We start from the raw sequence: 57,671 nt of genomic DNA on the forward strand, positions 1-57,671 counted from the left end.
AAAACCGCTGTTTCTTTAATGCCTCTTATCTGACTCAGCGCCGCTTCAATTTCTGCCGGGTAGATGTTTTCGCCGCCGCGAATAATCAGCTCTTTGTTACGCCCCACCAGATAGACAAAATTGTCATCATCCAGATAACCGGTATCGCCAGTGTTCATCCACTGGTTTCCGCTTAAATCAGTCGCAAATAGCGCGGCTGTGGCGTCTTCATTATTCCAATAGCCGAGAATATTGGTTGGCGAACGCAGCCAAATTTCACCGGTAGTGCCTCGCTCAAGCGGCTGTCCGTCGCTGTCACAGGTTTTAAATTCAACAAGGGGATTCAGGGTGCCGGCGGAGCCGGGTTTAAGATGAAACGCCGCGCCTGTACAGCTAGAGCAAATGGCATTGCTCTCTGTCATACCGTAACCGGTGCCGAAATAATGCCTTGGCAATTGCTGTTCAAGGGTTTGCGTGAGGGCAGGGGGACAGGCACTGCCACCCGCGCCGAGAGAGAACAGACTGCTGGTGTCGTGCTGTTTAAAGTCAGGGTGTTGCATGAGATCTTGCAACATCGCTGGTGATCCGCTGAATATAGTGACGCGTTGGTTTTCAATAATTTCCAAGGCGTGTTTGGCGTCCCATTTATAGCCGATCACCACACGCCGCCCACCGCGGAGATTTAATAAAAATGCACTGTAACAACCTGAAACATGAAACAGCGGAAAGCTGAGCAGAGTGCAGGGGGCAAAGCCACAGCCCATGATATGGGCCATCGAATCTGGGTTTGCCATCGCTGAACTATAGGCGTGATATTCAAAGCTCATTAAGGCTTGGCAAATATTTCTATGACAAGACACCGCGCCCTTGGGCCTGCCACTGGTGCCCGAGGTGTACATGATTTGTACCGGGCTTTCTGGATCAATTTCATTTTCCAGTGCGGGCATGGCTTGGCCCATAGCGGCACTGATTAATTGCTCATAGTCCGACTTGCCCGTTTTGGTTTGGCTTGGGCTCCAGTCATCGACACATAGCAGCTGTAGATTTGGAATATCTGCGGCTAAAGCTGCACGTTGAGTATCACAAATTAATAATTTTGCGCCGCTATCCCGCAATTGAAAATCAAGCTCAGCAGCACTGCCCCAAGAGTTTAACGGCACCACGATAGCCGGCAGTGCGGTAATGGCCGCATAGGCTTCCAGCCATTCGGGACGATTGCGCATGGCAATGGCGACGCGTTCACCCGCATTCAGCCCAAAATGGTATTTAAGCTGGTGGGCTAAGGCGTCCACCCTAGCGAAAAACTCGCCGAAGCTCTGATCAACACCAAGGTAATGGGTGAAGGGCTGGTCGTTAAATTGTCGGCCGCCATCAATCAGTTCCCGCAGGGTTTTCGGTGCGCCGACAAAACCGCGCAAAGTTTGGCCGCCACAGTCTCGCTCCTGAATTTCGTAGGGCGAGCCGGTGACGGTTAATTGCTTATGCGCCTGATCTAGTGCCTCTAATAAGGCCGAGAGCTTGTTGTTAGCGTCGCTGGCGGTGTTCATAAATCAGTGTTGCCCTTGTTCAAACATCGAATGGGTAAAGCTCAGACTGGCAGGAATCGGGGCGTTAATGGTTTCGAAAATGCGCTCATATTCGGTGTGGCACAGCAACCACTGGCCGTTTTCTTTACGGTACTGATCTTGGTAGATGGCGGTGCCAAAGAGCATCCAGTTTTGTTCTTTATTAAATACCAAGTCCTGCAAATACCACTTGCCGGTGGCGCTTTTATCATCTGTGATTGAAATTTCTGGATGATGGCAGTTGTGCATGGTTAACACCTGTGGCGAATCCATATGGCCTTTTAATCCGGCGATTAATTCCGCTCTATTGCCGAAGGTATATTTACCGCCATCGTAACGGGCATCGCAGTCCTCGGTCAGGGTGCTGGCTAGTAATTCCCAGTCGTGACAATCCACCGCACGCAAATAGCGGTATTTCAATTGCTTGATGGCTTCCATTTCTACCAAGTGTTCGAGGGTGATTTCAGACATGAGGCTTCTCTATTTATCGCTATTTATATTTATTGTTGAAGGGTAAACAGAGAGCGTGGGCGGGACTATGCTCTGAACGGATGAAGCTGGCAAGTTCTGTTAAGATGGCCAACTTTTGACACGGGTTTTTCCACTATGCGCATTATCACCGCCAACACCAATGGCATTCGCTCAGCTAACAATAAGGGATTTTTTGAGTGGCTGGCGACCCAGGATGCAGATGTGGTTTGTATTCAAGAAACCAAAGCGCAAATTGATCAGCTCACTGATGCGGTATTTACCCCAGAGGGCTATAGCTGCGCGTATAACGATGCAGAAAAGAAAGGCTATAGCGGCACGGCGATGTATTGCCGTAAAGCGCCCAATCGTTTTGTTACCGAATTAGGCTGGGATCCGGCTGATTCTGAAGGGCGCTATATTCGTGCTGACTACGACAATCTCAGCGTAATCTCCCTTTATATGCCTTCCGGCTCCAGCAGTGAGGCGGCGCAGGCGAAAAAAGACGATTTTTTAGAGCGCATTTACCCGCATTTTGTGGAGCTAAAAAACGAAGGCCGCGAGCTGATTATCTGTGCGGATTGGAATATCTGTCACAAGGAAATCGACCTGAAAAACTGGAAAGGCAATATGAAAAACTCCGGTTTCTTGCCCCATGAGCGTGCGTGGTTAGACAAGCTCTATGGCGAAGCCGGTTTTGTGGATGCCTTCCGAGAGATCAATCAAGAGGCGGTTTACACATGGTGGTCAAATCGCGGTCAGGCCTACGCCAATAATGTGGGGTGGCGACTGGACTATCAGGTGATTACCCCGAATTTGGTGCCGACTATTCGCGGTGCCAGTGTCTATCGCGAGGAAAAATTCTCCGATCACGCGCCGTTTATTATGGATTACGATTTTTCTTTATAAGCCCAGCCTTACATAGCTTTGCGTTAATGAGATGTGTAATATCTGGCCCGACTAAAACAAGTTTTTAAGGATGTAGTATGAGCTTTTTTATCTCCCAGGCCCACGCGCAGGCAGCGGGTCCGGCCGGAGCACCTCCGGGTGGCGAACTGTTCCAGATCGGTTTTCTGGTGTTGATGTTTGTGCTGTTCTGGTTTCTGGCCATTCGTCCACAGCGCAAGCGCCAAAAAGAGCACAGCGATATGGTTGCTGCACTGGCGAAGGGTGATGAAGTGGTCACCGTAAGCGGCATTTTGGGCAAAATCGCAAAACTGGATGACGATTATCTGGTATTGCAGGTTAGCGATACTGTCGAACTGAAGTTCCAGCGCAGCGCCGTTCACGCGGTATTGCCTAAAGGCACCATCAAGGCAATTTAATTGCCGCTTGATCCGGGGGGAGTGTGATGCCAGTAAATCCTCAGTTCTGTCATCCCCCCCGATTGCAACTTGCCCAAACTCCCACCCCCTTACAATGTCTAGAGCGTCTTAGCGCTGCCACTCCCGGCCCCAGAATTTGGGTTAAACGGGATGACCTCACCGGCAGTGTGCTCTCAGGAAATAAAGTCCGCAAACTGGAATTCAGCCTCGCCAAAGCCTTACAGGAAGGCTGTGACACGGTGATTACCTGCGGTGGATTGCAATCCAATCACTGCCGGGCGACCGCCTTGCTATGCGCTCAATTAGGTTTGAAATGCCATTTGGTTTTGCGCGGCGAGCCCATACCTCCGGCAGATGGCAACTTCCTGCTTGATCAACTCGCCGGGGCGAGCATTAGCTGCTATCCCGCTGCGCAATATCAGAACGATTTAGAAAATCTATTACAGACACAGGCCGATGCTTATCTAGCGCAGGGCCACAAGGCTTTTATTATTCCTACGGGCGCCTCAGATGCGACCGGTGTTTGGGGTTACTTTAATGCCGCCAAGGAAATTGCCGCCGATTGTCGCCGCGCCGGTATTCAACCCAAACATATTATTTGCGCTACCGGTTCAGGTGGCACTCAAGCGGGTCTAACCGCAGGGGCCTTTTATTTTCTAAATCAGACGCAGGTCTGGGGCATTAATGTTTGTGATGACGAAGACTGGTTCCTGATTAAAGTCGCCAGTGATCTTGCCGATTGGCAAGCGCTCTATGATCTCGACTGCAATGTGAGCGCCTATCGAGCCAAGGTGATCGACGGTTATGTTGGCCCCGGTTACGCCCTTGCCGATGAGGCGATTTATCGCACTATTGCAGATGTAGTAAAAACCGAGGGCTTGGTGCTCGACCCGGTTTACACCGGAAAGGCCTTTCACGGTTTATTACAGGAGCGCGCTGCCGGTCGCTTTGGTGAGCAGGGCGATATTGTTTTTGTGCACACCGGCGGTGTATTTGGTTTATTCCCTCATAGGCAGAACTTTGAATTTCTCGCCTAAAAAAACATAAAAGTAGGTTGTTATGCTTGAATCCCTTAGCCAAATTTTGTCTGCAATAAACGGCATTGTCTGGGGGCCATTAATGCTGGTGCTTATTCTTGGCACCGGCCTGTGGCTGACCGTGGGCCTGCGCTTTATGCCCATTCGAAATTTGGCAACGGCGTTTTCCCTTTTATTAGAAGGCCGTAAGCGTGGCGGTGGTCGCGGTGAAATAACCGCCTTTCAAGCCTTAATGACCTCACTGTCCGCCACTATCGGCACCGGCAATATCGCCGGTGTGGCTACCGCGATTGCCTTGGGTGGTCCCGGTGCTTTGTTTTGGATGTGGTGTACCGCACTTGTCGGCATGGCGACAAAATATGCCGAAGCGGTTTGTGCCGTACATTATCGGGAAGAAGATGCCGATGGCCATTTTAAAGGTGGCCCGATGTACTACATCAAAAATGGTCTTAGCAAAAAATGGCATTGGTTGGGCGGGGTGTTTGCCTTGTTTGGCACCATTGCCGGCTTTGGTATTGGCAATACCGTGCAGTCCAATTCCGTTGCTGATGCATTGAACAGTAGTTTTAGTATTCCGGCGTGGATCACCGGAGTGGTGCTGACCGTGGTGGTTGGTTTAGTGGTGCTGGGTGGTATCAAACGTATTGCCCGAGTTGCGGCGGTGCTGGTGCCGGTCATGGCGATTGCTTACTTAAGCGTCAGCCTTGCCATTATTTTAATCAATATTACCGAGGTGCCCGCAGTGCTGGCGCTGGTGATTAAATCGGCTTTTACTGGGCACGCTGCCGTGGGCGGTTTTGCCGGGGCGGGTATTGTTGCCGCAATTCGTTTTGGTGTGGCTCGCGGTATCTTTTCAAATGAGGCCGGGTTGGGAAGCGCGCCGATTGCCCACGCCGCCGCTCATACCGACAACTCGGTACGCCAAGGTATGATCGCGATGCTGGGCACGTTTATCGATACCATTCTGATTTGCACCATGACCGGCTTGATTATTTTGCTGTCCGGCGCATGGCAGACCGGTGAAAACGGCGCTGCCTTATCAACCGCAGCTTTTGAAACCTTGATGCCCGGCGGTCACTATATTGTGGCGGTGGGCTTAACCGTGTTTGCGTTCACCACGATCCTCGGCTGGAGTTATTACGGTGAGCGCTGCGTGGTGTATTTCTTTGGTGAACGAGCGGTATTGCCTTTTCGTTTGGCATGGGTTGTCGCTGTGCCGCTCGGTAGCTTGGCAAAATTAGGCTTCGTTTGGTTGTTGGCCGATACCCTAAATGCGCTAATGGCCATTCCCAATTTAATTGCGCTGTTATTGCTTAGCCCAGTGGTGTTCAAGTTGACCCGTGAACGGTTAAGCATGGTTAAGGCAAACAGCTGATGCTAAAGCGGGCATTGGGGCAGCTTCATCCGCGCCGCATTTTTGAGATTCTCGATCAAATTGATACCCAAGAGGGCAATTACACCTTGGATCGCCCAGCCGCCTTACGGCGGGTGTTTGCGGTACTGGCCTGTGTCTCGGTTTGCCTGCTGTTAATTCACTATATGAAGTACCAATCCACCCTGCTGGCGACACTCAGTATGGTGAGCGAGTGGCAGGGGCGTCCGGCCAATTATTGGTTAATCCAACTGCGTCAGAGTGGATTCGGTGATTTGCTGGTTTATGGCTGGTGGACGTTCTGGCATGTGGTCGGCTATGTGCTTTTGCCGTGGTTGCTGATCCGTAACGTCTTAAAAGACAGGATGCGTCATTACGGCTGGGGCTGGGGGGAAACCCATAAACACTGGGGCGGTTATGTCTTGTTGTTAAGCCCGATATTATTGTTTGTTGTTATCGCCAGTTTCAGCGAGAGCTTTCTGAATCACTACCCGTTTTATCGTCTAGCAGGGCGTAGCGGCTTTGATTTGATCAGTTGGGAAGTGTTGTATCTAACTCAATTTATCTGTCTGGAGTTTTTCTTCAGGGGTTTTGTATTACAGGCCCTGCGTCCGGCGCTGGGGGCAAATGCAATTTGGGTAATGTGTGTGCCTTATCTGATGATTCATTTTCCCAAGTTGTGGCCAGAGGCCTTTGGTGCGATCACCTTTGGCCTGTTTCTCGGAATGTTGGCGATGCTATCGCGCTCAGTCTGGGGCGGTTTTTTTGTCCATGCCGGTATAGCCGTAGGGATGGATTTGGCATCGCTCATTCAGCGCGATGTGCTGCCTAAGGCTTGGTGGCCGTTTTAATTTTTTTCAGGCTTTGAATAATCATGGCCTGTGCAATGAAAAACGCCACGCCCAGCAAGCCCAGAGTGAGACCGATATAGGCAAATAAATCCGGCGCCTTCATCATGGTGGACATCAGCGAGTCTTGATAATAAAAAAACCACTGGTGATTATCTGGAAAAATCCAGATATGCAGTTGATAGAATACTTTTTCAAAACCAAACAAAGCTAAGAGCAGAGTCAGTGCAATACATAAAACGATTGCGCTGATCGCCTGTTGTTTTAAATTCGGTAAAGGCCACTGCCGACATAAACCTAAGCCGCTCCACAATACCCAAAAGACCGTTAAAACCGCCAAGCTGATCTCTAAGGTGTGGATTAGATTTGCCACGTCTTGCAGGTGAACAAGCTCGGCTCGATGGAGAAGGGGAATGCTGAGTGACGTGCTGGCAGGGGGCTTGTCTGCTTGGTAGTGAATAGCCTCAAGGCCATTGCCATTATGGTGGACTGACTCAACGATTTCTGAAAATAAACGAATCCGTTGCTCGCGACTGGTGTGTTCAAAACCGGATCGATAGCGATTTTCCGGGCCGTACTGGTCAATGTTTTCGCCAATGCCGGCATGGTCATGCCAAAAGCCGTAGCCGTAATCCATTAGCGCCAGGCATTGCCACGCTAGGCCAAGTGACACAATGAGGCTGAGCAGGGCGTAGAGCGGATTTGTAATAAAGCGGCGGGCGCTCGGATTCATAGCCAACGCCGCTCAACCCGCTCGGTGATGCGAGTGAACAATTCATAGCTGATGGTTTGGCAGTGGCGTCCGACTTCTGCGGCGGGCAGGCCTTCTCCCCAAAGTGTCACTTCATCGCCAAGTTTTGTTTCTGGAATATCTGAAACATCAATAGTGAGTAAGTCCATGGAGACCCGCCCGGCCAGCGCGGCGCGTTTGCCATGTACTAATACTGGAGTGCCATCTGGTGCTGAGCGTGGATAGCCATCGGCATAGCCTGCGGCGACTGTGGCAATACGGCGCGGCCCCGGCGCGCGCCAGCGGCGGTTATAGCCAACACCATCGCCCTCAGCGACATCTTTCAAAGCAATAATCTGGCTTTTAAAGCTCATCACCGGTTTGAGCTGTTTATCGCCAGACAGCAAGCCAGTGGGATCGTCACCATAGAGCATAATGCCGGGGCGTACCCACTCGCGATGGGTGCGAGGATGGCTAATAATTGCCGCCGAATTGGCAAGGCTGCGGGGGAAGTTACCCAGTTGGGCGCTTAAATTCAGTATTTGGGCGGCTTGCCGGTTAGTGGCGCTGTGGTCGCGATCTTCTGATTCTGAAAAGTGGGACATATGAATAATGTCACGGCAATTGGGGTGTTTGTGCAGAAGATGATGTGCGCGTTCAAACTCAGTCACAGACATGCCGAGACGGTTCATGCCGATATTCAGTTTTAGCCAAGTGGAAATTGGGGCGGGCAGCGACGTTTGAGCAACACATTGGGCTGCTTCGAAATTGGAAACGGCGAAGTCGAAACCCTGTTCTGCGCAGTCTTGAAGTAATGCGGGGCTGGCGGCGTTAGCTATTAGCAGCAGTCGATGGCGTTTGGCTTGTGGATTGTTAACGACGCGGCGGATTTCATAGGCTTCATCAAAGCGGGCGACGCCAAACCCGCCCACAAGGTCTGCGATGCTTTCCACCACCCAGTCTGCTCCGTGGCCATAGCCATTGGCTTTGACCATCGCTAAGATATTTGCCTGTGGGGCGAGTTCTCGAACTTGCTCGCAATTAAAACGCAGGGCAGCGCGATTGAGTTCAATCCAGCTGGGGGTGTGCAACAGGGTGGCTCCAATAGTGGGTCGTCAGCAAGGTCGAAAACCAAGCATTTTGTTTATTTCAACTACCGCAAATAATACGGGCTGTCAGCGCAGGGGTATAGCGTCGCAGCCGGCTTTTTTTATGCCATTCCTTTTTATGTCATTGCTGCTACTGCTATGTGTGTTTAGCGATCACAGCTATGCCGATGAAGCTTGCCCGGCACCTTTCTTTCCGCTCAGTTTTGAGTCCGACTTATTAATCAATCAACAGCAATCTGCGACACTACTGAGCTTACAAAATAGGGCGCAGCAATGCCCTCAACTTGCTGCCGATCTTGCACAACTTTATTTTTGGGGAAACTCACAGCTTGCCGCCAATTGGCAGAAAGCCAAATCCTTTTTGTCTGCTCATCCAGAAGCGATTCGCTACGCGCGTACCCTTGGCGAATTGCATCGCCTTGAGAGTGCTTCTGAGGCAGAGCGGATCAGCGCGCAAAATCTGTTGCGCCTGCAGTTGGATGATTTCGGTTTGCAAAGGGATAAAACCTTGGCGGCGTGGCATCAATATCAAGCGTTAACTGCCGAAAATGCCGCGCAACTTTCTGGGGGATACAATCTCGACAAAGGCTATGAGGTTTGGCGAGAGCCCCATCATCAATTGGGAAAATTATTGGTTTATGCCGATCTTGCAAGCGGCGAGCGCTTTGACACCCAATGTACCGCTAATGTGATTAATGGCCGTTGGCTGATCACGGCGGCCCATTGCGTGTTCATTCCCGCAGAACTGGGGCAGGGGAAATTGCTGAGTGTAAGTTTTCTTCCTTTTGAGGCGGGTTCTGGCTTGTTGAGCGCTCAGGCCGTTAATGCGATTTGGGTGGGGCGAGCCTTTGATCCCTCGCTTCGGATGCAGGGTGATGTATTGAGTTATACCGGCGCAGATATTGCCTTGCTTGAGCTGGCTAAGCCCTTATTGCACCGTCAGGGGCAGCATGAATTTAGCCCGCAATGGGTGGTAAGTGAGGGCGCGGCCTTATCTGCCCCGGTAATCACAACGGGTTTTCCAAAAGATGCACCTTGGGCAAGGTTGCGACAGTTTCAATGCGCGGCAAGCTTATTCGATCCCAGCCGGAAAGAGGGCGTTTATACGCTGTCATGCCTGATGCAGGCGGGGCAGAGCGGATCACTCATTTATGATGTTCAAGGCCACTGGCTTGGCGTACTTTCCGCCTCGGTGAATGGTGAACAATCGGTTGCTCGATTTTTTAGCCAGCCCCTCATTGAGGAAATCAAACAAATTACTGAGCAAAGAGAAGGCCGTGTTCAATTTTTCCAGAAGTTGGATTGGCTTCCTGTTGTTAAAGAAACTGTCGGCCGTGATGCATTCAGCAAATAGTTGTTTGCATTGTGTGGCGCCGGGCCTATGCTATGTAAACCTGAATAAGAAGGGCGGGGCTTATGCCTAAAGGCTTTGAAGACAAACTGGTGATTGCGATTTCATCCCGAGCATTATTCGATCTGGATGACAGTCATCTGGTCTTTGAGAGCGAGGGCTTAAGTGCCTATCAGCAATATCAGATCGATCACGAAAATCAGATTCTTGAGCCCGGCGAGGCTTTTAATATTGTTGAGCGATTGTTAGATCTTAATAAAGATCTCGGCGGTAACCGCGTTGAGGTCATTCTTCTTTCTCGTAATTCTGCCGATACCGGCCTGCGTATCTTTAATTCCATTGAGCACTACGGCCTGAATATTACTCGTGCGGCTTTCAGTGGTGGGCAGAGTCCATACCGTTATGTTTCTGCCTTTGGCTGCCATTTATTTCTTTCCACCAATGCTGAGGATGTACGCCGCGCACTGGAGAATGGGGTGGCAGCGGCAACGTTATTGCCACGCCCGAAAAAAACAGGTCTTGAGCCGAGAAAACAACTGCGTTTTGCTTTTGATGGCGATGCGGTGATTTTTTCCGATGAGTCAGAGCAGATTTATAAATCCAGTGGTTTGGAAGCCTTTACCGCCAATGAAGTGGCTGCGGCAGACACCGCCCTGAGCGGTGGCCCGTTTAAGCCTTTTTTGGCGGCATTGAATCATCTGCAGTCGCAACTTCCCGTAGAAGAATCGCCTATTCGCACGGCGTTGGTCACAGCGCGATCGGCTCCGGCGCATAAGCGGGTGATTCGCACACTGCGAGAGTGGAATATCCGCATTGATGAATCGCTATTCCTCGGCGGGTTGGATAAGGGCGAGTTTCTTAAGGCCTACGGCGCCGATGTGTTTTTTGACGATCAACAGGGCCACTGTGATTCGGCGGTGGAGCATGTGGCAACCGGGCATGTTCCCCACGGCATTGCCAATGCAGCACCGGCGACAGATGATTAAATTACCCACCCCGATAGTTCAGGACAGAACACTATGAAGTTGCAACAGTTGCGTTATATCTGGGAAGTGGCGCATCACGAGATGAATGTCTCCGCCACGGCGCAGAGTTTGTATACCTCGCAGCCTGGTATATCCAAGCAAATTCGCATGTTGGAAGACGAGCTGGGGGTGGAGATTTTTGCTCGCAATGGTAAGCACCTCACCCATGTCACGCCTGCAGGGCAGGAAATTTTGAAAATTGCCGGGGAAATTCTGCATAAAACCGAGAGCATCAAAGCGATTGCTCAGGAGTTTCGCAATCCCTGCAAAGGCAGCTTATCTATTGCGACCACGCATACCCAAGCTCGTTATGCCTTGCCGCCCGTCATTAAGGCCTTTATTGATCGCTACCCTGATGTGTCACTGCATATGCATCAGGGCACGCCCATGCAAATCTCCGAGTTGGCGGCAAATTTTGGCGTAGATTTCGCTATTGCCACCGAGGCCTTGGAGCTGTTTTCCGATTTGGTGATGATGCCCTGTTATCGCTGGAACAGAACCATCCTGGTTCCCCGTGATCATCCTCTTGCTCAAGTTGAACGCCTGACCATTAAGGATATTGCCTCTTACCCCATTGTGACTTACGTGTTTGGCTTTACTGGGCGCTCTAAACTGGACGAAGCCTTTCTCGAACATAATCTGGAACCGAAAGTCGTATTCACCGCGACCGATGCCGATGTGATTAAAACCTACGTTCGCTTAGGCTTGGGGATCGGTATTGTGGCGCAGATGGCTCACGACCCGGTGACGGACCCCGATCTGGTTGCACTGAATGCCAGCCACCTATTTGAGCCTAGTATCACCAAGATCGGTTTCCGGCGCGGCACTTATATGCGGCAGTTTATGTACGATTTTATCGAGCTGTTTGCCCCACATTTAACCAAGGACATGATCGACAAGGCTTATGCCTGTCAAAGCAAGGCCGAGGTGGATGAGCTGTTTGCCGATATTACCCTGCCAATGTACTGATATCGTTCTTAACCGAAGATTGCTTTTGTCAGCCCTAGCCGCTAGATTGTGCGGCTATTTTTCGCCCCATATTGATTAGCTGTATTAGGAGATTGTTGCTGTGGAAATCGCTTGTCTTGACCTTGAAGGCGTATTGATTCCGGAAATCTGGATTGATTTCGCCGAACGTACTGGTATCGAGGCGCTGAAAGCGACCACCCGCGATATTCCGGACTACGATGTGTTGATGCAGCAACGCCTGCGTCTGCTTAGTGAAAATGGATTGGGCTTGCCAGATATTCAGGAAGTGATTGCCGATATGGCGCCGATGGAAGGTGCACGCGAGTTTCTGGATTGGCTGCGCGCCCGTTTTCAGGTGGTGATTCTGTCTGACACGTTCTACGAATTTGCTGCGCCGCTGATGAAGCAACTGGGCTGGCCAACCTTGCTGTGTCACAAACTGGAAACGGATAGCACCGGTAAAGTGGTGGATTATAAAATCCGTCAGGTGAACCCTAAGCGTCAGTCAGTATTGGCTCTGAAAACCCTGTACTACCGCATTATTGCCGCGGGTGATTCCTACAACGACACCACCATGTTGGCCGAAGCAGATGCCGGTATTCTGTTTAAAGCGCCTAAAAATGTGATCGAAGAATTTCCGCAATTCCCAGCGGTGCATGATTACGAAGCGCTGAAGTTGGAATTTATCAAAGCCTCAAACCGCAATCTGAGCCTGTAATTTGCTTCTGCCGGGGTGGTGTATTTGCCACCCCAGTTTCTCCCCGCCTTTTACAGCGATTCTAATAGCGCTAAAAGACTGCCTAGTTTTTGCTCGGTTTCCGTAAACTCATCTTCGCAATTGGAATCGGCAACAATGCCGCCGCCCGCCCAACCTTTAATTTCTTCCGCTTGGCAGAGAAAGCTGCGAATCACGATATTGCTGTCCATGCGCCCGCAGGCAGATAAATAAAACACACTACCGCAATAGGCTGAGCGCCGGTGAGGTTCCAGCTCGGCAATAATTTCCATGGCCCGATGTTTGGGGGCACCGGTAATTGAGCCGCCGGGGAAGCAGGCTAGTAAGGCATTTAGGGCAGATACTCCCGGTTTTAATTGCCCGGAAACCGTACTGACCAGATGGTGCACCGTGCGAAAACTCTGCAATTCCAAAAGTGGATCGGCTTGAATAGAGCCGGGAACGCAGCACTGGCCGAGGTCGTTGCGCAATAAATCAACAATCATCACGTTTTCCGCCCGGTTTTTGCCGCTTTGTAGTAAGCGTTGGGCGTAGTCAGCATCCGCTTTAGGATTATTGCTGCGCGGAGCGGTACCTTTGATTGGCTCGGTGCGTACACGCCCGCTGTGGTCGGCGGCGATAAATCGTTCCGGAGACAATGAGAGCAACTGCGCTTTGCCCAAATCAAAGAAACAGGAAAAGGGCGCGGCAGCGCGTTCACGTAATTTGAAATAAGCCGTTAGCGGGTCGCCAGAGAAGGGGGCGCTAAATTCACGGGTCAAATTGACCTGATAGCAATCGCCGGCGGCAATATAGTCCTGTAAGCGCTCAAAGGCCCGCTGATAATTGCTGGCTTCTAAATTCGACTGGAAGCAGGCTGCCAATTTAAAGGCATTATCAGTAGCCGCTTGTTGGTCTTGGGCTTGGTCTTTTGTTTGGGATTTAATCCGCTCGAGATAAGGGCTTTGGCAGTCGGGCTGAGCAATCAGCTCACTGCTTTGCCGGGCGTGATCAATAATAATCGCCCAATCATAAATGCCGACAAAGTCCACGGCGGTATCTTGCGGCCGTTGAATCAGTCGCTGCTCACCTAATTCGTAACTGAGCAGCCCAATCGCGCCACCGCTGAAGGGCAGGTCGGTGGCACTGCAAAATCCGGAAATAGCAGCTCGAATACGTGCCTCTAGATCAATAAATGACTTTCTGTTTGTTATGTAATCTATTGAATTTAATGGAATTGATTCTTTTGGGTCGGCGCTGATTATGTCATAGCGACCACGCTCGCTAAATGGGCGGGCGCTGTCGAGAAAAAGTCGATGAGGGGCATCTGCCAACAGTTGCAGCCAAGTATTGGCATCACTGGCATAGGGTAGGGCTTGACGGACAAGACGGCTCATTCGGGTCAGGTAGACTGCTCAGGCTACGGCAACCCGCGTGATTGTAGGTGCTAGGCCTATGAAAAATCTAGTTTTTTGGCCCCAACCCCACTATTTACTATGGGCGCGCAAGATTGACAGCAGGGGGTATTGTCAGTAAGGTTAGCCGCCGCATTCGGGAGGCTTTTAGCCACTATAAATACCAGAAATGGTGAACCCCGATCTCGCATCGACATCGTAATCAGGCAAAGTGCTGTGAAACAGGCCGAATCCTTGGGTTTAGCCGCGCTTTTCTTGCGTCTGCGATGCGATTCAAAACGAATTTACATCACTGGAACTGACAGGCATGACAAAGAAATCTGCACTCACGCCCACTTTGGAGAATCCCTTTGCCCAACAGGCAGAAGTGGAATTTACCGTTCCTGGGCAAATCGACTATGAGCCCGGTTTGTACGAAACCGCACTGAAAGCCGGTTATGACTTACAACAGCGTCCGAGCAAGGCCGCTGGAGTCAAAAACGTGCAGAAGCAGCACGAAAAGAAACGGATGACCGTGTGGGAACGGATTCAAGTATTGGCTGACGCCGGTACTGAACCTAAAGTTTTGTATCAAAACTGGGGCCCAAATTTAGATGGCGCCTCACTGGTTACCGCAATTATTAAAGTAGATGGCCGCGATGTGGCGATTTACGGTCACGACTTCACCGTTCGCGCCGGCTCTATGGATGCTACCAACGGCACCAAATTGGCCAATCTGTTCGCACTGGCTGGCAAGCTGGGTATTCCGCTGGTCGGCATGAACGACTCTGCGGGTGCGTATATTCCTGCCGGTGTTGGTGGTCTGGATGGCTACGCTGAAGCCTTTACCGCGCTGCGTAAAATCAGCGGTGTGGTTCCTTCTATTATGTGTATGTTTGGCTACAACGCTGGTGGTGGTTCTTACCTGCCGCGTCAGGGCTCTTTCATTATTCAGCCAAACGACACTTTCTTCGGTCTGACTGGCCCCGGTGTTGTTAAATCAGTACTGGGCGAAGACGTCACTGCCGATGAGCTGGGCGGCCCCAATGTTCACAGCAAAACCGGTGTTACCGATTTTGTTGTGCCCGATGAAGTCGCTGCATTGCGCAAAGTAAAAGAATTACTGAACTACCTGCCAGACAGCGCCTCAGTAGCACCGCCATTCCAGCCCACTTCTGATCCAATCAGTCGTAAAACTTGGGATGTAGATATCCTGCTGAAAAAGGCCTTTAACAGCCCGACTGGATTTAACACGCCATTCGATATCAGCATTATTATTCAGCAGTTGTGTGACCACGGCGATTACTTCGAAATCCAGCCGGATCGCGCGCGTAACACCATTTGTGCGCTGGGTCGTATGGGCGGCAATGTGGTTGGCTTTGTGGCCAACAACTCTGCGGTCGCTTCTGGCCAGATCGATATTGATGCGGCTTACAAAAACGCCCGCTTTATTCGTTTCTGTAATGTGTACAACATCCCCATTATCTTTATGGAAGACACCACCGGCTTCCTGCCCGGTCGTGAGCAAGAGGCGGGCGGTATTGTTCAAGCCGGTCGCGCCATGCTGGATGCGATTGTTGACCTGCGTACCCCGCGCTTCCTGTTGATTGTGCGCAACGCCTTTGGTGGCGCTTACGCCTCATTCAATAACTACCCCACCGGTGCCGACTTTGTTTGCGCGCTGCCTACGACCCGCTTGGCGGTAATGGGCCCTGCCGGTGTTGAGTACGTGTACAAAGATGAAATCCGCAATATTCGTGGCTCGGTGAAAGCACGCATTGCTGAAGGCACAGCCCAAAATATTAAAGCGGGTATGTCTGAAGCGGATGCCGCTACCGCCGCCAAGGCTGCCGTTGCCGAATGGCAAAAAGCGGAAGAAGCGGTCTTGTCGCAGCGCTATGAGCGCGAGTTGATGAACCCGAACGAAGCACTGAGCCTGGGCTCTATCTCCCAGATCGTCATGCCCTCTGACCTGCGTAAGGTCTTGGGGGAACAACTTGAACTGCACCTGAAAGGCTACACGCCGGCGCCCATGGGTGGCGTACAGCGCGAATTCCATTAAGCCGCCAGACCAGTTATCGACGATTTGCTTACGAGGATTTATAACGTGCCAACCAGCAATACTTACTACCTGAACAACCCGCTGATTCATCAAAACCGTCAGCTGGCTAAATCAACCTCAGAATGGGTTCGCCGCTTCGCCTGTACCGATATGAAGCCGCTGATCATCTGCCGTGGCCCTATCCGCAAGGAAGCCATGGATGTCTTTGATGAAATGGGTATCAATAACTACGGTATCCTGCTGTCTGAAAAAGACTCCATTACTTACACCAACGCGCTGGCGCCTGAGCTGCGCACCCTGACTGATCCTAGCCGCGTTCACCGCGTGCCCGATTACACCGGTGCCACTAAAGAAGAGCGTACCAAGCGTATTCAACAGATCGTCAGCATTGCTCACGACAATGGCTATAACTCGATTTTCGCGGGTTACGGCTTTATGTCTGAAGATGCGGAAATGGTTGAATCCATGGAAGAGGCCGGCCTGAACTTTATCGGTCCTTGCTCGTTCACCCAGAAAGCCGCAGGCATGAAAGATCAAGCCAAACGCACCGCACTGGAAACCGGCGTATCGGTAACACCGGGTGTAAACAATGGCACCAGCTTGGCGCTGTTTGCCAAATACGGTAAAGATGGTCTGGAAAAGTGCGCCAAAGACAATAAGTTGGACGTGGATTTTTCCGTTTGCCGTGACGACGAAGAGAAAGCCTTGGCCGTACTGGCCGCTTCTTACGATGCGGGCATCGATATTATTGATGCTGCCGATATTGGCGCTGCGCTGAAAGAAGAAGCCAAGCGCATGCTGACCGAAAAGCCCAATAACCGCTTCCGTTTGAAAGCGATTGCCGGTGGCGGTGGTAAAGGCCAGCGTATTCTGCAGTCGGCGAATTCTTACGAAGGCGCGACGCTGGAAGAGAAAGTCGAAAAAGCCGCTGCCAAAGTCCCTTCTTTGGTTCTGGAATGTTTGATCGAACTGAAAACCAACGGTGTTGGTGACAACAAAAACGTTCTGATCGAGATGAACATTGAAACCACCCGTCACCAAGAAATTCAGGTGGTGGGCAATGGTGAGTGGTGCATGACCATGGGTGGTCGTGACTGCTCCTTGCAGATGCACGAACAGAAATTGCTGGAAGTCTCTGTTACCGATGAAGAGCTGGTTGCAGCCATTGCTGCGGCTGAAGCGGCAGGTAGCACCGAAGAAGCCGAGCAACTCAAGCGTGACCGCATTATTCTTCAGCGTATGGAAGAAGAGGGCGCGACCTTCGGTGAAGCCGTAAAACTGGATTCTGTCGGTACTTTTGAATGTATCGTCGACGGTGAATCCCACTACTTCATGGAAATGAATACCCGGATTCAGGTTGAACACCGCGTTACTGAGCTGTGCTACAAGCTCAAGTTCACCAACCCGGAAAACCCAGCGGATTACTTCATCGCGGAAAGTCTGGTTGAGGTAATGGTGCTGCTGGCGCGTCACGGCAAAGCCCTGCCTAAGCCAGAGCGTCTGCCCCGTGAGAAAACCTCGGTGGAAGCGCGTATGAACGCCACCAACCAAGCGCTTCAGCCTCACGCTGGCGGCATTATCGAGAACTGGTCTAACTGTAGCGAAGGCGAAATTCGCGACGACCAAGGTATCTCTACCCACAACCCCGATACCGATGTATTTATGAAATACCATCTGGCCGGGGCTTATGATTCCAATATTGCGCTGCTGCTGACCACCGGTGAAACCCGCATGGACAGCTACACTCGCATGGCGGAAATCCTGCGTAGCACCGTTCTGCGCGGCAAGGATTTGGCGACCAACTTGGAATTCCATTACGGTTTGGTGCACTGGTTTATTGGCAATGGCATCAATGCTCGTCCAACAACCCGTTTCATCGTGCCTTACCTGACTGCTGTGGGCGAGTTGAAGCAACAAGCTAACCAGATTGATCTGGACTACGCCTACGGTGAAATTCGCCAGCAATATCTGGCGGAAGGTGGCGATGCCGCTAAAGCCTGGGCAGCCGTTCTGGATGCAAAACAACTGCTGATTACCCGTCCTTTGGAGCGCCTGTTTGCTGAGCCACACTATATGGCAGGCTGGCTGAGTATCACTCAAGGTGCGGTAGCACTGAGCGATGGCAATATCACTTGGAGCAAGAATCCCATTTGTCTGCTGGACAAGCTCTACCATTATCTGAATATGGATTTTGAGCCCGGCAAACCTGCTCGCAATATGATCTGGGATCACGATCACGACATTCTCAGCGCCGGCGTTGCCTTCTATGCAACTCTGGAAGAGCGTTTGGGTGTATCTGAGTACCCAGCTCTGGAAGCGGCTTTGGCTGCGGATAAAGCGCCAAAAGGCTTCGATGCGGATGAGTGGGCTGCAACCCGCGCCGCTCACGCTGGCTACCAAGCCGGTACCGAGCTGATGGCTGTACTGGCGTATATCGCCGACACCACGGCATTTGCCGAGCTGAAGGTGAACCCTGATCTGAGCATCACCATTCCAGATCATCTGACGGTTGAAGAGCATCAGAAGCAAATGGCCAAAGTACTGGTGCCACCACCAGCGGCTAAATCTGATGAAATTCTGGCGGCCAGTGGCGGTATGTTCTACCCACGCGAAGCTCCGGGCATGGATGTATTTGTGAACGAAGGCGACCATTTCGAAGCCGGCGACACACTGTACATCGTCGAAGTCATGAAGATGTTCAACAAGGTCGTGGCGCCGTTTGCCGGCACCATCGACAAAGTGCTGATTGAAGGTGATGGCACGATCATTAAGAAGGGACAACCGCTGTTTAAAGTGAATCCCGACGAGAAGATCGTCATTGCCACTCCGGAAGAGATCGCTGAAGGCCGTCGTGCTAAAACCGACCTTTTCCTGAAAAGCATTATCTAAAGACCGGTAATTTAAAAAGCCCCTAGGGCAGACAGACAGGTATCACCGCTATGGCAGATTACAAAGCCCCAAACACCTCCGTTGAAGAATGGAAAGCGCTAGCGAATAAATCGCTGGAGAAAAGTGGCAAAACCATTGATGACCTCACTTGGAATACTCCAGAAGGCATCGACGTAAAAGCCCTTTACACCGCCGAAGATATCAGCGGCCTGCCGTACACCAATACCATGCCCGGTCTGGAGCCCTTTATTCGCGGCCCACAACCCACCATGTATGCCGGTCGTCCCTGGACAATTCGCCAATATGCAGGTTTCTCTACCGCTGAAGCTTCTAACGCTTTCTATCGCAAAGCGTTGGCAGCCGGTGGTCAGGGTGTGTCCGTTGCCTTTGACTTGGCGACTCACCGCGGTTACGACTCAGATCATCCCCGTGTAACCGGTGACGTGGGTAAAGCCGGTGTGGCGATCGACTCCGTTGAAGATATGAAAGTTCTGTTCGACGGTATTCCGCTGGATAAAGTCTCGGTATCCATGACCATGAACGGCGCAGTTCTGCCCGTTCTGGCGGGTTATATCGTTTCTGCGGAAGAGCAGGGCGTGACCCAGGATCAACTGTCTGGCACCATCCAGAACGATATCCTCAAAGAATTCATGGTGCGTAACACCTACATTTACCCACCTGCGCCATCGATGAAAATCATCGGCGACATCATTGCCTATGCCTCTGAGCATATGCCTAAATTCAATACCATCTCGATTTCTGGTTACCACATTCAGGAAGCCGGTGCCGATGCCGCACTGGAGCTGGCTTACACCTTGGCCGATGGTAAAGAGTACATCCGCACTGCGATCAATTCGGGTTTGGATATTGATAAGTTCGCTGGCCGTCTGTCCTTCTTCTGGGGCATTGGCATGAACTTCTACATGGAAATCGCCAAGTTGCGCGCCGCGCGTTTGCTGTGGGCGGAGATCGTGTCTGAGTTCAACCCGAAAAACCCACGTTCGAAAATGCTGCGTACTCACAGCCAAACGTCGGGCTGGTCACTGACCGAGCAAGACCCTTACAACAACGTGGTGCGTACCACTATCGAGGCCATGGCAGCCGTATTTGGTGGCACCCAGTCACTGCACACCAATGCCTTGGATGAGGCGATTGCGCTGCCCACCGAATTCTCTGCACGTATTGCCCGTAATACCCAGCTGATTATTCAAGAAGAAACCGGTATCACCAAGGTCGCTGATCCTTGGGGCGGTTCTTACATGATGGAAGCGCTGACCAAAGAAATTGCCGATCGCGCCCGTGAACTGATTGCGGAAGTTGAAGAAAAAGGCGGCATGGCCAAAGCTATCGAAACCGGCATGCCCAAGCTGCGTATCGAAGAATCTGCCGCCCGTAAACAAGCTCGTATCGACCGTGGCGAAGACGTCATCGTGGGTGTAAACAAATACACCCTTGAGAAAGAAGATGATGTTGATGTGCTGGATATCGACAACAACGCGGTGCGTGAATCTCAGGTGGCTCGTTTGGCCAAAATCCGCAGCGAGCGCGATGAAGCCGCCGTTGAAGATGCGCTGGAAGCGATCTACCAGTGCGCCTTGACTGGTAATGGCAACCTGCTGGATCTGTGCGTAAAAGCCACCCGTGTACGCGCTACAGTTGGTGAAATCTCCTTTGCCATGGAGCGTGAATTCGGTCGCTTTAATGCTCAGGCTCAAACCGTATCCGGTGTTTACGGCAGCGCTTACCAAAATGACGATCAGTGGAACGGTATCAGCGCCGACATTGATGGCTTTGTTGAAAAGCACGGTCGTCGTCCCCGTATGCTGGTTTGTAAAATGGGTCAGGACGGTCACGACCGTGGTGCCAAAGTTATCGCAACCGCATTTGCTGATGTGGGCTTTGATATCGACCTGAGCCCGATGTTCTCCACTCCGGAAGAAGTGGCGAAACAAGCGGTAGAAAACGACGTTCACGTTGTTGGCGTATCTTCGCAGGCAGCCGGTCACAAAACACTGGTTCCTCAGTTGATTGAAGAACTGAAAAAAGCCGGTGCGGATGACATTATCGTGGTAGCGGGTGGCGTTATTCCTCGTCAGGACTACGACTTCCTGTACAGCGCTGGTGTAAAAGGTATTTTTGGTCCCGGCACCAAGATTCCTTTGGCGGCCCGCGATGTGTTGGATGCCATCAACGAATCCTATAAGGGCTAATAAGGTTTGCGATCTGAGGGCAGGTGAGTATGGCTACCTGACCTCAGCGCGTTGACCTCCAATCTATGATTGATATCGATGCACTCAAAGCCGGCCAGCCACGCGCGCTGGCCAAGGCGATTACCCTCGTAGAAAGTAAAAAACTCGAGCACCGCGCTCAGGCGCAAGCACTGCTTGAGAAAGTTCTTCCGGATACCGGTAAAAGTATCCGCATTGGCATTACCGGTATACCCGGTGTTGGCAAATCCACTTTTATCGAAGCCTTTGGTCTGTATCTTGTTGAGCAGGGCAAAAAGGTGGCGGTATTGGCGGTTGATCCCAGTTCGCCAATTGCCGGCGGTTCAATTCTCGGCGATAAAACCCGCATGGAATTGCTGTCGCGCAGCAATGACGCCTTTATTCGCCCGTCACCTTCAGAAGGTTCGCTGGGCGGTGTTGCCCTAAAAACCCGTGAAACCATGCTGCTCTGTGAGGCGGCAGGCTACGATGTGATTCTGGTCGAAACCGTTGGCGTGGGACAGTCGGAATATGAAGTCGCCAGCATGGTCGACTTCTTTATGGTGCTGATGTTGCCCAATGCCGGTGATGAACTGCAGGGCATCAAAAAAGGAATTATGGAATTGGCCGATGCCTTGGTGATTAATAAAGCCGATGGCGAGAGTATGAATCTGGCTAAGCAGACCCAGCGCCATTATCAAAATGCCATGCACTTGCTGCGTCATACCAGTTTCTGGACGCCGCAGGTATTGAGCTGTTCGGCGATTAAAAACCAGAATATCGATGCGGTTTGGGGCATGATTTCTGATTTCCAAGTCGATGCAACAAAGAACGGCGCGCTGCAGGAAAAGCGCTCCCGACAAGCGCGCGAGTGGATGAATAAGCTGCTTCACGAAATGCTGGAAATGAAGCTGAAAGAAAATCCACAGGTGCGAGAACAATTGCCGATTTTGCGCGACAAGGTCACCGAAGGGCTCACCACGCCCTATATCGCCGCCAATACCTTGATTGATTTACTGTTCGCTACAGATCAGTAATATTGTCTACGGCGCCTGTTTGGGCGCTTATCACTATCCTTCGAATTTTGATCCCCGATTATGACTGCCATTGACTCTGTTGCCGACAAACTCACCGAATTCGTTCACCAGTATCTGCCCACTGCGGTACATATGCAGATTTCGGTACAAGGTTATGACAGCCAATCTCTGAAATTACATGCGCCGCTCGCGCCCAGTATTAACGACAAAGGCACCGCCTTTGGTGGCAGCATCTATGTGGTTGCCGTCATGGCCTGTTGGGGCATGGTTTACCTTCGTTGCGTAGAAGAGGGCTTGGAGCCGGATATCGTGGTTGCTAAGGCGGATATCGAATATTTAAAGCCTGTTAATGGCGATATTGTGGCGCAGTCGGTTCCCGCGCCAGAAGCTGATTGGAAAGTGTTTTTTGAGAAGTTTGCCGAGCGAGGTCGCGCCAAAATGGAGTTGCGTTCTGAGGTGGTGATTAACGGTGAAGTGGCGGCGCGCTTTTCCGGTTTGTATGCCATTTTGGGCAATAAGCTGGATTAAGTGCTTACAGAGTTAACTCTCCACATCCTTATATAAAAACGCCTCAATCTCGGGGCGTTGCGCCATCCCGTCTTGGTAGCCCAAGTCGATTAATTTTCCGCAGAATTCTTTGGTGAAAAGCAGGTAGCTGGCAATGCTGACATTGCCGCCACGATTGGTGCCGGTTTTCTTTAGGAAGAAACGCAGTGTACGGGGCAATTCCTGCACGTGCTGATCGGCGATCACATCAATATCTTCACTGGGGCTGATAACCAGGCAATCGACCGGCAGCAGTGCGCGCTCCATATCACCCTGCAAATCTTCGGGGATCAGCCCCAGCATTTCATTTATCCGCTCAAGCCGCTCAATATCCATTTCGATACTGTCGATAAACGCGCTGTTCAGCAGTTGGCCAATAATTTGACCAAAGGCCGGGGAGCGCACCGGCTTGGGTAAATGGTGATAATTTCGTTTGTGGCCGTTGGCGGGAATAATAAGTACCCGATTGGCGCCGAGGTGAATCGCGGGGCTGATCGGTGTCATTTGCCGCAAGGCGCCGTCGCCATAGTAATAGCGCCCGACCTTGGCTGGTGGAAAAATGGTCGGAATCGCACTGGACGCCATCAAGTGCTGTAACTGGATGGGGGTTGCCAGACCTTGCCGCCGCCAGCGCTGCCAACCGGCGTGCTGGGGGCCGCCCTGAAAGAAAATTTCAGATAGCCCTAAGTTGTAATTCATGGCGGTAATGCTGAGTGCGTCCAAATCCCGATTCATAATATTCAGGCTGATCGACTCAAAATTAATATGCTTATGAAGCAGGGCGCGCAGGGGACTGTTATCCAGCAAGGCCACGGGACGTTCATGGGTAATATCCGCATTAAACAGCGAGCGCGCTAGCCTGTAGGCATTGCGGATAACCCCCCAGAGATCAGCCCGATAAATATCTTGGGTACTCAAGCCACGCCACATATTTTCAAGCTGCAAAACTGTGCCACTAAAATGATGGGCACCGGCAGCAAGACTGACGGCATTGATCGCCCCAGCGGAGGTGCCCGCTAATACAGGGAAGGGGTTGTTATGGTGGTCGCGGTGAATTTCCGCAATCGCTTTGAGAACACCGACTTGATAAGCCGCACGAGCACCGCCGCCAGGCAATACCAAACCGGTATTGGCGCGCAGCTGTCTCTGTTTGGGTGCCTCGGTATTCACGAGCGGTGATGCCCCCGAATATGAATTTCAGACAAAATTCGCGCGGAGATTTCCTCTACCGAGGCGTGTGTGGTGTCTAGGTAGGAAATGCCAAAGCGCTTAAATAAGGCCTCGGCCTGTCGAATTTCATCTTCACACTGTCGCAATTCCGCATAGCGACTATTGGGCCTGCGCTCGGTGCGAATGGCCGCCAAGCGCTCTGGCTCAATGGTTAAACCGTACAATCTGGCGCGGTGATTCTGCAGGGCTTTGGGCAGGCGGTTGTCTTCGAGATCTTCTTCCGTCAATGGATAGTTAGCGACGAAAATACCTGCCTGCATGCCCAAATACAGTGAGGTGGGGGTTTTGCCGCTGCGCGATACCCCAATCAGAATGATTTCGGCTTGATCGTAGCGATCCAGCTTGGCGCCATCGTCATTGTCGAGGGCAAAATTCACCGCATCAATTCGATGCCGGTAACGCGCTTCCTGTTCTGGGCCTTTGGCTCGACCAACAGTGCAAGAGGGTTTTTTACCGAGGGCGATTTCTAGCTGGTTTAGAAAGGTGTCGAGCACATCAACAATAAAGCCATCACTGGTAGCAATTACACGCCGAATATCTTGATTGACTAGGGTGTCAAAAATAATAGGGCGGGTGCCGTAATCCTTGGCGGCAAGGTTAATACGTTCAACGGCGCGCTGGGCTTTTTCTACCGAATCGACATAGGGCAGCACAATGTAGTCAAAGTCGATGGTTTCAAAATGAGAAAGAACGCTGCGACCGAGGGTTTCGGCGGTAATGCCTGTGCTGTCAGAAATAAAGAAAGCGGGGTGGATCATGTAGTTTTTTTACCTAATTGGCGCTCAATCTCGATGAGAACTTACAAACCAGCCCCAGTAGTATAGCGCTGCTTTACAAATTTCTGATCAATCTCACGAGCGGGAGCGCTCAGTACATATACGGAGACACAACATGACTGATTATGTCATTTGGTTCAAGGATTTAGGAATGAACGACGTTGAGCGAGTTGGCGGTAAAAACGCCTCGCTCGGAGAGATGATCAGTCAGTTGTCGCAGGCCGGGGTTTCCGTTCCCGATGGTTTTGCAACTACAGCCGATGCCTACCGCGATTTTCTGCAGCAGAGCGGTCTTAACGAGCGTATTCGTGCCGAGCTGGATGGTTTGGATATTGATGACGTTAAAACCTTGGCCGCCGTGGGTAAGAAAATTCGTGGCTGGGTGGTAGAAACGCCATTCCCCGGCCCGCTTAACGAAGCGATTAGCAGCGCTTACGAAACCATGATTTCTGGCAACCCCAGCATGGCCTGTGCGGTGCGTTCATCGGCTACCGCAGAGGATCTGCCCGATGCTTCCTTTGCTGGCCAGCAAGAAACCTTCCTGAATATCTCCGGCCTTGAAAACATTATGGTGGCAATCAAGGAAGTGTTTGCCTCCCTCTACAACGATCGCGCCATTGCCTACCGGGTTCACAAAGGTTTTGAACACGCTGAAGTTGCGCTTTCTGCAGGCATTCAGCGCATGGTGCGTTCTGAAACCGGCTCTGCAGGTGTGATGTTCTCCATGGACACCGAATCAGGTTTCGATGGCGTTGTATTTATCACGTCTAGCTACGGCTTGGGCGAAACCGTGGTTCAGGGTGCGGTAAACCCCGATGAGTTTTATGTTCATAAAGCCACCTTGAACAAAGATCGTCCAGCGGTTCTGCGCCGAAACCTCGGCAGCAAATTGATCAAAATGGTTTACGGCAGTGAAGCTTCTGCCGGTAAATCAGTGGAAACCGTTGAGGTTCCTGAAGCGGATCGCAGCCAGTTTTCCATCAATGATGACGAAATCATGTCCCTGGCTCGCCAAGCACTGATTATTGAAAAACACTACGGCCGCCCCATGGATATAGAATGGGCCAAAGATGGGGACGACGGTCAGCTCTACATTGTTCAAGCCCGTCCTGAAACGGTAAAAAGCCGTGAGTCAGCGACCTTAATGGAGCGCTATGTTCTCAAAGCCAAGGGCGAGGTACTGTGTGAAGGGCGTTCGATTGGTCAGCGCATCGGCGCGGGCCCAGTTCGGGTGATTAATAATCTGGCAGAGATGGATCAGGTTCAGCAAGGCGATGTGCTGGTTACCGATATGACCGATCCGGATTGGGAACCGGTAATGAAGCGCGCTTCTGCGATTGTAACCAACCGTGGTGGTCGTACTTGTCACGCGGCTATTATTGCCCGTGAATTGGGAATTCCTGCGGTAGTGGGCTGTGGTGATGCCACTGAAAAATTGGCCTCTGGCGTAGATGTAACGGTGTCCTGCGCTGAAGGCGATACCGGTATGGTGTATGGCGGTTTGCTGGATTTTGATATCAGCCGCAATGAACTCAATGCCATGCCCGAACTGCCATTCAAAATTATGATGAATGTCGGCAACCCCGATCGCGCATTTGATTTCCAAGGCTACCCCAATGCCGGTGTGGGCTTGGCACGCTTGGAATTCATCATCAACCGCATGATTGGTGTTCACCCCAAAGCGCTACTTAATTACGATCGTCTGCCACGCGATGTACAGCAAGCTGTTAAACGCCGTATTGCTGGTTACAGTGATCCTGTAGAGTTTTATGTTGAAAAGCTGGTTGAAGGTATTTCTAGCATTGCGGCGGCGTTCTATCCTGAACGCGTTATCGTGCGTATGTCAGACTTCAAATCCAATGAATACGCGCACCTGATCGGCGGCACCTTGTACGAGCCTTCAGAAGAAAACCCCATGCTGGGCTTCCGTGGCGCTTCTCGTTATATCTCCGAGTCTTTCCGCGAGTGTTTTGAGCTGGAGTGTCGCGCGCTAAAAAAAGTGCGCGAAGAAATGGATCTGAAAAACGTGGAAATCATGGTGCCTTTCGTGCGCACTGTGGGTGAAGCGAAACAGGTTATTGAATTGCTGGCGCAGAATGGTTTGAAGCGCGGTGAAGATGGCCTGAAAATCATTATGATGTGCGAGCTGCCGGCAAACGCCATTTTGGCAGAGCAGTTCCTCGAGCATTTTGATGGCTTCTCGATTGGCTCAAACGACTTAACCCAGCTTACCTTGGGATTGGATCGTGACTCCGGCCTGATCGCCCACTTGTTTGATGAGCGCAATGAGGCGATCAAAGCCTTGCTGAAAAATGCCATCGATGCCTGTAAAAAAGCCGGCAAATACGTTGGAATTTGCGGCCAAGGCCCCTCAGACCATCCGGATTTTGCCCAGTGGTTGATGGAGCAGGGCATTGATAGCGTTTCGCTGAATCCTGACTCGGTGTTAGAAACCTGGCTGTTCCTGGCGGATAAACTTAAAGCAGAGTAATGCTTTTGCTGCCAAGTGGCTAAAATAGACTTTTAAAGAGTCTCTTTAAGAGCCTCAAAACCTAGAAGAGCTGGTTTATCCGGCTCTTTTTATTTTAGGCCTATTTATTTTGATTGGCCTAAGGAGCCTCTGATTAATGTAGCGAGTGCAGCAAGATTGGTTGTCGCCGCAGCGCAGAAAGCGGAGTTATATGCAAATAAATGAGCATTTCGAGCAGCGCCGACGACTGAGATTGCAAACGCAGTAATTAATCAGAGGTTTCCTATGTTAACTGGACAGATGGCGTTGATCGGTTATGATTTGAGCATGGATATTTCGCTAAAAAACCTACCTGTAGAAGAGCGACTCCGCTTGGTTGAGGAGTTGTGGGACAGCATTGCTCAAGATCAAGCCGCACTCCCTCTGTCGCCAGAGCAGGCCGTGGAATTGGATCGTCGATTATATACATTCGAGCTTGATCACGATCTAGGTAGGCCCGCAAAAGACGTTCTGACTGATATACGAAAACGACTATGAGATATAGCCTCCGCCTCAGGGACGAAGCGGGCAAAGATATTGAAGATGCTGCTTCTTGGTACGAGGCCCAGCTAAGCGGTTTAGGCCAAAGCTTTCTGGATATATTAGAAGAAATTTTCTCTTCTATATTGGAGTCGCCGCTGGCATATCCCATGATCTACCGCAATATTCATCGGGCGGTGCTCCCCAAATTTCCTTTTTCTGTGTTTTATTTTGTACGAGATACAACAATCGTAGTGATTGCTGTTATGCATGGCAGCAGACACCCATCAACTTGGCAGCGTCGTAGGTAATATTTTCTGATTTCTAAAAATAAATCCTGACACTTTTATCTCCGGCTTCGTCTACCTGTTACCTAAACCAAAAACAGGAACGAACGATGAAAGCCTCTCCGTATAAAACCGCTCTCCTAAAAGTGCCAAGTCCCAAACACGCCATTCCTAAATTCTCACTCATTAAGTCTTTGTCCTTGATTGCAGCGGCGGTCATTTTGACGGCCTGTGTTCCTTCAGCTGGCAAAGATGGGGAGTCAGCTTCTGTTAGCCAAACGGACGCTCTTAGCGATACAAATGCCTTGGCTTATACCCAATATCCGGCACCACATTCTCAGCCCACTGCGCAAGAAATGGCGGTTCGCCATATGGCCGGACAGAGTTTTCAGGCAGCGAAGATGGCCTATGAGGCAAGGCCTTATATTTCACCTCAGCCGCATATTGGCGCCACTTACCATGGTGCTGGAAGCAATCAAGACCAGTACGATACACAAAGCGAAACGGGATTTTCTGACCCCATGCTAAATCCACTGTCTACTTTTGGTTTGGACGTGGATACCGCCTCTTACAGCAATGTTCGGCGCTTTATTTTAGACGGCCAATTACCGCCTAGCGATGCAGTGCGAGTAGAAGAAATGCTGAATTATTTCGACTATCCAATCTCTAAGTTGGCAACGTCTGAGCATCCAGTACAAATTCAAACCGAACTGGGCGCGACGCCTTGGAATCCGAAAACCCGCTTGGCCATGGTGCAAGTCGTCACCAAGAAAGCAGAGGCGCTGGAGAAGCGCCCCAATCGATTTGTATTTCTGGTGGATACGTCCGGCTCAATGCAGGGGCCAGATCGCTTACCGCTACTGAAAAAAGCATTTCAAGCCTTGGTTGAGCAACTCGGCCCCAATGATCGTGTGGCAATTGTGGCCTATGCCGGTTCGGCTGGAGTGGTGTTGCCGAGCGTCTCAGGTAATGAAAAAACCGCGATTTTACAGGCACTGCAATCGCTGCAATCCGGTGGCTCAACTGCGGGTGCTGCGGGAATTGAAGAAGCTTACCGACTGGCTCACAACCAGTTTGATAGCAAAGCCAATAACCGTGTCATTCTGGCTACTGACGGCGATTTTAATGTAGGGCTGCGTCACAGCGGCGATTTAGTTGATTTAATTGAAAAACAGCGCGATTCCGGTATTTATCTAACGGTGCTGGGATTTGGGCGCGGCAATTTGGGTGATTCGCGCATGCACAATATCGCCGACCACGGTGACGGTAATTACTATTACATTGATTCGGAGTTGGAAGCGCGGCGGGTACTGGTGAGCAAACTGCCGCAAACACTGCTTACTGCCGCGCGGGATGTGAAACTTCAGGTGGAGTTTAACCCGCAGCAAGTGGCGCGTTATCGCCTGCTAGGCTATGAGAATCGCCGCCTTGCCGCTGAAGATTTTCGCGATGATAAAAAAGATGCTGGAGAATTAGGCGCAGGGCAGATTGTTACGGCGCTTTACGAAGTTGAACCAAGAACACCGGATTCAGTAGTAGAGCCAAGTTTACGCTATCAAGATAAAACGCTGCGCAAAGGTAAGGGCGATGAATTAATGCAGATAAGCTTACGTTATCGTCCGCTTGAGGGTGGGGCTGGTCGAGAGATGACACAGACCCTGAATGCGACTGATGCCAAAAAACAGAATAATAATCTTGCTTGGGCGGCGGCCGTGGCAGAGTTTGGTTTGATTCTGTCTGATTCGGACTACAAAGCAGATGCGAGCTTGACGCGTTTATTACCGGAAGTAGAAAAGCTGGTAAACGCCAAAGATGCTCAGCAAAGCGAGTTTGTTTCACTGGTCAGGCAGGCTATGATCTTGAATCAGCAAACCGCACAGGCGGGGGAGCACATTCGTCCTCGGCCATTACCTCAGCCGCTATTGCAAAGGGTGCATTAAGTTGTGAATAACGACATGGAAGAATGGTTGGCTTCACTCAGAGGTGAGCGGGAGAGTGACTCCCGCGACCCTCTTGATACCGCCCTGCATGAGTATTTGAAAGAGCGCGATCAAAGCGCTCAAGCCACCAATGAGCTGGGTTTTCAGCGTTTACTTAAACGACTAGAACAAGAACCAGATATCCCCAGCTTTGGCCCTAAACCCCATTCTAAACCTGGCACTTGGGCGGCGGGCCTCGGTTTTGCCGCCTGCCTGCTGCTTGCCTTAAGTATCACCCTAAAAAGCCCTGTTCAATTCGATTCGGCGGAGTCGATGATGGCACCTGCCGCACTCTATGATAATGCCGTTGCTGAATCACAACAGGCTAAATCTCAGGCGCAAATCGAGCAGGCCAAGCCAATGTCGATGCCCGCACCGGATCGCTCTGTGCAGGCAAAATTGTATGGCGCGATGAAGAGTGCACCGGCTGCAGAACGTGCGCTTGTCGGATCTGAGCGTCTTGAACTGGAACAGCAACAAGAGCGGCGACAGGAGCTGAATTCGGCTGGCTTGAATGAAGATGTTGCTGCAAGTGATGCCGCAGATGAGACTCAGCATAAACGACAATCAATGGCCTCAGCGTGTCGGCAAAATAGCGGCGTGGCCGAGTTAGAAATTACCGGTACAAACTTGGAGCAGGTAAAAACCTTTTATCACTTTATAGGCGCGCAGGAGGCGATTCATTTTCGATTCGATCCCGCTGGTTTTGCCGAATTCACCTATCAAACCTATGGTGCCCACCTTCTTGAGCTGACCTTGCAATCTCAATTTGGCCTGCATTGCCCCTTGGATAATACCCATACTTTGCAACTGCGCTTTCCAATTCCAGCCAAGATGAATGCGGAGTCAGCGCAATGACTTCAGAGCTAAAGCAATCAGCAAACGAGGCGTTACAAGAATTGGCGCTGTTAGAGACAATTGCCTGTGGGGGTGAAGCAGGTCGTCGGGCGTTAAAGGATTTATATTTTCAATATGCCCACCGATTTAGAGGCTATTTCCTGCGGCGTGGCCTAAATCAGGCCGATGCAGAAGATCTGACCCAAGAGAGTTTTATCAAAATTGTGCGCTCTGCGGCGAATGCAAACAGCATTACAGCGCCAAGAGCGTGGTTGTGGTCGGTGGCCAAATCAGTATTGCTTGATCACCTTAAAAAAACGCCTTCTTCCAACCAAGAATGGGATGCGCAGGGTGATGAACCGTTCAGTGAATTCAGCCATGATCAGCAGGCAATGGCGCGTTGTGTGGAGCAACAATTTCAACAATTTGCCAGCAGCTCGCCAGAAGGTGCGCAGATTATTCGCTGGGTGGTGTTAGACGGTTTTAGCTCGACCGAAGTGGCCGAAATGATTGATCGGACCCACGGCGCAACGCGTGAATATCTTTCGCAGCTTAGAAAAAAACTCAGGCCGCTGCTGGAGGTCTGCCGGGATTTGTTACACACTCGCTAAGCTATTTAACAGGTCACAAGGCCATCCGTTCATGCAATTTTATCAATTAGAACGTCTGATCAATTTACACGACGGCTATCGCAAGCAGTTTAAAATTGATCATTACTCTCTATTGCTGCTGCAATTGGAAGGGCGTCCTTATCTGATAGAAAGCCAGTGCCCCCATCGTGAGTTTCCGCTTAGTGCCGCGAATGTGTCGGGCGAGCATTTGGTTTGTCCCCAGCACGGCTATCGCTTTGATATTCGCAGTGGCGATCTGATTCATGCCACTGAAGAGCCTTGCAGAGGGCTGCGCCGTTATGAGCTGGTTTATCGAGACAATGTACTTGGGGTGATGCTCTAGCACACGCTAATAAAGCGTTCGCAGCCAAGGAGAGGGCTTGGAGTGATGCCACTGGCGATCAAAGCGGGTGATGTAATCCTCGGCAATGGGCCTCAAGTTATAACTGCCCCAGCCATCGGCATTGATTCGCGGGTGGTGAACCAGTAGGCCGCAATTATCTGCGAGTAGATAACATTCCTTTTGTTCCACAATTTGCTTGCGCGGTAAAACCCGAATTTCTACGGCACTCAGTTTTTGACTCAGGGTAACCAATTGGTGGCGATTTTCGCGCAGGGGTTTGTCGTCGTGAATCAAAAAGCGCACAGTGACATCCCGGTGCTTTCTCGCCAGTTGTGACACTTGATCGACAAAGCTGTCACTGCCATAAATCTCAGGTTCTAGTGAGGGGCTTAAAACTCGCAAGCTACGCCGACACTGGCCACTCATGTCCAAAACACTCTCAGGCAAATTCCGAATCCGAAATTTCTTTCCATCCACACCGAGCTCACGCTGCTTGCGCAAAACTACGCGCATGGTTTGATGGGGAATACCCGCATCCATAAACACCGGGCCTTCCGCTACGAAACCTTCTTTAGCGTAAAAGTGAAGGGCGTGAAGCTGGGCACTAAGCGAAAGTTCACGAAAGTTCTGGGCGATGCCTGCCTGAATAATAGCGCGCAACAGATGTGTACCTACCATTGCTTTGCGATAGGGTTTGAGTACCGCCATGCGGCCGATTTTGCCGTCTGGCGTTAGGCGAGCGGTGCCGACCGGCTGGCCATCGGCAAATGCAATCCAGTGCTGGGAGATAAAGTCTTGGTCGTCGATCTCAAGCTCAACGGGAACCTGTTGTTCGTGAACGAAGACCGCTTCGCGGATGGAGTAAAGGGTGGGAAAATCGGTGGACCAGTCGGTTTGCTGTATATTAATAATCATCGTCATCCATGATGAGAATTGCGTTTTTTTGTAATTCCTGCAGCAGTGTTTCGCCAAGTTGCTGACAAAGCTCAGGAGCCAAAATCGCATCGCCTTCCAGTTGGCATAATGCTTTTACGGCGTTTTTCTGATGTTCTGAATAAGAGAACGCCTGTCCATCAGCGTAGAGGTAATACGCGTCGTACGCCAGTCTTGCGCCCAAACGCAGGGAAAACTGCTCCCCTTGTTGTTCGTAAACCTCAATGCTGTGCTTATGGGTAGCGGTCATCAATTCACCAAACCATTTGCGTAAAAACACATCATCGTCCAATTTTTGCTGAAGATGTGTTCGCAATTCATTTAATACGCTGTCGGGGATAAAAGCGCTCTCGGCGTCAGCGACTAGCTTAGGGTCGCGGTAGCGCTGTGATTCATTTAGCTCGGCGGCAAGCGCATCGGCCCAATGGCCCAATAATTCGCCACTTGAGGGCGCGCGGAAACCGACCGACAGGGTAATGCAATTATCGCCAACACCATGCCCCCAATGAGCCACACCGGGGGGGATATAGAGAATATCGCCGGGATTCAGCAGATAGTCATTTTGAGTATCGAAATTGGAGAGCAGTCGAAGCTGGTCGTGCTGACGGAGGGAGCTTTGTTCATCACAGTGTTGACCGACTTGCCAACGCCGTTGACCGGCACCTTGAATCAGAAAAACGTCGTAATTGTCGAAGTGGGGGCCAACATTGCCACCATCTACGGCAAAGCTGATCATTATGTCTTCGGTGCGCCAGCGCGGCAAAAAGCGAAAATGTTCGAAAATCTCAGCGACTTCGGGAATCCACTGATCGACACCCTGTACTAATAACGTCCAGTTTTTGGCTGGAAGTTTAGTGAAATCAGTTTCAGAGAAAGGGCCGCAGCGCAGTTCCCAATCATCGTCTTGCTCAATGATGATTCGGCTTTCAACCTCTGCTTCACAGGCAAGCCCAGCCAGATCGTCGCCCTCTACGGGGCAGATAAAATCGGGCAGGGCTTGTTCGAGCAGGCAGGGGCGCTGCTGCCAATACTGATCCAGGAAATCTTGGGGATCGAAGTCAGACAGCGCCATGACGAGTGTCGTTTAGATGCGTTTTGCTTGATCGGCGGCATTGCCGATATAGCTGGCTGGCGTCATCTCGCGTAAATCCTGCTTGGCGGCTTCAGGAATTTCCAAAGTTTCAATAAAGCTCGCCAAGGTTTCACGAGTGATACGCTGACCGCGAGTCAGGGCCTTGAGTTTTTCGTAAGGTTCTTCAATGCCGTAGCGACGCATAACGGTTTGAATGGGCTCAGCCAAAACTTCCCAGCTATCGTCCAAATCCGCCGCCAGTCGAGCCGGATTAATTTCCAGCTTGCTTAGGCCTTTCATCGTGGCTTGATAAGCGATTAGGCTGTAGGCAAAACCTACACCCATATTGCGCAGTACGGTGGAGTCGGTCAGGTCGCGCTGCCAGCGAGAGATCGGCAGTTTTGCGGCCAGATGTTGCAACACCGCGTTGGCAATTCCCAGGTTGCCCTCGGAGTTTTCAAAGTCGATAGGATTCACTTTGTGCGGCATGGTGGAAGAGCCCACTTCGCCAGCAATGGTGCGCTGTTTGAAATAACCCAGCGAGATATAGCCCCAGATATCGCGATCTAAATCAATCAAAATGGTATTGAAGCGAGCCACGCCATCAAACAGTTCGGCGATGTAGTCGTGGGGTTCGATCTGGGTAGTGTAGGGGTTCCAGCTCAGGCCAAGTTTGCTGATGAAATCCTTGGCATTGGCTTCCCAGTCAATAGCGGGGTACGCAGAAAGGTGGGCATTGTAGTTACCAACAGCACCGTTAATTTTGCCCAGCAATTCAACTGCGCCAATGGCATCGTACTGACGACGCAGACGAGCGACCACATTAGCCAATTCTTTACCCATAGTGGTGGGGCTGGCGGTTTGACCGTGGGTGCGAGACAGCATTGGCATATCAGCCAGCTCGTGAGACAGGGAAGTCAGCTTGTCGATAATGGCCTGCATTTCACCCAGCATTAGCGCGCGGCCTTCGCCTAGCATTAACGCGTGGGAGAGGTTGTTGATGTCTTCCGAGGTGCAAGCGAAGTGAACAAATTCAGAAATCGCCGCCAGTTCGGCGTTGCTGGCGATGGATTCCTTAATAAAGTATTCAATCGCTTTAACATCGTGGTTGGTGGTGGACTCGATGTCTTTAACGCGCTGGGCCTGAGCTTCGCTAAAGTTGCTGATCAGGTTTTCCAATACTTGATTGGCGTCAGCAGATAGCGCGGGAACTTCTTCGATTTGGGCATGCGCGGCCAGTTGTTGCAACCAGCGGACTTCAACAATCAAACGGCTGCGGATCAGACCGTATTCGCTGAATACGGGTCGCAGTGATGCGGTTTTGGAACCGTAACGACCGTCGACGGGAGAGATGGCTGATAGGGCGGATAAGTCCATGCGCGGAGTCCTGTGTACTGATTTGGAAAGCGCGCAATAATACACCAATGTGAGGCCGATTTCCGGCCCTGAATCCCGCTCTAGTGCAGTATTTCCTGATTTAATAGGGTACTGGCACAGCGGTAGTAGGCGTTCTTGCGCATCAATAGCCCGAGACGACTGCCACCACTTTGTCGCCACAAATACGTGGCCCGGATGGCGGCCAGTAACAGGGCGCGTATTCGGTTGGCATTATTCGGGTTTTGAAGCTGTTGTGCGCTACCGGTAATCTGAATGCGAAATTTGTATTTCGACAGAGTATCGGTGTAAACCCCGCCCAAGGAAGAGCATAACGCGCCCAGATCTTCCGTGAATTCCCGTTGTTTGTGGGTGTGTTCAAGACGGCTGCGCAATACCGCAGCGGTGTCGTTATCCCGACTGAGTTTGCGTTGTAAATGCAACACCCCTAAGCAGTAGCGCAAGATGCTCTGGCGCTCACCGTAATCATTGCCACTGAGTAAGTCGCGCAGGCTGCGCAGACCAAAGGCAAGGTTACTGACGCCGTTAAAAGCCTGTTCGGGGTTTTCGGCATCCGTAATAAAGAGACTTTCTAAACTGGCTTCTAACGCGGCGGGATCAGCCTGCCCGGTGCGGGCGATTTGATCTACCAGATGGGTGCTCTGCACAATAGCCGCCAAGGCTAGGGTTTGTTGTCTAAGAGCCGCATTTTTATCGGGGAGTGCAGCATTCATTGGCGATTAATCCCCGCTTCTATAATGCCGCCGCCCAAACAGATTTCCCCATCATAGAAAACAGCAGACTGGCCCGGCGTGATCGCTCGCTGAGGCGTGTCGAAGTGCACAATATAGCCCGTGTCATTCGCTTCTATTACGCAGTCTTGGTCGGCTTGACGGTAGCGGGTTTTGGCTTTGCAGCGATAGGGCAGGGCCGGCATTGCACCGCTAATCCAATGAATTTCGCTCAACAACATGCTGTCTTTGAACAATCTGGGATGCTGGCTGCCTTGAGCAACAAGCAATACATTGCGCTCTAGATCTTTGTCGATGACATACCACGGCTCATCGCCGCCACCTTTTACTCCGCCAATGCCCAAACCTTGGCGCTGACCAATGGTGTGGTACATCAGGCCGCTGTGTTTGCCCATGGGCTCGCCATCAACCGATTCAATTGCGCCGGGTTGAGCCGGTAAGTACTGCTGCAAAAAATCTTTAAAACGGCGTTCGCCGATAAAGCAGATGCCGGTGCTGTCTTTTTTATCGTGGGTGACCAGATCGTATTCTTCTGCCAGTGCCCGAACCGCCGGTTTTTCCATTTCACCCACGGGAAACAGGCTGCGAGCCAATTGCTCAGCGCCCACCGCATGGAGGAAGTAGCTCTGATCTTTATTATTGTCGAGACCTTTTAATAAGTGGGTATCGGCGCCTTCGCCCCGGCGGCGACAATAGTGGCCGGTGGCAATATAGTCCGCCCCCAATTCGATGGCGTAATCCAGGAACGCACGGAATTTAATTTCCCGGTTGCAGAGAATGTCCGGGTTGGGGGTTCGGCCCGCACGGTATTCCTGTAGAAAGTGTTCGAAAACATTGTCCCAGTATTCGCCGGCAAAATTGACCGTATGCAGATAGATATCCAGCTTTTGGCAAACCGCGGCGGCATCCATTAGGTCGGTTACGGCGGTACAATATTCGGTGCCGTCGTCTTCGTCCCAGTTTTTCATAAACAGGCCTTCGACCTGATACCCCTGTTGCTTGAGCAGCAGGGCGGCAACGGAGGAGTCTACGCCGCCAGACATACCAACAATGACTTTGGTCTCGTTGACTGGTTTGGCTGCATAATTAGGCGTATTTGTCGTCATGAGCCGGCCCCATAAATCCCATTTCCATAGATCATCGATAGGGGATAGCGGTGTCCCGCCAGATAGCGTTCGAGGCAATCCAACACCATGGGACTGCGTAATTGAGCTTGTCGCTCTCGAAGCTCGTCGGCGCTAAGCCAGATTGCCTGATCTATATCTTTATCCATTTGGTGTTCAGCACAAAAGGCCAGCGGGCGAGCAAAGAAAGTGGTGCGATGATAGGTCACATTATTGCTGTCAGCGGTGTACAGGCCCAGACCAACGACACCAAGAATTTCGACCTGCCACTGGGTTTCTTCCAAGGTTTCGCGGATCGCGGCCTCGACCAAGGATTCACCTTGCTCAAGGTGTCCTGCGGGTTGATTAATCACCTGCCGGCCTTCTTTAGTTTCTTCGACAAATAAAAAACGGCCTTCATTTTCGACAATGGTGGCAACGGTAACGTGGGGTATCCAATCCATTCGGCGGGTCTGACTCGCGATAATTCTAATGCGGGCTATTCTAAACGAATCAATTACTTGCGACCACGGCCTCGACCGTTATTGGCGCCGCTACGCGGCGTTTTAACCCTTGATGGTCGATGCTTGTTTTGGCCAATGCGCGCTTTGGGTTGGCATAGCTCTCGATACAGCTCAGGCTTTAGTCTAATTGCCTGATGTGCGCCCGGCTCGATACCATCAATTGTCCACGGGCCAATGGCGTAGCGGATTAAACGCAGGGTAGGGAAGCCAACCGCAGCGGTCATACGCCGAACCTGCCGGTTTTTTCCCTCGGTGATTTGCAGCGAGAGCCAGCTGGTGGGGATGGCGGCGCGAAAGCGTACCGGGGGATTTCGCTCCCACAGGGATTTGGGTTCAGCAATACGCTCGGCAATAGCGGGTTTGGTCAGGCCGTCTTTGAGCTCAACCCCCTTGGCCAGTTGCGCAATTGCCTCGCTGGTGATTTCACCCTCAACCTGAACCCAATAGGTTTTGGCGAGTTTGCGGTCGGGGTGGGCGATGCTGTGTTGGAGGGCGCCATCGCCGGTCAGTATAAGCAGGCCCTCGGAATCGTAATCGAGGCGACCAGCCGGATACACCGCCGGGGTGTCGATAAAATCAGCTAGGGTCGATTTATCACCGTCCCGGCGAAATTGGCTCAGGACTTTGAACGGTTTATTGAGCAGAATCAAATCTGACATGGTGGTTCTGCTATATTCATGGGAGAAATCTCGTCATAAAGTGTTATAATGCGGCGCCGCTTTGCAATCGGCTAGCTATTTCCTCTGACAGGAAAAGCCGTATTGTGAAACGTCACTGTCGCTGAACGGCGCTATAGTCGTGAACTAGACAGTAACCAATACAAAAATTCAATCAAAAGCATGGAGTCAAAGAATGGGATACCAACACATCAAGGTACCTGCAGAGGGTGAGAAAATCACCGTTAATGCGGATCTCTCCCTGAATGTACCCGATCGGCCGATTATTCCTTTTATCGAAGGTGATGGCATCGGGATCGACATTACTCCGGTGATGATCAACGTTGTTAACGCAGCGATTGAGAAAGCCTACGCCGGCAGCAAAAAAATCAGTTGGATGGAAATCTACACCGGCGAGAAAGCCGCCGAGATGTATGACGGCGACTGGTTCCCCGCAGAAACCTTGGATGCGATCAAAGAATACGCGGTGGCCATTAAAGGCCCACTGACTACGCCCGTTGGCGGCGGTTTCCGTTCTTTGAACGTTGCCCTGCGTCAAGAGCTGGATCTGTATGTATGTCAGCGCCCAGTTCGCTGGTTCGAAGGCGTACCTTCACCTGTTAAAGAGCCCGGCAAAACCAATATGGTGATTTTCCGTGAAAACTCGGAAGACATCTACGCCGGTATCGAGTGGCAAGCCGGTTCTGCAGAAGCAGACAAGCTGATCAACTACCTGCAAGAAGAAATGGGCGTAAGCAAAATCCGTTTCCCACAAAACTGCGGTATCGGTATCAAGCCTGTATCTGAAGAAGGCACCAAGCGTCTGGTACGCAAAGCTATTCAGTACACCATCGACCAAGATCTGCCTTCACTGACTATCGTGCATAAAGGCAACATCATGAAGTTCACCGAAGGCGCGTTCAAAAACTGGGGCTACCAGTTGGCGATGGAAGAATTCGGTGGCGAGCTGCTGGATGGCGGCCCATGGGTAAAACTGAAAAACCCAAATACTGGCAAAGAGATTATCGTTAAAGACGTCATCGCTGATGCGATGTTGCAGCAAGTTCTGTTGCGTCCAGACGAGTACAGCGTTATTGCCACTTTGAACCTGAACGGCGACTACCTGTCAGACGCATTGGCGGCACAGGTTGGCGGTATCGGTATTGCTCCAGGTGCAAACCTGAGCGACAACGTTGCTCTGTTCGAAGCCACTCACGGCACTGCACCAAAATACACCGGTCAGGACAAAGTGAATCCCGGTTCATTGATTCTGTCTGCTGAGATGATGCTGCGTCACTTGGGCTGGAACGAAGCAGCTGATCTGATCATCAATGGTATGAACGGTGCTATCCAAGCCAAGACCGTAACTTACGACTTTGAACGTCTGATGGAGGGTGCAACCCTGTTGAAGTGTTCTGAGTTTGGTGATGCGATCATCAAGCACATGTAAGGCTTGATGTAGCGTTCTTGCAAAAGCTCTGATGCCCACAAGCATCGGAGCTTTTTCTTTTTAGGCTTTTACGAACCCGAACCTTCGGCAGCGCGAATATTGACCGCGTGAATGCCTTTAGGACCTTGTTCTGCATCAAATCTGACTGGCTGTCCGGCCTTTAGTGTTTTGTAGCCTTCCATCGTAATGGCGGAATAGTGCGCAAACACATCTTCCCCCTTTTCCTCCGACAGAATAAACCCATATCCCTTGGCGTTGTTAAACCACTTCACAACTCCATTTTGCATAGCAATCCCCCTTGCTTTGTCGTTATAGTTATTAATAGATGAAGACTTGTATTTTTAGTATTAACCCCCATTTTTAATGTACCGGGAGTGCGGCGTCAAGCGCCGGTGTTTTCCCGGTTAATGCTCGGTGATAACCCCTATTGCTCAGCATTTGGTTGGTGATAAGCTCGGGATGAACGGTGAACAATAGTTTCGATATATACAGTATGAGTGATGCCGATGAGTTTGATGAAGGTCATGGCATTGCAGTTCAGGAATCTAAACCGGAATTAAAAAAGCCGCCGATGTATATGGTGGTTTTATTGAACGACGATTACACACCCATGGAGTTTGTCGTTGAGATTCTGGAAGATTTTTTTTACATGGATCGTCAGCGGGCAACCCAAGTTATGCTGATGGTTCACACTCAAGGCAAAGGCGTATGCGGTATCTTCACTAAAGATATAGCGGAAACCAAGGCCGCACAGGTGAACCAATATGCCCGTGAAAGTGGCCATCCCTTGCTGGCCGAAATCGAGGAAGGGGACGAGTAACGTAAAGTATGTCAGAAGTTGTAAAGCACCTATTCGTAGTCGGTAGTATCAACAGAGGCGTCACGGTCTATGTTAAGTAAAGAACTGGAAACCACCCTGAGTCAGGCGTTTAAAGCCGCACGCAGCAAACGCCACGAATTCATGACTGTCGAACATTTATTGTTGGCACTGGCTGACAATAATGACGCAATGCGCGTCTTACTCGCCTGTGGCGCCGATCTACTTCAACTCAAAAATGAATTGCAGGAATTTGTTGAGGCCACCACACCTCGCATTCCCCAAGATGATATCGAGCGCGATACCCAGCCAACACTGGGCTTTCAGCGCGTTTTACAGCGCGCGGTTTTTCATGTGCAATCCTCGGGCAAGCAAGAAGTTACCGGTGCTAATGTGCTGGTTGCCATTTTCAGTGAGCAAGAAAGCCAAGCGGTTTATTTTCTGAAATCCCAAAATGTCAGTCGGCTGGATGTGGTCAACTACATTACCCACGGTATTTCCAAAGTTTCCGGTCACGAAGGTATTGAAAGCGATCAGCAATCTGAGCAAGAACAGGAAAATGCCGATCCAGAACAAAAGCCACTGGAAAATTTCACTACCAATCTCAATACCGAAGCGAAAGCGGGGCGAATTGATCCATTAATTGGTCGCGCTGATGAAGTTGAGCGCGTAGCGCAAATTCTTTCTCGTCGCCGTAAAAACAATCCACTGTTGGTCGGTGAATCTGGCGTGGGCAAGACAGCGATCGCTGAGGGTTTGGCTAAACGCATCGTCGATGGTGAAGTCCCCGATATTCTCAAAGACAGCGTGGTCTACTCGCTGGATATGGGCGCACTGCTGGCGGGCACCAAATACCGGGGTGATTTTGAAAAACGCCTTAAGAATCTGCTCGCCGATTTGAAAAAGCGTGAAGGCGCGATTTTGTTTATCGATGAAATCCACACCATTATCGGCGCTGGTGCGGCGTCTGGCGGAGTGATGGATGCCTCCAACCTGCTGAAACCGCTATTAAGCTCTGGCCAGTTGCGTTGCATTGGTTCCACCACATTCCAAGAGTATCGCGGGATTTTTGATAAGGATCGCGCACTGAGTCGCCGCTTCCAAAAAGTGGACGTGGGTGAGCCTTCTGTCGAAGACACTTTCCTGATCCTGAAAGGATTAAAGTCCCGCTTTGAGAGTCATCACGATATCAGTTACACCGATGGTGCCTTGAAAACCGCCGCGGAATTATCAGCACGCTATATCAATGACCGCTTCCTGCCCGATAAGGCGATTGATGTTATTGATGAGGCGGGGGCATACCAACGCTTACAAACCGCCGAAAAGCGGGCTGAAATCATTGATGTGCCTGAAATCGAAGCGATTGTTGCCAAGATTGCCCGTATTCCACCCAAAAGCGTGTCCTCTGACGATAAGGCCTCGCTGGAGAAGCTGGAAGACAACCTCAAAATGGTGGTCTTCGGTCAGGATCAAGCGATCAGCGAACTCAGTGCCTCAATCAAACTGGCTCGTGCTGGCCTGAAAGCACCAGACAAGCCTATTGGTTCATTCCTATTGGCTGGCCCAACCGGGGTGGGTAAAACCGAGGTGACTCGACAGCTTGCCAAGTTGCTGGGCCTAGAGTTGATTCGCTTTGATATGTCTGAATATATGGAACGCCATACCGTATCACGATTGATTGGTGCGCCTCCGGGCTATGTCGGTTTTGATCAGGGTGGCTTGCTAACCGATGCAGTAACCAAGCATCCGCACTCTGTGGTGTTGTTGGATGAGATTGAAAAAGCCCATCCAGATTTATTTAACCTGCTGTTGCAAGTGATGGATCACGGCTCACTAACTGACAACAACGGCCGCAAGGCGGATTTTCGCAATGTAATTTTGGTGATGACCACCAATGCCGGTGCGGAAAATATCAGTCGTCGTTCCATTGGCTTTACCGAGCAAGATCACCATACCGATGCTTCTGAGGCTATTAATCGCTTGTTTACACCAGAATTCCGCAACCGTCTGGATAGCATTGTGACCTTCGGGCCGCTGGCGGAAGAAGTGGTGCTAACGGTCGTGGATAAATTCCTGGTGGAACTGCAGTCGCAATTGGATGACAAGAATGTGGTGTTGCATGTTGATGACGATGCGCGCCGCTGGTTGGTAGACAAAGGCTATGACCGCACCATGGGTGCCCGACCTATGGCCCGAGTGATTCAAGAGCACATCAAAAAGCCACTGGCTGAAATGGTGTTGTTTGGTGATCTGCAAGACGAGGGCGGTGATGTCTTTATCTCGGTTAAAGACGACAAACTCGAGTTGCGCAGCGAAGTTACCGAAAAACCGATGGAGCCGGCGTAATCCGCCGCGCTCCATATTTACTTAAGATGTAGTTGTAAGAAGTAACTGCCCAAAACGAAAAAAGCGCCGGAAGGCGCTTTTTTTATATCTCAGACTGCGTCAGCGACGCTGCTGGATTTCGAGATTAACGACCGCGGAAAGTAATACGGCCTTTTGTCAGGTCGTATGGGGTCAACTCTACTTTTACTTTATCGCCGGTCAAAATGCGAATGTAGTGCTTACGCATTTTTCCAGAAATATGGGCGGTAACCACGTGGCCATTTTCCAGGCGAACACGGAAGGTGGTGTTTGGAAGGGTATCGATAACTTCGCCTTCCATTTCAATTTGGTCTTCTTTTGCCATTCGGCAGGATTCCTCGACTGTTTGGGGTAACGCAATGGTCGAAAAAGGGCTTCGACGGGCTTCAGCTTACACGGAGGCGGAGCCCCCAAAAAAATCAGCGCGTATTCTGCCTGAAAGCGGGCTAATTGGCAATTTATTACTGGGCACCTATTAATTCAATAATAGCCACTGATTCTTAATTAAAAGCTCAATCGGCCGGTAGTTGGTTTTATAGCGCATCTTGTCGCAGTCTCTAATCCAGTAGCCAAGGTAGAGATAGGGCAGTCCGCGTTCGGCACAATTTTGAATCTGCTCCAGAATAGCAAAGCTGCCCAAGCTGCGGCGGGTTTCATCGGGATCGTAGAAAGTATAAATGGCGGACAAACCATCGAGCAGGACATCAGACACCGCAATCCCTAATAGCCGCTCATCGAGATAGAAATGCCGAAACTCGGTGCTGTCGTGGCCATCATTGATAAAACTCTCGTATTGTTCAACCGAGGCTGGATACATATCGCCATCTTGATGACGCTGGTTGATATAGCGTTCATACAAGCGGTAAGCGCTTGGATCAGGTGCGCGTTTAACTTCCACACGCAAATCACTATTGCGGTTCAAAATGCGCCGCTGACTGCGACTAAAAGCAAAATCGCTGACGGGTATTCTACTGGCAATACACTGCTCACAATTTTGACACTGCGGGCGATACAAATGTTGGCCGCTGCGGCGAAAGCCGCGCTGGGAAAGCTGGGTGTAAACAATATTATTGATGTCGATATCAGGGTCGACAAATACCGTGGTCGCGAGCCGGTCTTTAAAGTAGCTGCAATCGTGAGGGCGGGTGGCGTAGAGTTTGATTTGCTGAAGTTCGCTCATGGCGAAACTATGGCGATTTTTTTACGGTTTGACTAGCCTGTACCTTAATCAGAGCTGCTCTTGTTTGGCACTACTTCCCAAAACATTGATTCCCAAGACTGGGCTTTGCGAAGCTCAGGGCGTGCATGATCATTCAAATATCTGCGGAACATCGGGCGGCCAATATCCTCTGCGCCCATGCTGTACAGATAGTCATTGCCAACCTGACAATCAATCATTACAAAGCCTTCGGCTTGCAGGTGTTCGCAGAGATGAACCAGTGCGATTTTTGATGCGCTGGGAGCGCGACTAAACATCGACTCGCCAAAAAAGATATTGCCGATCGCCAAGCCGTAAAGGCCGCCAACTAACCGTTCCTCTTGCCAAACCTCAATCGAATGGGCCCAGCCGAGCTGGTGCATTTGCTTATACGCCCGTTTCATCGCCGTGGTAATCCACGTTCCTTCGCGCTTTTGGGTTAGTTCAGAACAGGACTCAATGACCGCATCAAACGCGGAATCAAAGCGAATTGTGAAGGCATCTTGCCGAAGCTGCTTTCTCAGGCTGCGACTAATATGAATACGTTCAGGAAATAACACGGCGCGGGGCTCAGGTGACCACCATAAAATAGGCTGGCCTTGCTCGTACCAAGGAAAGATACCGTGTTGATAAGCGTCGAGAAGACGAGAGGGGCTGAGATCACCACCAACGGCCAAAAGTCCATTTGGCTCGGGGAGTGCGGTATCAATATCGGGAAATGCGCCGCCATCAGCAGATAGCCAGGGAATATCGATTGGCTGATCGCTCATAACGGCGCAATTTACCTTATTTACTAAAACCGATTGTTTAAAACTTACTGATCCAGATAACGCTCGGCATCCAGTGCGGCCATACAACCAAAACCGGCTGAAGTAACCGCTTGGCGATAGATGTGGTCAGCCACATCACCCGCCGCGAAAACACCTTCAATGCTGGTTTGGGTCGCGTTACCGTCGATACCGCTCTGAATTTTCAGATAGCCGTTATGCATGTCCAGTTGATCGGCGAAAATATCGGTATTGGGTTTGTGTCCAATCGCAATAAATACACCGGCGACGTCGATTTCTTGGGTGGCGCCATCTTTGGTGCTAGCCAAACGCAGGCCGGTTACGCCGCTGTCATCGCCCAGCACTTCATCCAAAGTGTGATTCCAGATGATATTGATATTGCCGTTCTCGGCGCGCTCCAGCAGCTTGTCTTGCAGAATCTTTTCAGAACGCAGGGAGTCGCGGCGATGCACCAAGGTGACCTCGGCGCAAATATTCGATAGGTACAGCGCTTCTTCTACAGCGGTGTTACCGCCGCCAATAACGGCCACTTTCTTGCCGCGATAGAAGAAACCGTCACAGGTTGCACAGGCGGAAACACCTTTACCCATAAACGCCTCTTCCGAAGGCAAGCCAAGGTACTGAGCAGAAGCGCCCGTGGCAATAATCAGCGCATCACAGGTGTAAGTATTGCTACCGGTCAGCGTGAACGGACGATTTTTCAGGTCTACTTTGTCGATATGATCAAACAGAACCTGGGTTTCAAAGCGCTCGGCGTGGGCCTGCATACGCATCATTAGCTCCGGGCCTTGTACGCCATCGGTGTCGCCGGGCCAGTTATCAACCTCGGTTGTGGTGGTGAGCTGACCACCTTGCTGCATACCGGTAATCACCACCGGATTGAGGTTGGCGCGGGCGGCGTAAACAGCGGCAGTGTATCCGGCAGGGCCAGAACCGAGAATAATAAGGCGGTGGTGTTGTGTGTCACTCATGAATACGTTTCCATTAATCTCTGACTGTCGGCGCAACAAAATGGCGACGACACGGTTAAAAAATGAGCAAGATGGGCAAAATCGAAGCCCGTATCTTAGGTTAAATTTTACCGAGCAGCAAAGCTGCCAAGTGCGCATTTTTATTTTACATAATGCTACCATTGCCGGTGACTTGGTTTTGCCAATGAAAGTGATTTGTAAAAACAATTGAACCGCTAAAAGGATAGGCCCCAGCCTTGGCCAAACAAGAAAATACTGAATTAACGACGCGCGAGCGGCTCTGGTTGCGACTCCGGGAAGGCTTTTTGATTGCCGCTTCGGCGATCTGCCTGTACATCCTCGTTTCACTGCTGACCTACAACACCGCCGATCCCGGTTGGTCGCGCACCGGCAATGGCGCCGCTATCACCAATGCTGGCGGCCCGGTGGGTGCATGGATGGCCGATGTGCTTTACGCGCTGTTCGGCTATATGGCCTATCTGTTCCCACTGATGTTGGTGTTTCGGGTTGGCAAGCTGTTTAAAGATCGTGAACATCCCGCCGAGTTTGACTCTCTGCTGTTCGCGCTTCGCATCATCGGTTTTATTCTGGTGATGATCGCCAGCACCGGCCTGGCAGCCAACGAAGATGCAGGCCTGAGCAATTTGCCGTTTGGCAATGGCGGTGTACTGGGCAATGCCATTGGTCATGCCACCGAGTCCTCATTCAGCTTATTTGGCAGCCGGGTTTTGTTATTGGCGATCTTTTTGTTCGGTATGACTATCTTTACCGACCTTTCATGGTTGCGACTGATCGATAGCGTGGGCTATCACAGCATTCGTTATTACGATCTGGCTGTTGACCGTGTTCAAAGCTTCCTGAGCGCCCGCGCAGCGAAGAAAGAGGCTGCACAAGCCCAGCAAACCCGTAAAGCAGAAGTGGCACGCAAAACCGAAATTCAGAAAACCCGCATTGCACCGCCAACGATTGCGCCTGCGCCCAAGCCAGTGGAGCAATCCGAGCGTGTGCATAAAGAGAAACAGAAAAACCTGTTTGATGGGCCGGTAACCGGCAGCCTGCCTTCTTTGCAATTGTTGGATGAAGCTGACCATCACAGTAAAAAAGGCTTCTCTCAAGAAACACTGGAAGCCATGTCACGACTGCTTGAAATCAAGCTGTTGGATTTTGGTGTGTCGGCCAAAGTGGTGGCGGTGTATCCCGGCCCGGTTATCACCCGTTTTGAGCTCGAACCCGATGCTGGGGTTAAAGTCAGCAAAATAAGCAATCTGGCCAAAGACCTTGCGCGCTCTTTGGCGGTGGTGAGTGTTAGGGTTGTTGAGGTTATTCCCGGCAAGCCCTATGTCGGCATTGAAATTCCCAATGAAGATCGCGAGATTGTTAACTTCCGTGAAGTCCTGTCTTCCCGCGCCTATGATGAAGCCAAATCCAGTCTGACACTGGCCTTGGGGCATGACATTTCCGGCGAGCCAGTGTGCGCGGACTTGGCGAAAATGCCGCACTTACTGGTTGCGGGCACCACCGGCTCGGGTAAGTCGGTAGGGGTGAACGCCATGCTATTGAGCTTGCTTTACAAAGCGGGCCCGGAAGATGTTCGGTTATTGCTGGTAGACCCCAAAATGCTGGAATTGTCGGTTTACGATGGCATTCCCCATTTGCTTACCCCGGTCATTACCGATATGAAAGACGCGGCCAATGGTCTGCGTTGGTGTGTTGGTGAAATGGAGCGCCGTTATAAATTAATGTCGGCAATGGGGGTGAGAAACCTCGCTGGCTTTAATCGCAAAATCAAAGATGCGGCTGCTAGCGGTAATCCAATCAAAGACCCTCTATGGATTCCCGATGAACACTTTGAGGCTGGCATGGTCGAAGCAGAAGCGCCCGATCTCGAAGCGCTGCCCTCTATCGTTGTCGTTATCGATGAATTTGCTGACATGATGATGATTGTCGGCAAAAAGGTTGAAGAGCTGATTGCCAGGATTGCCCAGAAAGCCCGTGCAGCGGGAATTCACTTGATTCTTGCCACGCAACGCCCCTCGGTTGACGTTATTACCGGCCTTATCAAGGCTAACGTACCAACCCGAATTGCGTTTCAGGTGTCGTCAAAAATTGACTCCCGCACCATTCTCGATCAGGGCGGGGCTGAGCAGTTACTTGGTCACGGTGATATGTTGTATCTGCCACCGGGCACCGGTTTACCGGTTCGTGTCCACGGCGCATTTTGTTCAGATGATGAAGTGCATCGAGTGGTTGCCGACTGGAAAAAACGCGGTGAGCCACAATACATCGACGGCTTGCTGGAAGAGGGCGGTGTCAGCGATGTGATTCCCGGCATGGGCGGCGGTGAAGGTGATGACAATGGCGAAGCGGATGAGCTTTACGATCAGGCCGTGCATTTTGTCTGCCAGAGTCGCCGCGCTTCAATTTCTGCCGTACAGCGCAAGCTGCGCATCGGTTATAACCGCGCAGCTCGCCTGATTGAAACGATGGAGCAGGCCGGCGTAGTCAGCGAAATGGCCAGCAACGGTAGTCGAGAAGTTTTGGCTCCACCCCCAGCCGAGTAATTAAGTTTGGATACAGGTTCGCGGCGCTACGCTGAACCAAATTCCTCAGAGTAACGATGTAATGCGATTTCTTTTAAGCGGTTTTGTTCTTCTATGTGCAGGGTTTTCAGTTCATGCGGCCTCGAATAATGCCGCTGAACAGCTACAAATGCTGTTGGCCAAAAACCAAACTATTCAAGCCAGCTTTGAACAAACGGTCAGCAGTGAAGAAGGGGATGTACTTCAGCAGAGTCAAGGTGCCATCGCCTTATCCCGCCCCAATCATTTTCGCTGGGAAAGCACCGAGCCGTTTCATTACCTAGTCATTGGCAATGGCAAAACCCTGTGGCGATATGATGCCGATCTGGAGCAGCTCGACGTTGAACCCTTTGATGCGCAATTGGCTGACACCCCGGCGTTAATCTTTTCCGCGTCGCCTGAAGCCTTAACGGCGGCCTACCAAATTAGCAAAAATGAAAAAGCCGCAGCGGGTGTCGACGAGTTTATTCTGCTTCCCAATGCCTCTGGCTTGTTCTCCGAGCTGAGATTGCAATTCAAAAATGGCGGTTTAGTTGAGATGCAACTGGTAGACAATCTGCAACAACACTCCCGCATTCTCTTTAAAAAGGCCAAGTACAATATCAAGCTGAATGAAAGCTTGTTTCGTTTTGACGACAGCCCTGAAGCTCTCGAACGCCTTTCACAATAGCGTTTCTCAATAGTAATGCTCATCAATAGCCATGCCGATTTACTTGTTTAGCGCCAATTGTTTCAGAGGCCGACTATGAGTCAGGCACCCCTTGCTGCGCGAATGCGACCAGAGAAGCTCGAAGATTATGCGGGGCAGGGCCACTTATTGGCTGAAAACAAACCGTTACGCCGCGCTATTACATCTGGCCAGATTCACTCGATGATTTTCTGGGGGCCGCCGGGTGTGGGTAAAACCACGCTGGCACAACTGATTGCTCACCATTGCGATGCGCATTTCATTACCGTGTCGGCGGTATTGGCTGGGGTAAAAGATATTCGTGCTGCGGTTGAGCAAGCTCAGCGTGAAAAGCAGTATGGCCGTTCGACCATTTTGTTTATCGATGAAGTACATCGTTTCAATAAGGCACAGCAAGATGCTTTTTTGCCCTTTGTTGAAGATGGCACCTTAATTTTTATTGGTGCGACCACCGAAAACCCGTCTTTTGAAATCAATAATGCCTTGCTCTCGCGGGCACAGGTTTATCAATTACGGGCCTTGGACGAGGCCGCCATTCTGGGTATTTTGCAGCGCGCGGTAAGCGCACAGGGCTGGTCTGCACAGCTCGAGCAATTGCAGCAGCTTGCTTTGCAGGCAGATGGTGATGGCCGCCGCGCCTTGAATATTCTTGAAATCGCCATGGACATGGCTGAGGACAACATCCTTACTGAAGCCTGCCTCAGTGCTGCGCTTAGTGACTACTGTCGCCGTTTTGATAAGGGCGGTGATCTTTTCTACGATCAAATATCCGCATTACATAAAGCGGTTCGGGGTAGCTCACCCGATGCCGCGCTGTATTGGCTCACCCGAATGCTAGAGGCCGGCTGCGATCCGGTTTATGTCGCCCGCCGCCTATTGCGTATGGCCAGTGAAGATATTGGTAATGCTGATCCTCGTGCTCTACGGGTCTGCATTGATGCTTGGGATGTGCAGGAGCGTTTAGGCAGTCCGGAAGGGGAGCTGGCCTTGGCGCAAGCCGCCTGTTACTTGGCCTGCGCGCCCAAAAGCAACGCGGTATATACCGCCTATAAAGCGGTTAAACAGGATATTGCCAGCGGCGGTAGCCATGAAGTGCCGATTCATCTGCGCAACGCACCCACCCGCTTGATGAAAGAGCAGGGCTACGGCGCCGAATATCGCTATGCCCACGATGAGCCCAATGGTTTTGCTGCGGGGGAGAATTACTTTCCTGAAGCACTTCAAAACCGAAAGTACTATCATCCGGTGGATCGCGGGCTAGAGAAGAAAATTGCTGAAAAAATCAGCCATCTCGATACGCTGAATGCGCAAAGCCCAATTCAGCGCTATCCCCGCAAATAAGGTTTCTTTGCTAAGGTTTCTTGGCAAATAACTTTCTGTCGCTCAATCATTCGCGGCGGTGCCCATACAGCCGTGATGGGTGATAAAATGCTCTCAATTTCCGGCAGATAGTGTAGAAATCTCAGTGTTACAACTTTTACTCATAGCCCTTGGCGGTGCAGCCGGCGCCTTAAGTCGATATGGCGTTGGCCAGTTTGCGCGGGGCTTGGTCTACCATCACTGGCCGCTGGGTACTTTTCTGGTCAATATTACGGGCTCTTTTTTAATCGGCCTGGCTTTTGTCACAATCACTGAAAAGGCCGCCATTCACTCAGATTGGCGCTATGTGTTGATTGTTGGATTTCTGGGCGCGTTCACCACGTTTTCAACCTTTTCCCTTGAAACGGTAACCATGCTGGAAGCGGGTCGCATTGGCTTGGCAATGAGTTACGCACTCAGCAGCGTGGGGCTGTGCCTGCTAGGCTGCTGGCTGGCGATCGTTATTTCAAGATAATTTATTTTATATAAAACATAAAGTTGGAGTAGTTTTTAAATGCTAGATATTAAGCAAGTTCGGCAGAATCCCGACGCCATTGCAGAGGCCTTACGCAAGAAGCGTTTTGAGTTTGATGCCGCCGAGTTTGCCCGCCTGGATGCCCAGCGCAAGCAAGCCGATATCGACAGCCAAGAACTGCTTGCCCAGCGCAAGCAAGCGTCAAAAAAAGTTGGCGAACTGATCAAATCAGGTGTTCCCGTTGACGATGCCAAAGCACAGGTCAATGAGCTGCTAGCGGATATTGAAGCGCGCCTTGAAGGTTTGGTGAACGCCGCCAAAGAGGTTAATGAGCAGCTGGAAGCCATGCTAATGGCCGTACCTAATCTGCCTGCCGAAGATGTGCCAGAAGGCCAAGACGAAGACGCCAATATTGAGGTTGTCCGCTGGGGCGAACCCAAGCAATACGATTTTGACGTGCGCGACCATGTTGATGTGGGCGCTGGTTTGGGTGGATTGGATTTTGATACCGCCACCAAACTCACTGGCAGCCGTTTTGCCGTTATGCGCGGGCCTCTCGCGCGCCTGCATCGGGCGCTGATCCAATTTATGCTGGACACTCATATTTACGAGCACGGTTATCAGGAAGTTTATGTGCCCTATATGGTGAATAGCGATTCTCTGCGCGGTACCGGCCAACTGCCCAAGTTCGAAGCGGATCTGTTCAAGCTGCAAGGCGATAGCGGTTATTACCTGATTCCTACCGCAGAAGTGCCCGTAACTAATATGTACCGCGATACCATTGTAGAAAGCGCTGAGCTTGAGGCGGGCATTAAGTTCACCTGTCACACACCGTGTTTCCGCAGTGAGGCCGGCAGCTATGGCCGTGACACCCGGGGCATGATCCGCCAGCACCAATTTGAAAAAGTGGAGCTGGTGCAGTTCGTTCGCCCAGAAGAGTCCGACGCCGCTCTGGAGGCATTGACCGGTCACGCTGAAACCATTCTTCAAAAGCTGGAACTGCCTTACCGCAAAGTGATTCTGTGTGGTGGTGATTTGGGCTTCTCTGCTCGCAAAACCTACGACCTCGAAGTCTGGTTGCCGGCGCAGAATACCTACCGCGAAATCTCATCCTGCAGTAATTTTGGCGATTTTCAGGCCCGCCGCATGATGGCGCGCTGGCGCAATCCAGAAACCGGCAAGCCCGAATTACTGCACACCCTTAATGGGTCTGGCTTGGCTGTGGGCCGTACGCTGGTGGCTATTTTGGAAAACGGCCAGCAGGCGGACGGCAGCGTACAAATTCCAGCCGTGCTACAGAAGTATATGGGTGGATTGACCATGCTGAGCGCCGCAAGCTAATGGATTTTTTACCGCTATTTACCGATCTTAAACAGCGGCACTGCCTCGTTGTTGGCGGTGGTTCAGTGGCTCTGCGCAAGGCGCGGTTACTGGCCAAGGCCGGTGCGCGAGTTAATGTTGTCGCGCTTGAGATTCAGGCCGAATTAACTCAGCTTGTCAGTGATTCGGGCGGCGCGTTGTTTCAACAGGCCTATGGCGCGGAACGGCTCGACAATATCTTTCTTGTTATCGCCGCCACCGATGATCGCGAGCTCAACAAGCAGGTCTCTGCCGATTGTCACGCCCGTAATATTCCGGTCAATGTTGTGGATGATCCCGAGCTGTGCAGTTTTATTTTGCCCGCCATCGTTGACCGCTCACCGCTGATGATCGCGATTAGCAGCGGTGGTGCCAGTCCAGTTTTAGCGCGCTTAATTCGCAGCCGTTTGGAGAGCAGTATTCCCAGCGCCTTTGGCCGCCTCGCCAGCTTGGTGGGTAGCTTTCGCGACAAGGTCAAAAACCGGTTTGACGATATTGAGGATCGCCGCGATTTCTGGGAGCAAACCTTGCAGGGCCCCATTGCGGAAATGGTGTTTGCCGGCAAAGATCAAACTGCCGCTGAAATGCTGCAACAAGCAATTGATAAAGCGGATGTGCGCCCCGGTGGTGAAGTCTATTTAATTGGCGCCGGCCCCGGCGATCCAGATTTAATGACCTTTAAAGCCATGCGTTTGCTGCAACGCGCCGATGTGGTGCTGTACGACCGCTTGGTGGCACCGGAAATTGTCGAATTGTCACGCAAAGATGCGGAGCGAGTTTACGTGGGTAAAGCCCGCGCAAATCACGCCGTTCCGCAAAATGATATTAATCAACTATTGGTCGATTACGCACTGCAGGGCAAAAAAGTGGCGCGCCTTAAAGGCGGCGATCCCTTTATTTTTGGTCGTGGCGGCGAAGAAATTGAGCGCTTAGCCGAGCTGCACATTCCCTTTCAAGTTGTGCCCGGTATCACCGCCGCGGCAGGGTGTGCGAGTTATTCCGGCATTCCGCTAACCCATCGAGATTACGCCCAGTCGGTACGTTTTGTTACCGGCCACCTCAAAGACGGCTCTCTAAATTTGCCCTGGGGTGAATTGGTGCATCCACAGCAAACCGTAGTGTTTTATATGGGCTTGGTGGGTTTGCCCGATATCTGCGCGCAATTGATTCAACATGGCCGGGCAGAAGACACGCCTATCGCACTGATTCAGCAGGGCACCACCCAGCATCAAAAAGTGGTGACCGGCACCTTGGGTACCATGGTTTCAATCATCGCGGATAACCCGGTGCAGGCTCCCACGCTGATTATTGTGGGCGAGGTGGTAGAGCTACGTGAAAAGCTGGCCTGGTATGAGCAGGGCGATTTGAGCAAGCCCATTCTGTAATCTCACTTAATCCCAAAACAGAAGGGAAAGCGCCCGTGGCTGAATTTGACTACGATTTATTTGTTATTGGTGCTGGCAGTGGCGGCGTTCGTGCCGCTCGCATGTCAGCCGGTTTTGGCGCTCGTGTTGCCATAGCCGAAGAGCGCTATTACGGCGGCACCTGCGTGAATGTCGGCTGCGTTCCCAAAAAACTCTTCAGTTACGCAGCGCATTATCCAGAACATTTTAAAGATGCTAACGGCTTTGGCTGGCGTGCAAGCTCAGAGCCCCTTGATTGGCCGCGACTGCGCGATAATAAAACTGCAGAAATTCAGCGCCTGAACGGGATTTACCTCAACCTGCTGCGCAATGCCGGTGTCGAGATTTTAGATGGTCACGCTAAGATACTTGGGCCAAATCTGGTCGAGGTGGCTGGCAAGACTTACACCGCCGAACGTATTTTGATTACTGTGGGCGGCTGGCCATTTATTCCGGATATTCCGGGCCGCGAACATGCCGTCAGCTCAAATGAAATTTTCTATCTTGAAACGCTGCCCAAGCGTGCTGTGATTGTTGGTGGGGGCTACATCGCTACCGAGTTTGCCGGCATCCTGCACGGACTTGGCGTTGAGGTGGAATTAATCTATCGCCGCGAATTATTTCTGCGCGGTTTTGATCAAGAAATTCGCGAAAAACTCGTTGCTGAGATGCGCCAACAAGGTATTTCGCTGCGTTTTAACGAAGACGTAAGCGCCATAGAAAAAAACAGCACGGGCATGCAATTATCACTTCGGAGCGGCCAAAGTTTAGCAACCGATATGGTGATGTACGCCACCGGACGGCGCCCCTTGCTGGATAATCTCGGCTTAGAAAATACCGAAGTCACCCTAAATACTGACGGCTTTATTCAAGTCGATGCCCATTTCCAAACCGCAGAGCCCAGTATTTACGCCTTGGGCGATGTGACCGGTGGCATGGAATTAACCCCTATTGCGCTGGCCGAAGGTATGAATTTGGCGCGCCGCCTGTTTAATAATGACCACCGGGAATTGGATTACAGCAATATTCCCACCGCAATTTTCTGTCATCCCAATGTCGCTACCGTTGGTTTAAGTGAGGAACAGGCGCGAGAGCAATACGGTGAGATTGCCGTATTTACCTCTGATTTTCGCCATCTAAAACATACTTTAAGCGGAAATCCGACTCGCACCTTTCTCAAGCTTATTGTCGATAAACAGAGCGATAAGGTGCTTGGCGCGCATATGATGGGCGAAGAGGCCGGCGAAATCATTCAGGGCTTGGCAGTGGCTATTAAAGCCGGCGCTACCAAGGCGGATTTTGACAGCACGATTGGGATTCATCCAACCGTAGCCGAAGAGTTTGTGACGATGCGGGAAGCGGCACGCTAGTTTGGTGTGACGCATTTCACGCAAGGCGTGAAATGCGTGCTTACCGTTTAGCGGGTTTTCTTATCGACTTTGGGCCAGACGTTCAGCCACAAAATAGGGTTTAGCGTCGATCAGAATCGACGCGGCTTCATGGAGATAGGGGTCGGGCTTGTCTTCATCCTTATCATTGCCTGCTTCTGCTGATGCTGCGGCGTCCTCTTCCTCCTCTTCAGCATCGAGGGTTTTCAAAAGTTCCTCACCTTTAGCAGCCCGGCGGCGGTTTTCCATTGCCAGTTGCTCAGCCTTGCGCGTATCGCGCTCTTCAATGCGCTGCTTTAAATTCAGCGACAAGGTTTTCTCGTTACGAATTTTCTCGATTTGGGCGAGGGATTCGCGCAGATAAATAAAGTCAGGATCTTTAGCTATACGCGAATCATGGCTAGCCCGCAGCTTGGGAAGTGCATCCTTAAAATCGAAATAATAATTGTGTCGCGCGTGGGCGATTCGATCCCAAGCCAAGGCATTGTCCAGCGAGTTTTCACCCACTTTTTCCATGTCATAAATGGGCGGAAAAGCGATGTCTGGCAGTACGCCTCGGTTCTGGGTACTGTCACCTGAAATGCGGTAAAACTTAGACTCAGTCAGCTTTAATTGACCGTGGGGCAGGGGGTTAACCGACTGCACCGTGCCTTTGCCAAAGCTCTGTGTGCCGAGTATCAAGCCGCGCTGATAATCCTGAATCGCACCGGCAAAAATTTCAGAAGCCGAGGCGCTCATGCGATTAATCAGCACTGCCAATGGGCCTGAATAATAGGGTGAACGACGACTCTTGCCTTCGCGAATAACGCGGGAATTGGATTGGCGAATTTGTACGGTAGGGCCTTGCTCAATAAACAATCCGACCAGCGCATTAGCTTCAGCCAGTGAGCCGCCCCCATTGTCGCGCAAATCAATCAAAATACCTTCAGCGCCCTCAGATAACAGCTCGCCGAGAATGCGGTGCACATCTCGAGTGGTGCTTCTAAAGTCCGGATCGCCACGGCGGAATCCTTCAAAGTCGAGATAAAACGTCGGAATATCGATAACCCCGATTTTACTCATGCCGCCCTTGGCGTTGGGCAATTCAATCATCTCGCCCTTAGCGCTTTGCTCTTCCAGCTTCACCTCGTTGCGCTCGATGACAATGACCTGCCGCTCTTCATCGCTAATTGCACTGGCTGGAATCACTTCAAGGCGCACAATTGAGCCGGCGGGGCCGCGAATCTGATCCACCACGTCATCCAAACGCCAGCCAATCACATCCTGCATTTCACCCTGTTTGCCTTGAGCAACACCAATAATGCGGTCGGCGGGCTGAAGCTGGCCTTGTTTTTCAGCGGGGCCAGCAGGCACCAAACGCACGACTTTGGTGAAATCATCTTCAGCCTGAAGAACGGCGCCAATGCCCTCGAGCTTGAGGCTCATATTGATCTGGAAATTCTCTGAAATACGCGGCGAGAAATAATCAGTATGGGGGTCATATAGAGAAGCATAGGCATTAGCAAAAGACTGGAAGGCATCTTCTGATTCCAGTTGCTGCATGCGGCGCAGTTGGTTGCGGAAGCGTTTTTCCAGCAGCTCAACAATCGCGTCATCCTCTTTGCCGGCAATTTTCAGGCTTAATACCCGGCTTTTAATTTGCTGTTTCCAGATCGCCGCTGCTTCATTGCCATTTTTTGGCCACGGAGCCTCACTGCGATCGAGTGGCATTGCTTCCTTAGAAGTGAAATCAAAACTACTGATTAGCTCAGGCAAGCCGCCCAACACTGAATCTAAACGCTGAATCACGCGCTCACGGTAGCGATTAAAAATCACGAAAGCGTCGCTAAGCTGGCCCTGTTTTAATTGATCATCAAATTTGAGGCGATATTTCTCAAACTCTTGAATATCTGATTGCAGAAAAAACTGCCGCCCCGGATCAAGGTCTTCAAGATAAACATCGAGTAATTTAGAGGAGAGGGCATCATCAATTGAAAGCTGAACATAGTGACGCCGCTGAAGTTGGTTGAGCATGTCGCGGATAGCATCCTGCTGACTTTCCTCAGCCTGCAAGGCCGTAATAGTTGCGGCAAAGCTTGGAGCCGTGAGGGTGACAAGCAGAGAAAGGACTGCTAACCACTGAAAAACGCCGCGCGATCTGAATGGGCTTCGGTACAACTTCAATGGAATTACCTTCATGTTAACGTTATCGGTATATAGAGCCGTTATTTAGGCTCTCTTGGATATTACAGGTCAATTTCTCTCTATTTCCAGCTTTTATAAGCCATTTAGTTGATATTTTGCCGTCATCGAACAGGTTAGGCTTCTCGGCTCTGATCTTGGAGCTATAAAAATGTCTCAAAACCCCAAAATCCTTGCCGTTGAAAACTATATTCAGGGACTTTGCGAGAGCAATCTGGATAAAATTCTTTCGCTTTACGCTGACGATGCCACCGTTGAAGACCCCGTGGGCACCGAACCCAGAAAAGGCATGGCGGCTATTACTGAGTTCTATAATATGGCGATAAGTTCCAAAATTACCGCGAAGCTAGAAGGCCCAGTGCGGATCGCTGGCCCCCATGCGCTGTTTCCGTTCTCGATCACCATGGACTTTGGCGAAAGCACCATGAATATTGATGTGATTGATCAATTTACCTTCAATGATGACAATAAAATCATCAGCATGAAGGCCTTCTGGGGCGAAGAAAACTCGCGGATGTCTTAACTATTCTTCAAGAAGGGTTGAGCTTTAACGGGCA

53 protein-coding genes (2 of these 53 running past the window's edge) are annotated in these 57,671 nt (G+C 51.1%); 32 read left to right on the forward strand and 21 right to left on the reverse strand.

Annotated elements, in window-relative coordinates; translation table 11 throughout:
• Positions 1-1,526, reverse strand: the 5' portion of a protein-coding gene (locus tag IB286_RS09365; protein ID WP_190764781.1) for a class I adenylate-forming enzyme family protein. It extends 217 nt beyond the left edge of the window; 1,526 of the gene's 1,743 nt are visible here — the first part of the coding sequence; it begins with the start codon at positions 1,524-1,526; its stop codon lies off the left edge, out of view.
• A 3-nt stretch (positions 1,527-1,529) separates the two neighbouring features.
• Positions 1,530-2,015, reverse strand: coding sequence for a nuclear transport factor 2 family protein (locus tag IB286_RS09370; protein ID WP_190764782.1), 486 nt, complete (start codon positions 2,013-2,015; stop codon positions 1,530-1,532).
• Positions 2,016-2,150: 135 nt separating this feature from the next.
• On the opposite strand from IB286_RS09370, the gene IB286_RS09375 reads away from it, so the two are divergent.
• The 5 genes from IB286_RS09375 to IB286_RS09395 all read left to right on the forward strand — a co-directional run bounded on the left by IB286_RS09375 (position 2,151) and on the right by IB286_RS09395 (position 6,597).
• Positions 2,151-2,921 carry an exodeoxyribonuclease III gene (locus tag IB286_RS09375; RefSeq protein WP_190764783.1) on the forward strand — a complete coding sequence of 257 codons (771 nt, stop codon included), beginning with the start codon at positions 2,151-2,153 and terminating at the stop codon, positions 2,919-2,921.
• Between the two features lie 77 nt (positions 2,922-2,998).
• A complete protein-coding gene (yajC, locus tag IB286_RS09380) occupies positions 2,999-3,337 on the forward strand; it encodes a preprotein translocase subunit YajC (protein ID WP_190764784.1) in 339 nt (112 codons plus the stop codon).
• Between the two features lie 26 nt (positions 3,338-3,363).
• Positions 3,364-4,374, forward strand: a complete 1,011-nt coding sequence (locus tag IB286_RS09385) for a D-cysteine desulfhydrase family protein (protein ID WP_190764785.1) — start codon at positions 3,364-3,366, stop codon at positions 4,372-4,374.
• A 22-nt stretch (positions 4,375-4,396) separates the two neighbouring features.
• Positions 4,397-5,749 carry an alanine/glycine:cation symporter family protein gene (locus IB286_RS09390; RefSeq protein WP_190764787.1) on the forward strand — a complete coding sequence of 451 codons (1,353 nt, stop codon included), beginning with the start codon at positions 4,397-4,399 and terminating at the stop codon, positions 5,747-5,749.
• Positions 5,749-6,597 (forward strand): CPBP family intramembrane glutamic endopeptidase, encoded by an 849-nt coding sequence (locus IB286_RS09395; RefSeq protein ID WP_190764789.1) that lies wholly within the window; start codon positions 5,749-5,751, stop codon positions 6,595-6,597. Before IB286_RS09390 ends, IB286_RS09395 begins: the two co-directional genes overlap by 1 nt.
• Here IB286_RS09395 and IB286_RS09400 read toward each other — a convergent pair.
• Positions 6,575-7,327: a lipoprotein intramolecular transacylase Lit gene (locus tag IB286_RS09400; protein ID WP_190764790.1), complete on the reverse strand. Its 753-nt coding sequence runs from the start codon at positions 7,325-7,327 to the stop codon at positions 6,575-6,577. The two genes, IB286_RS09395 and IB286_RS09400, sit on opposite strands and share 23 nt — an antisense overlap.
• Complete coding sequence (gene alr / locus IB286_RS09405; RefSeq protein ID WP_190764792.1) at positions 7,324-8,415, reverse strand: alanine racemase; 1,092 nt, start codon at positions 8,413-8,415, stop codon at positions 7,324-7,326. Before alr ends, IB286_RS09400 begins: the two co-directional genes overlap by 4 nt.
• 121 nt (positions 8,416-8,536) lie before the next feature.
• On the opposite strand from alr, the gene IB286_RS09410 reads away from it, so the two are divergent.
• The 4 genes from IB286_RS09410 (at position 8,537) to thrH (ending at position 12,496) form a co-directional block, all read left to right on the forward strand.
• Entirely contained in the window at positions 8,537-9,787 is a 1,251-nt protein-coding gene (locus IB286_RS09410) for a trypsin-like serine peptidase (RefSeq protein WP_190764794.1), read from the forward strand.
• 62 nt (positions 9,788-9,849) lie between these two features.
• Positions 9,850-10,770: a 5'-nucleotidase gene (locus IB286_RS09415; RefSeq protein ID WP_190764796.1), complete on the forward strand. Its 921-nt coding sequence runs from the start codon at positions 9,850-9,852 to the stop codon at positions 10,768-10,770.
• 33 nt (positions 10,771-10,803) lie between these two features.
• The gene (gene cysB, locus IB286_RS09420) at positions 10,804-11,778 is read left to right on the forward strand and encodes an HTH-type transcriptional regulator CysB (protein ID WP_190764798.1); all 975 of its coding nucleotides are present in this window, start codon (positions 10,804-10,806) and stop codon (positions 11,776-11,778) included.
• A gap of 100 nt (positions 11,779-11,878) precedes the next feature.
• The gene (thrH, locus tag IB286_RS09425) at positions 11,879-12,496 is read left to right on the forward strand and encodes a bifunctional phosphoserine phosphatase/homoserine phosphotransferase ThrH (RefSeq protein WP_190764800.1); all 618 of its coding nucleotides are present in this window, start codon (positions 11,879-11,881) and stop codon (positions 12,494-12,496) included.
• A 50-nt stretch (positions 12,497-12,546) separates the two neighbouring features.
• Here thrH and pabB read toward each other — a convergent pair whose 3' ends face one another.
• The gene (gene pabB, locus IB286_RS09430; RefSeq protein ID WP_190764802.1) at positions 12,547-13,890 is read right to left on the reverse strand and encodes an aminodeoxychorismate synthase component I; all 1,344 of its coding nucleotides are present in this window, start codon (positions 13,888-13,890) and stop codon (positions 12,547-12,549) included.
• Between the two features lie 325 nt (positions 13,891-14,215).
• On the opposite strand from pabB, the gene IB286_RS09435 reads away from it, so the two are divergent.
• The 5 genes from IB286_RS09435 (at position 14,216) to IB286_RS09455 (ending at position 22,610) form a co-directional block, all read left to right on the forward strand.
• Entirely contained in the window at positions 14,216-15,949 is a 1,734-nt protein-coding gene (locus tag IB286_RS09435) for an acyl-CoA carboxylase subunit beta (protein ID WP_190764804.1), read from the forward strand.
• Positions 15,950-15,994: 45 nt separating this feature from the next.
• Positions 15,995-18,838: a biotin/lipoyl-containing protein gene (locus IB286_RS09440; RefSeq protein WP_190764806.1), complete on the forward strand. Its 2,844-nt coding sequence runs from the start codon at positions 15,995-15,997 to the stop codon at positions 18,836-18,838.
• Positions 18,839-18,888: 50 nt separating this feature from the next.
• The gene (gene scpA / locus IB286_RS09445) at positions 18,889-21,048 is read left to right on the forward strand and encodes a methylmalonyl-CoA mutase (protein ID WP_190764808.1); all 2,160 of its coding nucleotides are present in this window, start codon (positions 18,889-18,891) and stop codon (positions 21,046-21,048) included.
• Positions 21,049-21,113: 65 nt separating this feature from the next.
• Positions 21,114-22,082, forward strand: a complete 969-nt coding sequence (gene meaB / locus IB286_RS09450) for a methylmalonyl Co-A mutase-associated GTPase MeaB (RefSeq protein WP_190764810.1) — start codon at positions 21,114-21,116, stop codon at positions 22,080-22,082.
• Positions 22,083-22,142: 60 nt separating this feature from the next.
• Complete coding sequence (locus IB286_RS09455) at positions 22,143-22,610, forward strand: YiiD C-terminal domain-containing protein (protein WP_190764812.1); 468 nt, start codon at positions 22,143-22,145, stop codon at positions 22,608-22,610.
• Positions 22,611-22,622: 12 nt separating this feature from the next.
• Here IB286_RS09455 and IB286_RS09460 read toward each other — a convergent pair whose 3' ends face one another.
• Both IB286_RS09460 and ppsR read right to left on the reverse strand, forming a co-directional pair.
• Positions 22,623-23,798 (reverse strand): patatin-like phospholipase family protein, encoded by a 1,176-nt coding sequence (locus tag IB286_RS09460; protein WP_317889735.1) that lies wholly within the window; start codon positions 23,796-23,798, stop codon positions 22,623-22,625.
• Entirely contained in the window at positions 23,795-24,616 is an 822-nt protein-coding gene (gene ppsR, locus IB286_RS09465; protein WP_190764814.1) for a posphoenolpyruvate synthetase regulatory kinase/phosphorylase PpsR, read from the reverse strand. Before ppsR ends, IB286_RS09460 begins: the two co-directional genes overlap by 4 nt.
• Positions 24,617-24,749: 133 nt before the next feature.
• Here ppsR and ppsA point away from each other — a divergent pair, with 133 nt between their 5' ends.
• The 7 genes from ppsA to IB286_RS09500 all read left to right on the forward strand — a co-directional run bounded on the left by ppsA (position 24,750) and on the right by IB286_RS09500 (position 31,680).
• On the forward strand, positions 24,750-27,125 hold the full coding sequence (gene ppsA, locus IB286_RS09470) for a phosphoenolpyruvate synthase (protein ID WP_190764815.1): 2,376 nt from the start codon (positions 24,750-24,752) through the stop codon (positions 27,123-27,125).
• A gap of 264 nt (positions 27,126-27,389) precedes the next feature.
• Complete coding sequence (locus tag IB286_RS09475) at positions 27,390-27,641, forward strand: addiction module protein (RefSeq protein ID WP_223826254.1); 252 nt, start codon at positions 27,390-27,392, stop codon at positions 27,639-27,641.
• Complete coding sequence (locus IB286_RS09480; RefSeq protein WP_190764816.1) at positions 27,638-27,934, forward strand: type II toxin-antitoxin system RelE/ParE family toxin; 297 nt, start codon at positions 27,638-27,640, stop codon at positions 27,932-27,934. The genes IB286_RS09475 and IB286_RS09480 overlap by 4 nt, the downstream gene beginning before the upstream one ends.
• Positions 27,935-28,020: 86 nt before the next feature.
• On the forward strand, positions 28,021-29,850 hold the full coding sequence (locus tag IB286_RS09485) for a vWA domain-containing protein (RefSeq protein WP_190764817.1): 1,830 nt from the start codon (positions 28,021-28,023) through the stop codon (positions 29,848-29,850).
• Positions 29,851-29,853: 3 nt separating this feature from the next.
• Complete coding sequence (locus IB286_RS09490; RefSeq protein WP_190764818.1) at positions 29,854-30,747, forward strand: hypothetical protein; 894 nt, start codon at positions 29,854-29,856, stop codon at positions 30,745-30,747.
• Positions 30,744-31,337 (forward strand): RNA polymerase sigma factor, encoded by a 594-nt coding sequence (locus IB286_RS09495; protein ID WP_190764819.1) that lies wholly within the window; start codon positions 30,744-30,746, stop codon positions 31,335-31,337. Before IB286_RS09490 ends, IB286_RS09495 begins: the two co-directional genes overlap by 4 nt.
• 31 nt (positions 31,338-31,368) lie before the next feature.
• Positions 31,369-31,680 (forward strand): Rieske (2Fe-2S) protein, encoded by a 312-nt coding sequence (locus IB286_RS09500; protein ID WP_190764820.1) that lies wholly within the window; start codon positions 31,369-31,371, stop codon positions 31,678-31,680.
• A gap of 6 nt (positions 31,681-31,686) precedes the next feature.
• Here the strand turns inward: IB286_RS09500 and IB286_RS09505 are convergent, their stop codons facing one another.
• From IB286_RS09505 to IB286_RS09535, 7 genes are all read right to left on the reverse strand, one after another.
• On the reverse strand, positions 31,687-32,595 hold the full coding sequence (locus IB286_RS09505; protein ID WP_190764822.1) for a GNAT family N-acetyltransferase: 909 nt from the start codon (positions 32,593-32,595) through the stop codon (positions 31,687-31,689).
• On the reverse strand, positions 32,585-33,685 hold the full coding sequence (locus IB286_RS09510; RefSeq protein ID WP_190764824.1) for a cupin domain-containing protein: 1,101 nt from the start codon (positions 33,683-33,685) through the stop codon (positions 32,585-32,587). The genes IB286_RS09505 and IB286_RS09510 overlap by 11 nt, the downstream gene beginning before the upstream one ends.
• Positions 33,686-33,697: 12 nt before the next feature.
• The gene (purB, locus tag IB286_RS09515) at positions 33,698-35,062 is read right to left on the reverse strand and encodes an adenylosuccinate lyase (protein ID WP_190764826.1); all 1,365 of its coding nucleotides are present in this window, start codon (positions 35,060-35,062) and stop codon (positions 33,698-33,700) included.
• An 80-nt stretch (positions 35,063-35,142) separates the two neighbouring features.
• Complete coding sequence (hflD, locus tag IB286_RS09520) at positions 35,143-35,793, reverse strand: high frequency lysogenization protein HflD (protein ID WP_190764828.1); 651 nt, start codon at positions 35,791-35,793, stop codon at positions 35,143-35,145.
• The gene (gene mnmA / locus IB286_RS09525) at positions 35,790-36,917 is read right to left on the reverse strand and encodes a tRNA 2-thiouridine(34) synthase MnmA (protein ID WP_190764829.1); all 1,128 of its coding nucleotides are present in this window, start codon (positions 36,915-36,917) and stop codon (positions 35,790-35,792) included. The genes hflD and mnmA overlap by 4 nt, the downstream gene beginning before the upstream one ends.
• The gene (locus IB286_RS09530) at positions 36,914-37,378 is read right to left on the reverse strand and encodes an NUDIX hydrolase (protein ID WP_190764832.1); all 465 of its coding nucleotides are present in this window, start codon (positions 37,376-37,378) and stop codon (positions 36,914-36,916) included. Before IB286_RS09530 ends, mnmA begins: the two co-directional genes overlap by 4 nt.
• A gap of 53 nt (positions 37,379-37,431) precedes the next feature.
• Positions 37,432-38,097, reverse strand: a complete 666-nt coding sequence (locus IB286_RS09535) for a pseudouridine synthase (RefSeq protein WP_190764834.1) — start codon at positions 38,095-38,097, stop codon at positions 37,432-37,434.
• Positions 38,098-38,290: 193 nt separating this feature from the next.
• On the opposite strand from IB286_RS09535, the gene icd reads away from it, so the two are divergent.
• Positions 38,291-39,544: an NADP-dependent isocitrate dehydrogenase gene (gene icd / locus IB286_RS09540; protein ID WP_190764836.1), complete on the forward strand. Its 1,254-nt coding sequence runs from the start codon at positions 38,291-38,293 to the stop codon at positions 39,542-39,544.
• 68 nt (positions 39,545-39,612) lie between these two features.
• Here the strand turns inward: icd and cspD are convergent, their stop codons facing one another.
• Positions 39,613-39,831 carry a cold shock domain-containing protein CspD gene (gene cspD, locus IB286_RS09545; RefSeq protein ID WP_190764838.1) on the reverse strand — a complete coding sequence of 73 codons (219 nt, stop codon included), beginning with the start codon at positions 39,829-39,831 and terminating at the stop codon, positions 39,613-39,615.
• Positions 39,832-40,037: 206 nt separating this feature from the next.
• Here cspD and clpS point away from each other — a divergent pair, with 206 nt between their 5' ends.
• Both clpS and clpA read left to right on the forward strand, forming a co-directional pair.
• The gene (gene clpS / locus IB286_RS09550; protein WP_190764971.1) at positions 40,038-40,364 is read left to right on the forward strand and encodes an ATP-dependent Clp protease adapter ClpS; all 327 of its coding nucleotides are present in this window, start codon (positions 40,038-40,040) and stop codon (positions 40,362-40,364) included.
• 69 nt (positions 40,365-40,433) lie between these two features.
• A complete protein-coding gene (clpA, locus tag IB286_RS09555; RefSeq protein ID WP_190764840.1) occupies positions 40,434-42,707 on the forward strand; it encodes an ATP-dependent Clp protease ATP-binding subunit ClpA in 2,274 nt (757 codons plus the stop codon).
• 124 nt (positions 42,708-42,831) lie between these two features.
• Here the strand turns inward: clpA and infA are convergent, their stop codons facing one another.
• The 4 genes from infA to trxB form a co-directional block, all read right to left on the reverse strand.
• Positions 42,832-43,050 carry a translation initiation factor IF-1 gene (gene infA / locus IB286_RS09560; protein ID WP_022957154.1) on the reverse strand — a complete coding sequence of 73 codons (219 nt, stop codon included), beginning with the start codon at positions 43,048-43,050 and terminating at the stop codon, positions 42,832-42,834.
• A gap of 150 nt (positions 43,051-43,200) precedes the next feature.
• The gene (locus IB286_RS09565) at positions 43,201-43,905 is read right to left on the reverse strand and encodes an arginyltransferase (RefSeq protein WP_190764842.1); all 705 of its coding nucleotides are present in this window, start codon (positions 43,903-43,905) and stop codon (positions 43,201-43,203) included.
• A 44-nt stretch (positions 43,906-43,949) separates the two neighbouring features.
• Positions 43,950-44,693, reverse strand: a complete 744-nt coding sequence (gene aat, locus IB286_RS09570; protein WP_190764844.1) for a leucyl/phenylalanyl-tRNA--protein transferase — start codon at positions 44,691-44,693, stop codon at positions 43,950-43,952.
• A gap of 44 nt (positions 44,694-44,737) precedes the next feature.
• Positions 44,738-45,682, reverse strand: a complete 945-nt coding sequence (trxB, locus tag IB286_RS09575) for a thioredoxin-disulfide reductase (protein WP_190764846.1) — start codon at positions 45,680-45,682, stop codon at positions 44,738-44,740.
• 236 nt (positions 45,683-45,918) lie between these two features.
• On the opposite strand from trxB, the gene IB286_RS09580 reads away from it, so the two are divergent.
• From IB286_RS09580 to gorA, 7 genes are all read left to right on the forward strand, one after another.
• A complete protein-coding gene (locus IB286_RS09580; protein WP_190764848.1) occupies positions 45,919-48,243 on the forward strand; it encodes a DNA translocase FtsK in 2,325 nt (774 codons plus the stop codon).
• A gap of 61 nt (positions 48,244-48,304) precedes the next feature.
• On the forward strand, positions 48,305-48,931 hold the full coding sequence (lolA, locus tag IB286_RS09585; protein WP_190764850.1) for an outer membrane lipoprotein chaperone LolA: 627 nt from the start codon (positions 48,305-48,307) through the stop codon (positions 48,929-48,931).
• Between the two features lie 75 nt (positions 48,932-49,006).
• The gene (locus IB286_RS09590) at positions 49,007-50,290 is read left to right on the forward strand and encodes a replication-associated recombination protein A (RefSeq protein WP_190764853.1); all 1,284 of its coding nucleotides are present in this window, start codon (positions 49,007-49,009) and stop codon (positions 50,288-50,290) included.
• 124 nt (positions 50,291-50,414) lie between these two features.
• The gene (gene crcB, locus IB286_RS09595; RefSeq protein WP_190764854.1) at positions 50,415-50,783 is read left to right on the forward strand and encodes a fluoride efflux transporter CrcB; all 369 of its coding nucleotides are present in this window, start codon (positions 50,415-50,417) and stop codon (positions 50,781-50,783) included.
• A gap of 39 nt (positions 50,784-50,822) precedes the next feature.
• The gene (gene serS / locus IB286_RS09600; RefSeq protein WP_190764857.1) at positions 50,823-52,124 is read left to right on the forward strand and encodes a serine--tRNA ligase; all 1,302 of its coding nucleotides are present in this window, start codon (positions 50,823-50,825) and stop codon (positions 52,122-52,124) included.
• Positions 52,124-53,527: a siroheme synthase CysG gene (gene cysG / locus IB286_RS09605; protein WP_190764877.1), complete on the forward strand. Its 1,404-nt coding sequence runs from the start codon at positions 52,124-52,126 to the stop codon at positions 53,525-53,527. The genes serS and cysG overlap by 1 nt, the downstream gene beginning before the upstream one ends.
• 35 nt (positions 53,528-53,562) lie before the next feature.
• Positions 53,563-54,915, forward strand: a complete 1,353-nt coding sequence (gene gorA, locus IB286_RS09610) for a glutathione-disulfide reductase (RefSeq protein WP_190764879.1) — start codon at positions 53,563-53,565, stop codon at positions 54,913-54,915.
• A gap of 60 nt (positions 54,916-54,975) precedes the next feature.
• Here gorA and IB286_RS09615 read toward each other — a convergent pair whose 3' ends face one another.
• Positions 54,976-57,096, reverse strand: a complete 2,121-nt coding sequence (locus IB286_RS09615; RefSeq protein ID WP_223826255.1) for a carboxy terminal-processing peptidase — start codon at positions 57,094-57,096, stop codon at positions 54,976-54,978.
• Positions 57,097-57,265: 169 nt separating this feature from the next.
• Here IB286_RS09615 and IB286_RS09620 point away from each other — a divergent pair, with 169 nt between their 5' ends.
• A complete protein-coding gene (locus IB286_RS09620) occupies positions 57,266-57,637 on the forward strand; it encodes a nuclear transport factor 2 family protein (protein ID WP_190764884.1) in 372 nt (123 codons plus the stop codon).
• 24 nt (positions 57,638-57,661) lie between these two features.
• Here the strand turns inward: IB286_RS09620 and modC are convergent, their stop codons facing one another.
• Positions 57,662-57,671: the 3' portion of a molybdenum ABC transporter ATP-binding protein gene (gene modC, locus IB286_RS09625; protein WP_190764887.1), read on the reverse strand. The gene runs 1,109 nt beyond the window's last position; the window shows 10 of its 1,119 coding nt (coding positions 1,110-1,119); the start codon falls outside the window, past its right edge; the stop codon is at positions 57,662-57,664.

The organism is Spongiibacter pelagi (assembly GCF_014705705.1).
GTDB classification, from domain to species: Bacteria; Pseudomonadota; Gammaproteobacteria; order Pseudomonadales; family Spongiibacteraceae; genus Spongiibacter; species Spongiibacter pelagi.

Bases quoted from the DNA above. Each gene is read 5' to 3' on its own strand.
- cysG (WP_190764877.1), top strand. From the start codon at position 52,124: ATGGATTTTTTACCGCTATTTACCGATCTTAAACAGCGGCACTGCCTC.
- cspD (WP_190764838.1), bottom strand. From the start codon at position 39,831: ATGCAAAATGGAGTTGTGAAGTGGTTTAACAACGCCAAGGGATATGGG.
- yajC (WP_190764784.1), top strand. From the start codon at position 2,999: ATGAGCTTTTTTATCTCCCAGGCCCACGCGCAGGCAGCGGGTCCGGCC.
- hflD (WP_190764828.1), bottom strand. From the start codon at position 35,793: ATGAATGCTGCACTCCCCGATAAAAATGCGGCTCTTAGACAACAAACC.
- IB286_RS09395 (WP_190764789.1), top strand. From the start codon at position 5,749: ATGCTAAAGCGGGCATTGGGGCAGCTTCATCCGCGCCGCATTTTTGAG.
- IB286_RS09480 (WP_190764816.1), top strand. From the start codon at position 27,638: ATGAGATATAGCCTCCGCCTCAGGGACGAAGCGGGCAAAGATATTGAA.
- IB286_RS09410 (WP_190764794.1), top strand. From the start codon at position 8,537: ATGCCATTCCTTTTTATGTCATTGCTGCTACTGCTATGTGTGTTTAGC.
- lolA (WP_190764850.1), top strand. From the start codon at position 48,305: ATGCGATTTCTTTTAAGCGGTTTTGTTCTTCTATGTGCAGGGTTTTCA.
- ppsR (WP_190764814.1), bottom strand. From the start codon at position 24,616: ATGATCCACCCCGCTTTCTTTATTTCTGACAGCACAGGCATTACCGCC.
- IB286_RS09530 (WP_190764832.1), bottom strand. From the start codon at position 37,378: ATGGATTGGATACCCCACGTTACCGTTGCCACCATTGTCGAAAATGAA.
- IB286_RS09455 (WP_190764812.1), top strand. From the start codon at position 22,143: ATGACTGCCATTGACTCTGTTGCCGACAAACTCACCGAATTCGTTCAC.
- meaB (WP_190764810.1), top strand. From the start codon at position 21,114: ATGATTGATATCGATGCACTCAAAGCCGGCCAGCCACGCGCGCTGGCC.
- IB286_RS09510 (WP_190764824.1), bottom strand. From the start codon at position 33,685: ATGGCGCTGTCTGACTTCGATCCCCAAGATTTCCTGGATCAGTATTGG.
- purB (WP_190764826.1), bottom strand. From the start codon at position 35,062: ATGGACTTATCCGCCCTATCAGCCATCTCTCCCGTCGACGGTCGTTAC.
- aat (WP_190764844.1), bottom strand. From the start codon at position 44,693: ATGAGCGATCAGCCAATCGATATTCCCTGGCTATCTGCTGATGGCGGC.
- IB286_RS09385 (WP_190764785.1), top strand. From the start codon at position 3,364: ATGCCAGTAAATCCTCAGTTCTGTCATCCCCCCCGATTGCAACTTGCC.
- clpS (WP_190764971.1), top strand. From the start codon at position 40,038: ATGAGTGATGCCGATGAGTTTGATGAAGGTCATGGCATTGCAGTTCAG.
- IB286_RS09485 (WP_190764817.1), top strand. From the start codon at position 28,021: ATGAAAGCCTCTCCGTATAAAACCGCTCTCCTAAAAGTGCCAAGTCCC.
- ppsA (WP_190764815.1), top strand. From the start codon at position 24,750: ATGACTGATTATGTCATTTGGTTCAAGGATTTAGGAATGAACGACGTT.
- icd (WP_190764836.1), top strand. From the start codon at position 38,291: ATGGGATACCAACACATCAAGGTACCTGCAGAGGGTGAGAAAATCACC.
- IB286_RS09435 (WP_190764804.1), top strand. From the start codon at position 14,216: ATGACAAAGAAATCTGCACTCACGCCCACTTTGGAGAATCCCTTTGCC.
- serS (WP_190764857.1), top strand. From the start codon at position 50,823: ATGCTAGATATTAAGCAAGTTCGGCAGAATCCCGACGCCATTGCAGAG.
- IB286_RS09370 (WP_190764782.1), bottom strand. From the start codon at position 2,015: ATGTCTGAAATCACCCTCGAACACTTGGTAGAAATGGAAGCCATCAAG.
- IB286_RS09415 (WP_190764796.1), top strand. From the start codon at position 9,850: ATGCCTAAAGGCTTTGAAGACAAACTGGTGATTGCGATTTCATCCCGA.
- IB286_RS09535 (WP_190764834.1), bottom strand. From the start codon at position 38,097: ATGTCAGATTTGATTCTGCTCAATAAACCGTTCAAAGTCCTGAGCCAA.
- IB286_RS09590 (WP_190764853.1), top strand. From the start codon at position 49,007: ATGAGTCAGGCACCCCTTGCTGCGCGAATGCGACCAGAGAAGCTCGAA.
- infA (WP_022957154.1), bottom strand. From the start codon at position 43,050: ATGGCAAAAGAAGACCAAATTGAAATGGAAGGCGAAGTTATCGATACC.
- scpA (WP_190764808.1), top strand. From the start codon at position 18,889: ATGGCAGATTACAAAGCCCCAAACACCTCCGTTGAAGAATGGAAAGCG.
- IB286_RS09390 (WP_190764787.1), top strand. From the start codon at position 4,397: ATGCTTGAATCCCTTAGCCAAATTTTGTCTGCAATAAACGGCATTGTC.
- IB286_RS09565 (WP_190764842.1), bottom strand. From the start codon at position 43,905: ATGAGCGAACTTCAGCAAATCAAACTCTACGCCACCCGCCCTCACGAT.
- mnmA (WP_190764829.1), bottom strand. From the start codon at position 36,917: ATGACGACAAATACGCCTAATTATGCAGCCAAACCAGTCAACGAGACC.
- IB286_RS09475 (WP_223826254.1), top strand. From the start codon at position 27,390: ATGTTAACTGGACAGATGGCGTTGATCGGTTATGATTTGAGCATGGAT.
- IB286_RS09620 (WP_190764884.1), top strand. From the start codon at position 57,266: ATGTCTCAAAACCCCAAAATCCTTGCCGTTGAAAACTATATTCAGGGA.
- IB286_RS09375 (WP_190764783.1), top strand. From the start codon at position 2,151: ATGCGCATTATCACCGCCAACACCAATGGCATTCGCTCAGCTAACAAT.
- cysB (WP_190764798.1), top strand. From the start codon at position 10,804: ATGAAGTTGCAACAGTTGCGTTATATCTGGGAAGTGGCGCATCACGAG.
- IB286_RS09505 (WP_190764822.1), bottom strand. From the start codon at position 32,595: ATGATTATTAATATACAGCAAACCGACTGGTCCACCGATTTTCCCACC.
- IB286_RS09400 (WP_190764790.1), bottom strand. From the start codon at position 7,327: ATGAATCCGAGCGCCCGCCGCTTTATTACAAATCCGCTCTACGCCCTG.
- pabB (WP_190764802.1), bottom strand. From the start codon at position 13,890: ATGAGCCGTCTTGTCCGTCAAGCCCTACCCTATGCCAGTGATGCCAAT.
- trxB (WP_190764846.1), bottom strand. From the start codon at position 45,682: ATGAGTGACACACAACACCACCGCCTTATTATTCTCGGTTCTGGCCCT.
- IB286_RS09500 (WP_190764820.1), top strand. From the start codon at position 31,369: ATGCAATTTTATCAATTAGAACGTCTGATCAATTTACACGACGGCTAT.
- clpA (WP_190764840.1), top strand. From the start codon at position 40,434: ATGTTAAGTAAAGAACTGGAAACCACCCTGAGTCAGGCGTTTAAAGCC.
- IB286_RS09495 (WP_190764819.1), top strand. From the start codon at position 30,744: ATGACTTCAGAGCTAAAGCAATCAGCAAACGAGGCGTTACAAGAATTG.